Below are 57,671 nucleotides of genomic sequence, written 5' to 3'. Positions count from 1 at the left end.
ACGGCGCCGAGGCATTCCTGCTGCACGAAGTTGTCGAGCGCGCAGGCTCCTGTGGCTTGCAATATCTGAGTGACGCCGATTTCTCGCGACGCAACCTGGCAGGCTATTCCGAGGAGGTGCGCGCAACGTTGCAACGCTTCCCGGACAGCGAGTTCATGGCGCGCGACCAGTATCAGGATTTCATCGACGGGAACGGCTTTCGCCGTACCCTGCTCTGCCACGACGACGTCTCGCTCTCCCGCCAGATCGACCTCGAATTCATCACCCGCTTTCATTTGCTGAGCACGACGAGCCCGGTTGATCCGGACGCCTGCGTGACCGACGATTCAGCGATGGAATTCGAGAATCAGGACGGTAGCACGATTAAGGTGACCAATCCGCTCCTGAAGGCCGCGCACCTGTGTCTCGGCCGCACCTGGCCTCGCGCACTGTCCTTTGACGAATTGCTCGCTGGCGCCCGGGCACTGCTTGGTGGCCGAATGGCAGATGATGACAGAAGGGCGCTGACTGAGGCGATGTTCATCCTGGCTTGCAGCGGCGAGGTCTCCTTCCTGCTGTCGCGGCCGTTCCTTTTGCAAGGCGCGTCGGACCGTCCGCAGGCGAGTCTTCTCGCCCGCAAGCAAGCACAGACAGGTCCCCTGGTCACCAACCTTCTCCATCAGACGGTGCAGCTCGAGGATGACCGAACCCGGGACTTTGTGCAATTGCTCGACGGTACCCGGACCATCGACCAGATCACGACCGAAATGACCAAAAGATTCGGCGAGACCATCCGGATGGATCAGAGGGATAGCGCCGGACACCCCGCGGAGCCGTTGCTGCTGTCAACACGAGAAAGCGTTGAGCGTTCGCTTGCGATGGTCGGCAAGCTGGGTTTGCTGGGCGCCTGAGGGTCCAGCGGGTTGGCCTGCCCGAGAAAGAGGTCACGGCATGGAGGCGAGAGCTCCTGCTCTCTAACGGAAAAACAGCTTAGGTCGATCAGCCGTCGTGAGTGTATTGCTGGCCAAGAAGCCATCCAGTGACAATGCCGGCCGGACCGCTGGTGTAGACACCATTAAGGCCAACGCCGGCGCGCAGCATTCGCCATTCACTTTCGCCGACCCACGGAATTCCAGGATCACCCTTCTGATATTGCGACAGCAGCGTTCGGGCGACCTCTGCGGCATTTGCATAGATCGGCCCGTTGGCCCAGCGAGGTCGGGGCAGGCCCGTCATGCGGCAATAGAGGGCCGTGCAGACGTAGGCGGACGCCTCTTCCGCATTGGCGTCGAGACCGGTGCGCAAGAGATCGTAAGCGGCATGCAGGGCTTCGTGGACGATATAAGCCCCATCCATCCGCCCCGTCGCAGATACGACCTCAAGAGTATTCGCGGCAACCGCAGTACCGTCGGCTCGCGTTCGCGCGACGTCGTTATATTGCGCAGCAACACCGGCCGCGAGATCGGTCGGAACCCGGACGGTGACTTGTCCCAACCGGATGGCGCGAGCGACATGATGGAACGTTTGCGGTGCTATCGTCACGTGACTGCCGCGGATCGGAAACCGGAACCGAATGCGTGCGACCGCTGGGCCATTGAGCACGTCGAGCACCTTGCTCCGCAGTGACATTGGATTGTCCTGGCTGTCGAGACCACCCCATGTAACGTGGTCGGCGCTGCCGGTTGGGAGGTTCAAACAGTCTATGCGTCAGCGTGACGGGAACTCGGTCACTTGAGATGACTTAGGCTGCCGGCAGCACAATTGAGCGAACTAAATTTTGAACCCGCCCCGCTTGGGGCAGACCAATCTGAGATTAGTCTTGCCCGCGGAGGGCGGCCCTGCGATGACCAGCAACCCGACGACGACCGACACTTTCCGCAAGATCGCGGCGCGGCTGACCATGTTTCGCCCGCAGATCGATCTGACGCAATACTTCGCCGGTCGCAACCCGGATGTCCGCCTTTATGACGAAAAGCCCTACATCAGGCATCAGCTCGAGCAGTACGGCGTGGCGGCCGCAACGAATACACTCGATGGCGTCACCTTCCTGCCAACGAACTGGTACGACCTGATCAAGAAGCTACGCATCGCCAAGACACCCGACGGATTCGACGCTTTCGCCGAGGGGCGCAGCCCGGAGAAATCATCGCATTGGGCCCTCGATCTGTCGATGGCTGCGACGATCGGCAAGGGTTTTCGAGAGATCTGGCGTCCGAAGCTGTCCGACAGGCCACTCTCAACGCGGGACCTCCCCGGCCGGCACGGCTTCGGGCTTGGACGCGACCGCGGACAGTGGAGCGACGCCTACAGCTCGCAATTCGGTAAGGACCCGCAACCGCAAGACATTACCTCGCTGCATTTCGCAGTGGCGCCCGATCGGGTCAACGTCCACATCGACGAAACAGGCTTCGTATTCGAGGGCGCGGACGGCGCCCTCACGGTCGGGCCGAACTTCGCGCACCACGCCGGCAACGAATTATTCTGGAAGAGCAACCCACATCTGCCGCGTTGGGCAGCCGAACATATCGACCTCATCCTGCCGAACAGTGCGAATGACTTTTCGCGCTTGGGCATTTCGGCCGACATCTACCGGCGCAAGGACTTGCGCGTCACGGTCACCGGCTCCTGCGGAATTTTCGGCGGATTCGAGTGCTCGGGAACGGTGAGCATCAGTGGGACGCACAATTTGCTCGGCTCGAAGCCGAAGGGCGCCCGCTAAAGCGGATCGGGCGCCTACAAGACTCTCACGCCGAGGATCCGCGATTGCCGCATTAAAGGCGGGCCCGCCGACGATCCCAGCGAAAGGCCAGCAAGATCTCAACACCGCGTATGGGCTTGTAACGTGGCACAGTTGCATCATCTGTACGACGGTAATGGATCCAGACGTCGAGGCTTCGACTCGGGAAAAAACCGATGCGCGGTCGTGTCGCGAACGCCCATCAGAAACATGTCCGCCCAACCATAAATCTCGTCAATTTCCTTGCCGGTATCTACGGCACCCTTCACGCGCGCTTCGGGCCTTGGAGACCCGTCGATCATCCGGTTTGCCTGGTCGAGCGAACCCTTGTTTGTTTCGGCGAAGACAACGTTAAGTTCTTTCAACCGATTGACGATCGGCGATTCGATCCAGTTATGATGACCGAATCCTTCCCGCCAATCCTCTTCCAGGTTTTCTAGCTGCTCGAGATCGCTCAGACCGGCCTTTGCCAGCTCCTCAACGCGTCGTTTGTAGCGCGGGGATTTGCTCATAGCCGCCATCGCGCGATCAAAGACCTCATGGATGTAGTCGGCCCAGAGCGCCCTCTCGTAATGGTCGGCCAGAAAATGGCGTGCAATCTTCACCGGGGTCTTGCCGAAGAATTCCCACTCGGCGGCCCATCGCATTCGGATCGTGTCGATGTGCTGGCGGACCGCCGTTCTCACTTGTTCGACATTGCCCTTTTCGCGCGCCAACCAGGCTGCGCCGAACTCGGTCCCTTGGTTCATCCACATTTGAACGTCCCTCAGTTGGGACAGAACAACCTCGGCTGATTCGTCAACGAGCCTGCTGAAGTCTGCGTCCATATTTGCCGCAACAGACGGTTGATCCATGGGATAGGAGCCCCTGCGATCCGGGGCTGGAAATTTTTTGCCGATTTCTTTGCCAACGTCCTTGACAAGGTTGCCAAATATTGCGGCCTGCATCTTTGAAAATCGGTCGAGGGTCTGAGGTTCATTCATTTGCATCACGGAAGCCAAGTCCCACTTGTATTTCCGGACGGTAAAGCTTGGAACGAACTTATATTGAACCCAAGCACCGAGGAATGTTATCGCTCCGCTCGTCACAAGAGAAAAGATGAAAGCAAAACGGGCCGCGTCTGCCTTGTACTGCTCTTCAACCTCTGTGAATGTCTTCGCGCGCATGGCTACGGCGGTCGCGTAAGCGGCCGTGACATCCTTGAATGCGTTCTTCCACACCTTGATCTGAGCCTCGTAGTCTTTGTACACGCCATCAAGCAGCTTCCAGCCGTAATCGCCGAGATCACGTTCGTATACGACCTTGGGATCTCTCTCCCTGTTTGATCTGGGTCGGCCGGAAGGCGAGTCCTCGCGCTGCGCACGAGGCGTCGTTCCAGGCGGCAGGAACGGCTTGATCAGATCGATGGGCAGCGGCGCCATATCTCCCCTCCTCAATTTCTAACGCGCAAGTGGCATTCAGACTAAGACCATGAACGCCGACGGCCTCGCACCTCGGTGAGTCCGGCTTTCGCACCTGGCAATTCGTTATTGGTCACAGCGAAAGGCGGTCGGGTTCGGTAACGCCGCTTTTTTTGAACACACTTGTTAGTTCCACTCCGTCGAGGAACCGGTGCTTTAACGATAGAGATAACGGAGATTCTGGCAGCCTGCGTGCAAGTGTGATCGGCCGCACAAATCGTTCAATCCGGTACTCTCCCCTGCTTGTTGTCGGAAGGTGGCTAGATCGTTCCGCCGCCAACGAAGATTTCGACGACCACCGCCCGATTGGCGGCCCTGTTGATCACTGTCGTGTTGTCTTGAAGGTACTCGTAGTGTGGAGCTGGCTTAACGGAGAAGACGCGCGAGCGGGCGCTGGGGCCGAACAAGTGAAAGACATTCCTCGCCCGGCCCGTGCGCAGGGAAATGTTGTTCCGTTCATTGCCGGTACTGTCGCTGTATCCGATAATCTGAAACTGCAGCGACTTGTCAGTCTCGAAACGCATGAGCTGCGCTGCCAGCAGCGGATCGCGCTTGGCGATGGTCTTGAGATGCCGCCAGTCGACGCCGAAATCCCATATGATGAGATATTGGCAGGCACCCACCGGCGGGACCAGACTAACGTCCGCACCGATGTGGCCGACCTCGGTGCGGGACGTCGCAACTTCATTGGCCTGGTAGGGAAAGACGTCGGCGCTGCGAACCTTGGCAAGTGGCGCGCACTGTCGTTCCGGGGCCGCCAAATTGGGCATCTTTTCCACGGGACCGGGCGGCATGTATTGAGGCAGAAGTTGCGGCGCGCGTCCCATCGCAATTTCTCCTGTTGCTGGCCTGGCCCGTTCAAAGCTGAGGACTGAGGGAGCGTCGGCTCCCACCACGGCTTGACTAGTAGTGACGTGAGCGGTCGGCAGGTTCAAATGCGAGTTGCGGGCGCCACGGAATCACAACGGCTTTGGTCACCCCATACGAAACACGTCACGTAGCTTGCCCCTTCTAGCGCGATTTGTACTTGGTGAGATGGTAGACGCCAAGTGGAACGAGAGGGCTCCAGAGCGTTTTGAAACGTCCGTCCGAACTCACTTATCTGATTGGACGGGGACAAGCAGCCCTCCGCGGGACTTCGGTCCAGGCTCTGAGCAGCACGCAAAACGAGGAGCTTGCGCATGGACACCGAAAATCGCCCGACTCCTCGACGTACTTTGCCATCCTCTCGCGAGAAGACGCCGTCGCACGTCGAGATGCGGCCCCGAAAGGTGGCAGCATCGTCGACGTCTTTGAAGCGCTTGCCGCCGTCGGCATCGAAGGGCACCTCGTGATCTGCGACGAGAGTCTTTGGGACGCCGGCCACGTCGCGATCGGATCTCGATCGAAAGTTAGCGGATTGAGGGAAGTGCCCTAGGGGCGGCACGCCGCTCAAGTCCATGTTGGCGAGGGCAACCTTTGATTTCGAGCAGCCTCATAAGGTCCTGCGATCATCGAAGATCGCATTCCGTACCAGCTCGCAGCCCATGCTTCGAGCGCGGCGCCTGAGACCAACATCACGCGCCGTGGCGGCCAGCCCTTCGAGAAGCGCTACGGTGGCCGTCAAGCTTCGGCTCGGCGGGGTCATCTGATTGCTCACCTCGCGCGCCTGAGTGAGCATCCTGGTCAACGGTCTCGGCCGGCCTGTCGACTGGCATGCTGCCGAACCCGAAGTAAATTGGCCGACGGCCGGCGCCGATCCAGGAAACCACGGAATCATGGAAGTCAGTGGCGGATTCCAAGGTCATCGTGCCGACCAACGGCCTCCCCCAGCTCCATTCCGCCTCAAGCCCTGGAAAGAACACCTTGTCATAGGCTTGAATTTCCAAAGCTTTGGACTCGACGATGCCGCGGGCAAGCACGAGTTCTGGAGTGCGGAAGCCCTAGGGCTCGGCGCTGTTCATCATAGGCCGGTCGCAACAGGCGCCAATGCGACCACTCGGCGACCAGTCTCGGCGGCAATCGAACCGGCAGAATGTGATTGTTCGGCCTGACAGGAAAGTAATGCAGGGCGGCAAACGGTACGCCTCAGCGCTGTGCGAGAAAACTAAGTTCGTAGGCACAACGCCAATCGCGGGCGGCCTCTTTAGCAGCTCCAGCTCTTCTGCACGCTGTGGTGCGACGCGGTACTCCGCCAGCAAAAACGCGCTGGAACGCTGAGCTCGTTCGAGTTAAGTCGGGACGAACAGCTCTTATGCGAGTGAGACCCACCACACCGAAGCTACGCTAAAGCGCGTGTACCAGCCGATTGCCCTATCCCACTCTATCATTTCGAACGACGTTTCGTCGTTGATTTACAAGCACAAACTTTCAAACTCTGACGGACAAATGCCGACGGTATACCCGCCGCAATTTTTCGGTCTTGGAATTCACAGAAAAAATTGCTCTTCACGAAGCACTGGCAATTCCGCTGCTATCGGAGTCTATCGACTGGCCGACGCGCCGCGTGCGCAATCAAGACTGACACGGCTCGCACTGGCACAGAGCTTCCCATACCGTCAAAGATCAAGAAGAGACCTGGTCCCGGCGCCGTTCCTCCCGTCGCTGTGCGGCAGCCATGCATGTCCGCTCCGCATTCAAAAGCCGCTCTCTCCGTCAGCTCGGTTCGTGCCCCCTAGCGGACCTGCCCAAAGTGTAGGACTGCTAACGAGGGCAACCGGCTGCTCCTCAATGTTACTGCTTGCTGCTCAGCCGGGCAAAAGATCTGAAAAATCGCTACATTTCGGAAACGGCGATTGGCCTTTCATTTTCGGCGAGCCAGATCCCCGGATTCAAGGCACTTTTCAGAGCCAAGCATTTGGATCGCGTTGCTGAGTCACGGAGTCGATGATGCGTCGTCCTCACTTTATTGCCGAGCACGCTCGGAATGCTCACGGCCTGTTGGGCCGGTTCATTGCTTTCATCATGGCCCGCGAAACCTGGCGCCAGAACTTGCGCGTGATGGATGCGCTCCGCATCGAGCAGGCCGATCATGTTCTTGACGTGGGGTGCGGCCACGGCCGCAGCCTCACGGAATTGGCCGCGCGAGCTCCTCGGGGCCACATCGTCGGGGTGGACTCTTCTGAGCTGATGGTCGAGATCGCAAAGAAGCGAAACCGACGCCTGATCGAATCGACTCGCGTGGACGTCATTCGTTCGAGCGTGGAAATGCTGCCTTTTTCCGACGACATGTTCGACAAAGTCCAGTGTATCCACGTGCTCTATTTCTGGAAAAATATGGAAACATCCCTGGGCGAGATCGCCCGCGTGCTGAAGCCGGGCGGCCGTCTCGCGTTACTGTTCCGGACGAACGCAGACCCGAAAGCGATCGCCTCGTTCCCACGGGACATCTACAGCTTCTCCGCGCTGGTGGACGTATCCGCAGCGCTCGAACATGCCGGCATGGACATCCTCGTTGCGGACGACAGCGCAAACCAGCCAGCTCTCGTGCTGGCGACGAAGCGGTAGGTGAAACGATCAGACCGCCGCGTTCGTAGACAGGCGTGCGACAACTTGGTCGATCTCGTCGACCGTCGTGTGCCTTCCCAGGCTGAAGCGGATCGCGCCCATTCCAGTCCTTTCGGGCACGCGCATGGCCGCGAGAACCGGTGAGAGTTCGATCTGACCCGAATGGCACGCCGAACCTGTCGACGCTGCGACATCGCGTAGCTGGGCCAGGATGTCCGCGCCTATTCTGCCAACGAACGACACGTTGAGGGTATTGGGCAAGCGATGCGTGGGATGGCCGTTGAGCGCGACGCCTTCACCGAACCTGTCTTGCAGAGCCTGCCATAAACGCTCGCGCAGAACTTGGACGTGGTTTATGGGGACAATATCCGCGGCCAGCGCACAGGCCGCCCCAAGCCCGACTACCAACAGCGCGCTCTCGGTTCCGGCGCGTCGGCCCGATTCGTGACCGGCACCGTGGATCAACGGCTCAAGCTCGAGGCCTCGCCTGACATACAGCGCGCCTACGCCCTTTGGGGCGTAGAGCTTATGACCGGCGATCGTCAGCATATCGACACGAGCTCGTCCACCTTGGTCGGAATTTTTCCGACCGATTGAGCAGCGTCGGTGTGGAAACGGATCCCGTGCTGCCGCGCGATTGCGGCAATTTCCGCGATGGGCTGTATGGTGCCGACTTCGTTGTTGGCGTGCATGATGCTGATCAACAGCGTCTGCGGAGTAATGGCGCGCCGCACGTCCTCCGGATCGACCAGGTCTCCCCGGTGAGCATTACGAAGATAGCTAATTAGCTTTGCGGCATCGATTATTTGCATCCCACCGAATTAGTGCTTGTCGAAGGGCGAAAGCCCGAGACATCCCCCGGACGCGAGCCCCCCGTGGCCTCGACCAACGCAAAGCTTCGCAAACCCCAGATAGCCCGTTGGTCGGTCAGGATATCCAGCAATCCAGCTAAGAATGCGCCTCGGTTGTGGTGCGGCGCACACTTCCCAACCAATGGCATTGCCGCCTATGCGCTCGCGATTTCGGCAGGCCAGCCACATGACCCATTTGACGCAGCTCCCGTGGGACCTCAAGAAGTCGGAGGCCGTAGGTAAGGGCTTATAAGAGCGCCCCTAGAAACATTGAGTTTTTTGGTAACCGCTGCGCGTCTCGGACCATCGGTCTTGCCGGATGCACTCAGCAACTTACTCTTTTCAATCGTTGGTAGAAGCGTATATTGTCGCTGGTTGATCCAAGGGAGCCTCCTTATGTTCGGATCATACCTCTCGCGCCAGGGAATGGTCGACGGTCTTGCGGTCGGAGTAAGCATGCCCCCGCGACAATCTCGTTAGAGACGTTCAACAGCAGCGCTTGTGCTCGATCCGCACGAAAGGTAGACGGGCTATATTTCTTGGTCCGCTTACATTTATGGGCATCGGAGAATGTTCGTAATCTATTGAAAGTTAAACGGCTCGAATTTCGTCGAACGAAAACGCGCTGGGCTCTCCCGCTATTGCGCCCTGTGCAGGTTCGCTCTCGCGAAGTCCGAAATGCATCATCTCTTTTGAGCATCGGGGAACGTTGAGAGATTCCGTGATTGCGCTCTGATGCCTAGGCTGCCGATGAACAGCCAATAGAAGACCACACGACCGAGAATCTCCTGGAGGAAACGATGATCACGCCCATGCGCCTCCGTTTTTTCGTTGAAGCCCTCGATGAGTATGCCCAGCCATGACCACGTGTCCCGTTTGCTCAACCAGCGTCGCCCGCAAGCACCGGTACTGCCCGCAATGCGGCGCCAGCCTCAAAGGTACCGCCGAAAAGCCTTCTCCGCTCCCACCTCCCGGCGGATCGGCTCGCGATCAGTCATCTCTTCGACGACAGCATCGCTCCAGGTCGCGGACAGCGCAGATGTTGACGGAGAACAAGCAGGTGAGCGCCCTGTTCGTCGACGTGTGCGACTCGACCTCCCTGTTGCAGCATGTAGACCCGGAAGAGGCTCGGGAATACCTCGGCAAGGCACTCGACCAACTCGTCGACGCGGTCGAAACCTTTGGAGGCACCATCAGCCAATTGCTCGGGGACGGTCTTGTTGCGTTATTCGGTGCTCCGTTGGCGCAGGAAGATCATGCCTTGCGGGCCTGCATGGCTGGGCTCAAGATGCAGCGGGCCACCATTCCCGGCTACGAAGCGCGCGGCGTCCCCAGCCCCAAGATTCGCATCGGCATCAACTCCGGTGAGGTGCTGGTAGGCATCGTCGGGCAGTACCAGTGGTCACACTACGGGGCGGACGGCAAGACCATCCACATCGCGTCGCGGCTGGAGAAGTTGGCGCCCCCGGGCGGCATACTGATTAGCGCCTCGACGCAACGCCTGGTAGCGCAGCAGATCGACACGCGGCCAGTCGGGGAGCGCACTGTACGAGGATTGGCTGCCCGGATCGAGCTCCATGAAATCGTAGTCGGAACCGAAAGTTCGGCGGCCGCGCCTTTGACGAGAAAGCAGCGATGGGCGCCTCTCGTCGGACGCGAAGGTTCATTGCAGGTGTTGGAGGGGGCCGTCGCGACGGCTCAAAAGGGCGAGATGTGCTTGATCGCACTACGAGGCGATGCGGGGATCGGGAAGTCCCGACTGATCGCCGACTGGACGGGCGCGCTCTTGACCCAGGGTGTGGACGTTTGCATCACCCAGGCTTGGGGATATGCGAGCTCGAGAGCTTACAGCACCGCCGCCGACCTGATCGCGAGCATGATCGGCCTGCCCCGAACTGGCGTGACCGAAGTGAAGCAAATTGCGATGCAGGCCCTGGTCGCGAAGTGGCCCGCCGAAGGTGCAGAGCATCTGGCCGCGGTGAGTGACCTGCTCGGACTGGAAGCGCCAGCAGAAGCATGGCTGGCACTGAATCCGTCACAAAGGCGGCGCCGCATCGGCGACGCCCTGCTGTGGCTCGTCCGCCGTCGTCTGCAGGCAGGCCTTTTCGTGCTGGTGCTCGAGGATGTCTTCCTGGCCGATCGCGAAAGCCAGCGGCTGTTCGAGGCTTTGCTTCCCAAGCTCCAGGGGCTTCGGATCTTGGTCTGTGTCAGCTATCGGCCGGATTTCCAGCATGAATGGGGAAAGGCTCCGTGGTTCGCAGAACATCTGGTCGGCCCCCTGCGAGACGGCGAGATGCTCATCCTCGCCCGTGCTTTGCTCGGCGATGATCCTTCCGCGCGCGACGTGACCAGCGAGCTGATCCGTCGTGCCGACGGCAATCCCTTCTTTCTGGAGCAACTGGTCATCACGTTGATCGATGACGGATCGCTCGAAGGGATCCCGGGCGCATACCGTTTGCGAAGGCCTCTCGGAGAGTTGCGGGTCCCGGGCTCCATCGCCGCCGTGATCAGTGCGCGGGTCGACAGGCTGCCGGACGCCGCGAAGTCGGCACTGGAGGCCGCCAGCGTTCTGGGTGACCCCGTCACGCGGGAACTGATCGCGGACATGCAGGGGGTGAATCTTGCGCGTGCGGAAGAATTGCTAGGTCTTTGCTTCTCATCCGGGTTGCTGACGACACCCGATCAAGAGCGCAGTTCATCCAAGTCGTGCGCGTTCCTGTTCCGTCACGCACTGGTGCGGGATGTCGTGCTCGGAACCCTTACCCGCGGCCGCCTCAAGGCGCTGCACCGACAGGCCTTTCTGGTCTTGCATTCGCAACCAGGTGCTGGCGACGCGGATGCCGCGCCAGCGCTTGCTCATCACGCCTTCAAGGGCGAGGAATGGGAGCATGCCGCAAGATTCGCGGTCAGGTCGATGGTGCGCGCCATCTCGCGCTCAGCCAATCAGGAGGCCCTGCAACTGTTCGAGATGGGCGTTGAAGCATCCCGTCACGCCGGGGACGAGTCGACGGCACAAGCCCTGGAACTTGCGCTTCGGCTGGAAGCCATCGGCGCCATGATGGCGCTCGGGCAGATCGACGAGATCTTCAAGAACATGGAGCGCGCCGAAGCCATCGCGGCCCAACTGAACGACCAACCCGCACGCGCATCGGTTTCGAACCAAACGGCGTTGTTTCTCTGGATGCGCGGGCGCTTCAACCAAAGTCTGCAACACGCTTCACGAGGGCTGGACGCCGCCCGCCTTGCGCAACGGCGCCACATGATGATGGGGGCGCATCAGACACGCCTGATGAACTTTCACGCGCTCGGGCGGTATACCGAGGCAGCCGCGGAAGCCAGTATCGTGCTCGCCGACTACGAGCCCGAATTGGCCGAGCACTCTGTCCCACCCGGATGGGCTGCCATCCCGATCATCAGCGTGTACTCGTTCTATGCCAGCACGCTGTGGCGTCTCGGCGATCGCGGAGGTGGGCACAAAACTTGCGCGAAGGCCTATGAAATTCTATCGAACGTCAACCACCCGTACTCACGTGTACTGATCGACACTGTCCAGGGGCAGATCTGGATCGAGGAAGGGGAGCTCGACAAGGCGGAAGCTTTGCTCCGCGCGGCTGTGCAGCACTGCTTGACCTACAAGGTGCCGACTACGCTGGCCATGTGCACCGGAGTGCTCGGTAGCGCGCTCGCGCGCAATGGCAAAGCCTTCGAGGCTGCGGCACTGCTCGAAAGGGGCTTCGACGACCGCATCTACGACGCAGCCGGCACCTACGGCAGGACCTTCATGCGGATCGGCCTGGGTGTCGCCTATCGCACCATCGGAAGGCTGGAAGATGCAATCCGTGTCGGACGCAAGGCCGTCGACCAGGCCGACGAAGAGTACGGACACAAGACGGAAGCCCTTTTCGAGTTAGCCGAGACGCTGCGGAGTGCCGGCGATGCGCCAGACGCGGAGGACTGCTTCATTCAGACCTACGAGGCGGCACGTCGGTTGGGAATGCCCTACTACGAGAAGCGTGCGGCAGCAGCCCTCGCGCATCGCCGCTACGACCAAGCATGAGAGCCTCGAACAGCCAACCCGACGCTTTGCCGCCGGGCGTACGCCGCCTCTCCTATGGACTCTTTTGTTGGCTGAATCGTCACATCATCGTCTGCCCGGAATCGGCGCAATGCTTCGGTGTTGGCCTTTCGTGGGCGGATGGTGCGGCGTAGCGGCGCGCCAGCGCCGTCAGAGATGTGATGACGAGGCCACGAAGCTTCTCGAACACCGCCCATGCGCCCAACCTGACTTCCGGCCACTATCTGATCGCCATGGAACCCGGCCCCACCTACGATGCCGACAAGATTTTGCTTGATGCGCGGCTGAACGCATTGAAGCCGACGCTGCCAGAAACTCAGCGACTGGTCACGCATCTGAAAGCGCACGTGACCGGCAAGCCATTCGATCTCATCGAAGACTGTCTGATGTGGATCGTGTTTCGCGCGATGGATCCGCTGTTCGGTTCGGCCACCAACAGGGTGGCGGCGGGCGCGCATGGGAGCGTCCACGATCCCGGACTGAAGAAACAATATCTCACGGAGATCGGGTACGTCGCGGGACAATGGCTGGCCGGCGATTTGGCCCAAACATCGTCCGCTTCGAGCTAAGAGCTTTGGGTCGGGTAAACCGTTGCCTCCCGCAGCAAAGGTCATCTTCGCACGTGGTTGCTGGTTCGAGAGGCGTGTCGCACACTTCGGTGCCTCGCTCATCCTGTACCTCGACCGGACCCTTGGTGAGGTGCCAAGCCTTCGCGGCCGCGTAGGTTCCTACCGCCTCCCCTCCCCCTCGATAGGCATTGCGATCAACACGCTAGCGCCGCTGCCGCGCGGCTCTATTCCTCGCGATCAAGAAGCTGGCGAATGTCGAGAAAAACCGGGTGAGTCCCTCGTCGGCAGCCGTGTTGTCGGGCGGCCCAATGGTCGTGATGCCCCAGTGCCAGGTCTGCGCGTGTCGCGGCGGCTGCAGCAAATTGGCATAGAAAAACCGAAATCCTGAGTCTAGCTCGGCAATTGCTCCCATCTTTCAAAAAACCGCAGGTTGGGGTTTGGCTATCATCAGCCAGAGTATAGCGGCTACGGCAGTGAACGCTGGAATGCCGAAGGCGAACCACAGCCAAAACATTCGGTGATATTCAGGCGGCAAAGGCGAGCCTTTTGCCGCTGCGATTGAGGCAAGATCCCTCAGGCGGATTTGCATCCAAACAACGGGCAGCCATAGTGCCCCCGTGATGAGATACAGCACGATCGACCAAATGATCCATCCTTCCCAGAAGGAGTAGCCGACGTGCAGCACAAGCAGCGAGCCTGTGACGGGCTGTGCAACGACAGCGGTGGCTGTGAAGATAAAATCCGCAATCACGACAATTCGGGCGACGCCCGCGATGACGGAGGGCTTTCCGCCGAGGTGAGCTGCAAGCATGAAAAACGCAATGCCGGATCCTGTGCCAAGTAAGACCGCAGCGCCGACGATATGTAAGTATTTGAGAACGAAGTACAGCATCATCGATCTTCAAGAACAGCTAGCGCGGCGAAATGCAGGACGATAATCGGCCAGATTTTCAACATCGGCCCCAGAGGATCGGCCCATAGGCGCGGCACAAGGATGGTCCCGATGATCGCGTAAGTGAAGGAGATCGCGATGGCGGCATAGAGCCCGTACCGGCTGGTTGGTCGATAGGCAATCGCGAGTCCAATCAGCAGATCGGATAATGCGCCGGCGATCACCGTGAGCGCCGCACTCGTTCCTTCGACACCGCCCTCGCCCATGAGACCCAGACCGTAGCCCCAGCCCGGCCCCAGCGAGACAAAGGCGGTCGAGATCCAGAATAGAGACAACACGATAAATATCGCTGGTTTAAGCAAGTACATCCGCGCAAACCAGCGTTCCTGCACTGAAGCTGGTTCGGAGGCGAAGAACTCCGGAAGCCCTTTTGGATGCAGCCCAAGCCGCCGCATGTCTCCAACATCGCCGACCGCGCCTCGCCTAATCTCCCGCTCGGCAGTGCTCCGTACGGGAGGCCGCCAGCCCAAAAGCGATAGAATGTCACCGAACTTGTACATCACGCTTGAAGCAAAGTTCGGCAAGCGGATCTCGTGCGCCGGAGGCCAACGGTACCAACGGCGGATCAGTGCGATGACTTCGGGGAAAGAATGGAGATGCGGGCCGACCAGTTCGACAATTGTCCGTGTGGGCGCACCGGGCTCCAGAAAATGCTGCACGGTTTGCACGACGTCCTCAAGCAGGACGATCTGGAGCTGTCCCGTGTTCGGCATCACCGGCAAAGCCGGAAGGGCTGCCAGGCCCCGCATGAGCGCGCTGGCCCCATAGGCCGCCCGACCGATCACGACAGACGGTCGCAAGATGATCCAGTCGAGGTCACGGCCCATCAGGGCCTTGTCGCCAGATAATTTGGTTTCTGAAAACGCGCTGGGAGTTTGCCGGTCTACCCCGATTGCGGAGAAATGGATGACGCGGCGGATTTTGAGTTGCTCACAGGCGGCAAAAAGATTCGCAATGCCCTGATGATGGACCATTGACGTGGAATCCTTTGGGCTATCTTGGAGTACCCCGGCGCAATTCACTACGGCCTCTACGCCATCGAGGTGGGGCAGCCAATAAGACGGAGACGTTGCCTGGTTAAGGTCGACCGAGATAGCACTCGGACCCCCAAAATCCACGCTTCTACTCATAGAAACAATTGAATGGCCGCGCGAGGATAGGTAAGCCACGATCGCGGATCCCAATAGTCCTGTTCCTCCGATGACAGCAACCTTCATTGATGGTCCTCCGCGTTCGGAGCTAAGCCCTGTTCCGCGATCGCAAACCTCGAGCGAATTCCTCCATATAGGGAAGGACTTCAAACAGCAGGACTGCGAATAAGAATGCAGCCACGTAGGTCCAGGGTAATGGCTCTCGCTTCAAGACGAGTTCGTAGCGTGCGGGCTCAGACCCCATCCCCCAGAGGCTAAGGAATTGCGGCCAGTTCAAGATAATTACGATGACCATCGCCATGAGGGGCATCAGTTCAAGAAAACTATGGACCTGCTGTTCGATGGGCGTGATGAGCCGCTTATGGCTAGCGAATGTTGTGTCCCAGAGGGCTGTCAGCTGATGCGTAACAAAGCCCGCGATCATAGTCGCGATAATAAGAGCGTTAATCTCCAAAAAAATCGCCGCCAGCATAGGTATCGCCAGCTCGATCAACATCAATAGATGAAGCAGAGTTTCCTTATAACCGCTCGTTATCTCAATCCGAGAAGCGCGATGGCAAAGGTAATCAGCAAAGCCGGCCAATAGCCAAAGGGGCAGCACAAAGTACAGCAATATGGTTTCGGCTGCTGCGAAATGAGACATTCGGTAAGCGCTCTCCTCTCTACAGGCTGTTCTCTACAGGCTGTCTGGGGTGCCGAGGAGTTATGACTTGTCCTCATTTCGCAACTCCTGGTCCGCCAACTGCCAGAATTCTTCGTCGCCTGCCTTCAGGTTTGCCTTTCCGCTCCCATATTTCATAGGTGCGCTTCTCGATTTCCTTTTCGGTCCGGTTGGGTCACCACGACTTCCTGCAACTCTGTGGGGGATCGTGGGTTGAGTATCGGCTAATCGCGACCACTTCGACAGTTTGCGCCAGCGATGCGCTGGGCCATCTGCTGCCGAAGCTCTGTATTTTCACTCGCCGGGGCGAATCCCTCCTCCGCTGATAAGCACGACAAGTCCGCGAGGTTCCTTCGCTGAATCAACGCGGCGAGCGCGGCTTGCGTGATCGAGAACAGTATTGGCGCTCCCCCGTACAGGACGACGATCCACAACCCGATGCTATGAGGAGCGGCCCCATTGCAGCCGAGATCGTGACAGCGTTCTCACTGATTGCGGAAGGCGCCCTTGCTGGCGCGGTCCCCAAGGGAGTTCTTCCTCGTCTTTCAGTTCGGGTCTCGAAACGGCGTAGCGCGCGTTCACTTGCTGGATGAGGTCGAGCCCGTCGTGACGCTCGGGGCGTTGTTCGGAGTCGTAGTGGTGGTCTGATGACCGACATCGCGTCCATTGTAGAAGAAGACGGCCGCGACGACCGCGATGACGAAGATTGCGCCGACCATCCAGCCGACTGCGCTGTTCTGCCGTGACCGAACGATGGTCTGGTCGTTTTGATCCATGCTGTTCTCCCTGACTGCCTCGAAAACATGTCGCCGGGAGAGATGTTCCTAACTCGGCTTGCTCGGTCGTGGCACAACGATCTACCGATCGAAGACGCATCGGTTCGCCGCCCGGCGAGCGACAGGATGCAGTCGACGATGCATCGGATGCCTAGCGTCGGCGCGCGACCATAACGCCGATCACGAATGCCGCGGCCAGGGACCGGAGCGGTGCGGCCATGGCGATGTCCCGCAGTTGCTGGGCGATGAGCGCTGTGGCTGCCTTCGCAGGTGGTCCATGCCGCGGCGTTTCCGCTCTCCGGGCGCCGGTTGCTGCCGAGGCGTTTCCAACGCTGGGATCATCAGAAAGGCCGGATGCTTCGGTCATTGCGGAAGCGTCTTTCAGGTCCATGGGAAACCTCGTGTGGCAGGTTCGAAGCAACCGTTCCCTGTCCGTGCGGTTCCTATCGATCGGCTTGCAGCAATAAAAGCGCGAAAACAACCCGATGCACAGTAACCGGGGACAATGGAATCAATGGATTGGCGGCCGTCCGCGACATCCCTCGGTTTTTTCGAATCCAGCTTGGCTCGTCGGGCAAATACCCCTACCGCAAGCTCGGAGGGCTTTCCGGCGCGCTGCATCGGCACCTGCTTGCCGAAATTTTTGACGGAGTTCTCCGGCACGGTCGACGAAATGAGGGGGGCCAGATCGGCCCGGGAGCGGCTCCGGAGTTTACGCCGATAACGGAAGGCGACCGCAAGCGTTCCTGACCTGAAGTCACACCTCTTGGTCCAAGCGCCCGATGTCGCCGCTAGGACCCACCGAGCGTGTGCACGATCGGTCGAAGCTCGCCGCTCTCGTCGAGATCGAGCGTCGCAAGCCTGATCGGGAGCTTGAAGCGTCGCGGCCGGCGCTCCCGGGGTTGAGATAAAGAACCCCGTCAATCGTCTTGACGCTCGCCCGGTGCGAATGACCGCAAATCACGGCAGCGGCGCCCTCAGGCGCAGGTTTGCTCCCGAGTTCGTTCAGATCATGCAGGATGTAGAAGTCGTACCGGCAGAGACGCACGGTCTCCGCATCCCGATAGTCCCGCGCCCAATCGCCGATATCGACATTCCCCCGAATCGCGGTGACAGGCGCAATCCTGCGAAGCCCTTCGAGCACCTGCTCGGCACCGATATCGCCGGCATGAATGATATGCGCGACTCCGTTAAGGCAATGCGCCACCTCTGGCCGTAGGAGCCCGTGCGTCTCCGAGATGACCCCAATTCTGATCACAGCACTCTCCTGACACCCCGCCGCGTTCCCGCGCTTAGGAACCACGGCAGCATGCTCGCAGTTTGCGCCGTAGCGAACGCCCAGCTTGACCGTAACATCGAAGCAACGCAACGCCGCGATGATCCACAAAAGCTGATGGCAAGGTGATCGAACGCGGAGGACGATATATGTTCGAAGACCTTCGCGCGATCGCCCAGCCCGGAGCGATGATTGCCATAGTCCTTGTCTTGCTCCTGATGGCCGTGGCTGACGGGGCAATCTTCATCGCAGCCAGGGGCTGGCCCTTCTGACTCGAGAAACCGGCCGCCTCGCTGCAATAGGAACCTTCATAGGTTTGACCGGTTCGCCCTCCAACAAGGGAGCACGGCGAACATCGATGCCTGTCCGGATGCGAACGGCTCTGGTGCCATTTGCGACGTTGCCGCTGGCCGCTTGCGCCGGCCGGCAGTCGGCGCTCGATCCGCAGGGACTTCAATCCAACCACATTCTCCAGACTTTGTTCATCTTCCTGATTGTCGCAGCTGTCGTCTGGACCGCAGTCGTCGTCGTGCTGTGCGTCGGCCTGCTGCGCCGAAAGCGCTCGGCCGTCCAGCCCCTCGCGCTGCACCAGGGCTTTGAACGGACCAGTGGTCACGTCGTCTTCGGGTTGGGGCTCGCCACCCTCATCATCGTGCTCGGTCTCTCGATCGTCAGCTACGCTGGCCAGCGCACCGTGTTCGCCAAGAACGAGCATGCGCTCACCCTCAAGATCATCGGGCATCAATGGTGGTGGGAAGTTCGTTACGAGGACGATAGCCCCCATCAGAGCTTCGTGACCGCGAACGAAATCCGCATTCCGACCGGCCAGCCGGTGAAAGTCGAGCTTGAATCCGCCGACGTGATCCACAGCTTCTGGGTGCCGAGCCTGACCGGAAAGATGGATCTGATCACAGGGCAGAAGAACGAGCTTCAATTCACCGCGAAAAACGCCGGCGTCTATCGCGGCCAGTGTGCTGAGTTCTGCGGCCTTCAGCACGCCCATATGGCCTTCGCCGTCTTCGCTTTATTGCCCGATGAGTACGGGCGCTGGCGGGATCATGAAAACCAGAGCGGCACCAGCCCGACCGACCCGCTCGGCAAGCAGGGCGAGCAGCTGTTTCGCGCAAGAGGCTGCGCGCTCTGCCATACGATCCGCGGCACGCTCGCCGGCGGCCAGCTCGGCCCAGATCTCACGCATATCGGCAGCCGGACGACGGTCGCAGCCGGAACGCTGCCGATGTCCTCGGCTGCCCTCGGCGCCTGGATTGCCGATCCGCAGCACATCAAACCCGGAAACAACATGCCGAGGATGCCGCTGCAGTCGGGCGAGCTCATCGCGATCATTCATTATCTGGAGCAGCTCAAGTGAGCATGGTGGCCGAGCAACGCGAGTTGCGTGATGACTCGCTGAATGGCCTTCAGCTTTCGACGCGCATGGACAGCATCTGGCGCACGCCATCCGGCTTTTCCGGCGCGCTGATGTCGGTAGATCATAAGGTCGTGGGACGCCGCTACATCGTCACGGCATTCGCATTTCTGCTGCTCGGCGGAATTCTCGCGGTGCTCATGCGCGTCCAACTTGCCAAACCCGAGAGCACGTTTCTCTCGGCGGACAAGTACAACCAGATCTTCACCATGCACGGCTCGACGATGATGTTCCTGTTCGCCGTGCCTGTGATGGAGGCCTTCGCCGTCTACCTCGTGCCGCTGATGGTTGGAACCCGGAACATCGCTTTCCCACGTCTGAACGCCTTCAGCTACTGGATGTTCTTGTTCGGAGGCTGCTTCCTCTGGTTGTCATTCGCCCTTAACGTGGGGCCGGATGTCGGCTGGTTCGCCTATGTCCCGCTGTCCTCGTTGCAGTACACACCGACCAAACGGCCCGACGTCTGGGCGCAAATGATCACTTTCACTGAAGTGGCTGCGCTTGCGGTCTCCGTCGAGATCGTCGTGACCGTCTTCAAGCAGCGCGCGCCCGGCATGACGCTCGACCGTATTCCCCTCTTCGTCTGGGCGATGCTGGTCACCAGCTTCCTGGTGATGTTCGCCATGCCATCCATCATGGTCGCATCGACCTCGCTGATCCTCGACCGCCTCGTCAACACGCGCTTTTACGATTCCTCGTCGGGCGGGCATCCCCTGCTCTGGCAGCATCTGTTCTGGTTTTTCGGCCATCCCGAGGTCTACATCATCTTCATCCCCGGCACCGGCATGGTCTCGGCGATCCTCGCAACGTTTGCCCGACGTCCCGTAGTCGGCTACCCTGTCGTCATCCTCTCGCTGATCGCAACGGGCTTCCTGTCGTTCGGCCTGTGGGTCCACCACATGTTTGTCACGGGCTTGCCGCAGCTCGGCGCCGGCCTGTTCACGGCTTCCAGCATGCTGATCGCGGTGCCCAGCGGCCTGCAGATCTTCTGCTGGCTGGCCACGCTCTGGGACGGTCGCCCGGTCTACCGCACGCCGCTTCTGTTCGTGATCGGATTCATATTGATCTTCGTCATGGGTGGATTGTCGGGCGTGATGGTCGCCTCGGTACCGATCGACACCCAGGTGCATGACACCTATTTCGTCGTCGCCCACTTCCATTATGTCCTAATCGGCGGCGCCGTCTTCCCGCTGATCGGGGCCGTTTATTATTGGTTTCCTAAGATCTCCGGCCGGATGCTCAGCGAGAGGCTGGGACGCTGGAATTTCTGGCTCGCCTTTGTCGGCTTCAACGTCGCATTTTTCCCGATGCACATCCTCGGACTGATCGGGATGCCGCGGCGCGTCTACACTTACACCGCGGATATGGACTGGGCGCATTTGAACCTACTCTCCAGCGGCGGCGCCCTCATATTCGCGCTCAGCTTCGCGCTGCTGCTCGTCAACGTGATCCAGAGTCTTCGCAGCGGCACGCTGGCGGGAGACAATCCCTGGGATGCTTCGACTCTGGAATGGGCGACATCCTCACCCCCGCCGCCGCAGAATTTTGACCGCATTCCTGTCGTCAAGCATCGCGATCCCCTGTGGTTCGACACTGAGAGCATGCCGGTGGTCGCAGGTCTGAGTGTGGAACGCCGTGAGGTGCTGCTGACGTCGCTCGCCGAAGCAGAGCCGCAGGTCCGCGAGGCGTCTCCCGAACCGAGCATCTGGCCTCTGCTGACAGCCATCGCGACGACCGTCTTCTTCATCGGCTCGATCTTTACGCCGTGGGCCGTGCTGTGGGGCACCCCACCAATGGCGGTCGCCTTGATCGGCTGGTTCTGGCCCGCCGGCCACAAGGAGGACGAGGAGTGAGGCAGACCATCGTCCGCAATGTCGGCGACTTGCCGACCTATGGTTACGGTCCCCGAAGCGGTCCGTGGTGGGGCGCCATGGGCTTCATGGCGCTGGAGGGCATGGGGTTCGCCCTCGCCATCGGTGCCTATCTTTATCTCTACGCCGTCAACCCCAACTGGCCGATTGGCGCTCCCCCGCCCGATCTCTGGCCGGGCACGGCCGAGGTCATCGTCTATCTCCTCAGTATCATCCCCAACGAGATGACCAACCGCGCGGCGCACCGGCAGGATCTTGCCAGGGTACGCACAGGCTTGATCGTGATGTCGCTGATCGGTATCGCCCTGCTGGTGTTGCGCGGGTTCGAATTCGCCCATCTCAACACGCGCTGGGACAATTCCGCCTACGGATCGATCGTCTGGCTGATCCTCGGGCTGCACACGACACATCTCGTCACCGATCTCGGCGACACCGTGGTGCTGACGGTGCTGATGTTCACGCGGCACGCGAAGCCACGCAAGTTCAGCGACGTCACCGACAACGTGTTTTACTGGAACTTCGTCGTGCTGGCCTGGCTGCCGCTCTACGCGCTGCTCGACTGGGTACCACGCCTATGACCGATACGGAACGACATACGAAACTGCTTTATTGGGCCGGCGTCGCGCTCGGCCCCTTGGCTTGGGGTATCAACCTGCAGGGGATCTACACGCTCGCGCATTTCTCGTGCGAGTCGACCAGGTTCAGCGGTGCGATCATGAGCGCGGTGCTCGCCGGCATCGCCCTGGCCGGCACCGCGATATCCGCCCGTGCCGTCCGTCGTGGCGCCGGTGCGGAATGGAGCGATGCGCATGGCGGTGGCCCCCGGACGTTCATGGCCTGGCTCGGCGTCGGCTCCGGCGTTCTGTTCGCGCTGGTCATCGCGGACCAGCTCGCGGCCTCGCTGTTGATCAGCCCATGCCTGCGCTGAGCCTCTTGGCAATACTGCTCGGCCTGCTGGCAACGCCTGCGTCAGCGCACGGCATCTCCGAGGTCGACACAGGCTCGCTCTGGAGCTCCGATCCCTGGCTCCTGGCGCCGCTCTACGTCGTCGGTATTTCCTTCTACATCGGCACACAACGGCTCTGGCGCCATGCCGGCGGCGGCCGCGGCGTCAGCTTCCGTCAGGTCGGCGCCTTCTGGACCGGCTGGCTGATCGTCGCGCTCGCCCTCACCTCGCCGCTGCATTGGCTCGGCGAGCGCCTGTTCACCGCGCATATGATCGAGCACGAATTGCTGATGGTGGTCGGCGCGCCGCTGATGGCCTACGCGCGGATCAACGGGCCGGTGATGTGGAGCTTGCCCGCCTCGCTGCGTCCGGCTGCAGGTCGCTTCCTGAATTGGCCAATGGTAGCCAAGCCCTGGGCTGCCGTCAGCCATCCTGTCAGCGCGACGGCCCTGCATGGTTTGGCGCTCTGGGCTTGGCATGCGCCGCCGCTCTATGCAAGGGCGCTGGAAAGTACTGCTATTCACCGCCTTCAGCACATCAGCTTCTTTGCCACCGCGCTGTTGTTCTGGTGGGTGCTTTTCCATGGCCGCGGCGTCGGACGCAGCCTGCGGCTGCGGGACGGCATCGCGATCGCTTGCCTGTTCGTCACTGTCCTTCATTCCGGTGTGCTCGGAGCGCTGTTGACGCTGTCGACGCGCACATGGATTCCGGGCCAAGGCGCGCTTGCCGGCGAGTTCGACTTGTCTCCCCTGGAGGATCAGCAGCTCGCGGGCATTTTGATGTGGGTGCCCATGGGGATGCTCTACACCGGCGCTGCGCTGTTCTTCGCCTATCGGTGGCTCATCACGATTCCTGCGCGCTCCTCCATGCCGGTGGCCCGGCACGCCGGCTGAATCATGGACTCAGGGCGAACATAGGAACCGCAGCTGTGATGCAACGTTCGCCAGCTGACTCTCGACCATCGCGTGGAGGCCATATGGGCAAACCAACCGTCCGAGCGACCGTTATCATCGCGGCCGCCCTTGCGACGCTGCAAGGCGGAAGCGCGCAAGATCAGCCGCGCACAGGAATGTCGTGTCCGGTCGACCATGATCAGCTCGCGGACATCTTGAAGAAGAGCGTCAAGCCCGGCGGCGGTCCCAGCAATGGCGGCCTCGACAACAACGAGTGGGCTGCTGTCGTGAACCGGCAAGGCGTGGTCTGTGCCGTCGCCTATAGCGGCAGCAAGGTCGACGAGCAATGGCTCGGCAGCCGCGCCATCGCCGCCGAAAAGGCCAACACGGCGAACGCCTTCAGCCTGAAGGACAAGGCGATGGCGACCGCCAATCTCTATGCGGGCGCCCAGCCCGGCGGCTTCTTGTTCGGTGCGGCTCTCGGTAACCCGCCGTCTCCTGAGGTCATTTACGCGGGCACACCGGACGAATTCGGCACCGCTCATGATCCGATGGTTGGCAAGCCGGTCGGCGGCACGATCGTGTTCGGAGGCGGGCTGGCGCTCTACGACGGAAACGGCATCGCCGGCGCGCTCGGCGTCAGTGGCGACAGCTCCTGTGCGGATCACAATGTGGCCTGGCGCGTGCGCCACTTCCTCGGCCTCGATCACGTTCCGGCCGGCGTCAGCCCGAACATGAAAGATGCGATTATCTACGACATCGGTCCGGACGGCAAAAGCCCGTCGGGTTTCGGTCATCCCAAGTGCAATGGCAAGGAGGATCAGATTGCCGTCGACCTCGGCGCGGGCGTATCGGGAAATGTCGTGAGATAGCTCCCTCTCGAGCACTCAGGAACCAAGCACGCCCGCAACGTTTGTACGTTCTGCAATCCGGCCTGCAACGCGGCACGGCCTCCTCAATGCCGTGGAGATCTTCACTCATGTTAATGTTCGGCCTCAGGCTGTTGCTGTGGGGAATACCGAGTACGCTCTGCGTGAGCCTTGCGTTGCTTTCACCCAGCCTTGCGCAGACTGATCTCGCCAGCCGCATGAAGGATCCTGGCCAATGGCCGATGGCTGCGCGCGACTACGCCAACACCCGTTATAGCGAGCTCGACCAGATCAACGCCAGCAACGCCTCAGGCCTGCGGCTCGCCTGGACGTTCTCCGTGGGGGTCGATCGCGGTCAGGAAGCGGCACCTCTCGTCGTCGACGGTACCATGTATGTGGTCAGCCCCTATGCGGGCCCGTACCCGAACCGCGTGTTCGCGCTGGATGCGACGACGGGCGAGCTGAAATGGTCGTATGCACCGAAGCCTGAACCCGCCGCGGCAGGCGTTGCCTGCTGCGACGTTGTCAATCGCGGGCTCGCTTTCGACAACGGTAAGATCTTCCTCAACACGCTGGACAATCACTCGGTCGCACTAGATGCCAAGACTGGCAAGGAGCTCTGGCACACCAAGCTGGGTGAGATCAACAAGGGCGAGACCATCACGATGGCGCCCGTCGTCGTGAAGGGCAAGGTGCTCATCGGCAACAGCGGCGGTGAGCTGGGCGTGCGCGGCTGGGTCACCGCACTTGACGAGAACACCGGAGCCATAGCCTGGCGCGCCTATACCACCGGCCCCGACAAGGACGTCTTGATCGGCGAGGACTTCAAGCCGTTCTACGACAATCTCAAAGGCAAGGATCTCGGCGTCAAGACCTGGCCCGCCGACCGCTGGCAGGTCGGCGGCGGCACCATGTGGGGATGGATCTCCTATGACGCCGATCTCAACCTGATCTACTACGGCACCGCCAATCCCAGCCCGTGGAATGCGAACCAGCGTAGCGGCGACAATCTCTGGAGCACCACCATCTTCGCGCGGGATCCCGACAACGGGCACGCGAAATGGGCGTATCAGGTCAACCCACATGATCTGTTCGACCATGACGAAATCAATGAAAATGTGCTGGTCGACCTCGAACTGAATGGCCAGCCGCGCAAGGTGCTGATCCACCCCGGGCGCAACGGCTACATGTACGTCATGGATCGGGCCACCGGCGAGGTGATCTCGGCGGACGCCTATGAGTTCGTCAACGCCTACAAGGGTGTCGACCTCAAGACCGGCAAGATCATCCCCAATGAGGAGAAGACCCCGCTGGTCGGCAAGACGGTCGAGGATATCTGCCCGACTGCGCCGGGCGCCAAGGATTGGCAGCCCTCAGCCTGGTCACCGCGCACCAAGCTTCTGTACGTTCCGCATCAGCATCTCTGCATGAACTTCAAGGCGTCGCAGGTCGGCTACATTGCCGGTACGCCTTATGTCGGTGCCGACGTCGATATGTATGCCGGCCCGGGCGGCCATCGCGGCGAGTTCATGGCGTGGGATCCGGTCGCGCGCAAAAAGGTCTGGGAGATCCACGAGAAGCTGCCGGTCTGGAGCGGCGCGCTGGTGACGGCGGGTGATGTCGCGTTCTACGGAACGATGGACCGCCTGTTCAAGGCGGTGGACGCAAAAACAGGCAAATTGCTTTGGCAGTTTCGGGCAGGCTCCGGGTTCATCGGCCAACCGATCTCCTACCGCGGCTCGGATGGGCAGCAGTACATCGCAATCCTTTCGGGCGTCGGCGGCTGGCCTGGCGCGGTCGCGAATGCAGAGGTCGATCAGCGGGTGCGCAACGGCGCTCTCGGCTTCGCCGGTGCCATGCAGGACTTGCCGTTCTACACCGCAGGCGGCAGCGAGCTTCTGGTGTTCAAGCTCGGCGGCACCAGCAATCAGGACGGCAGCCATGCGCCTCAGCAGTGAATGGGCCGCCCTCACTGTTGCTCTCGCTCTTGCCCTCGCCGGCTTGATCGGGATCGCCTCGCCGGCATCTGCCGCGCCGAATGGCGAGCTTCGTGTCTGCGCCGATCCGAATAATCTGCCATTTTCCAACAACACGGATGCGGGCTTCGAGAACAAGCTCGCCTCGATGGTGGCTGAAGCGTTGGGGCGGTCGGTATCCTACACCTGGTGGGCACAGCGTCGCGGTTTCGTCCGCAACACGCTCAAGTCCGACAAATGCGACGTCGTGATGGGCGTGCCGGCCGGCTATGAGCTTGTGGAGACCACAAAGCCCTATTATCGCTCGACCTATGTTTTCGTGAGCCGCCAGGACGAGCATCTCGATCTCTCGTCCCTGCTCGATCCCCGCCTGCATCGTCTGACGATCGGCGTCCATCTTGTCGGCGACGACGGCAACAACCCGCCGCCGGCGCAGGCGCTTGGCCAGCTCGGAATCGTCGACAATGTCCGGGGATACCCGATCTATGGCGATTATCGTCAGGCCGATCCGCCTGCGCGCCTGATCGAGGCGGTCGAACGCGGCGAGATCGACGTCGCCGCCGCCTGGGGTCCGCTGGGCGGCTATTTCGCCGCGCATTCCAAGGTGCCGCTGTCGGTCGCCCCGATCCGGGACGGCGAACGCTTCGCACCTCAACAATTCCAGTTCGCCATTTCGATGGGCGTTCGCAAGGGCGACCACGCACTGCGCGACCAGCTGAACGCGTTCATCGACGCACATCGATCCGACATTGCTGCACTGTTGCGGAGCTACGGCGTACCTCTGTTCGACGAGCGCGTGTCGGCCTCGGGAGGACACGAGTGATGTCTGCTTTACCACTGCGCGCGAGCGCGTTATCGCTAATACTGGCGGTGGTGCCGAACACCGCAGTGCTCGCCCAGCAGACCCTGCCGCAATCCCAGGAGGCGCAGATGCCGACGCTGGCGCCGCGGCCGAACTTCGGCGGCAGCGTTGGCAACGGCAGGCCGAGTGTATTCATGCAGGTCCCCGTGACCACGTTGTTCCCGGGCGCACAGCCGGATCCGCCTGTGATCAAGAACCCGGTCCAGGGCGACCCCAATGCCGAGCAGCGCGGGATGACCTATTTCGTCAATTTCAATTGCGTCGGCTGCCATGCTCCGAATGGCGGCGGCGGCATGGGACCGGCGCTGAGCAACAACCTCTTCACATACGGCTCTCAGCCCGAGAACATCTATCTGTCGATCTATCAGGGTCGGCCCAATGGCATGCCGGCGTGGGGCGGCGTGCTGCCCGACAGCGTGATCTGGGACCTCGTGACCTATATCGGCAAGATCAGCAACGACCCAAGCCGGCAATGGGGCCGCACTTTCTCGGCAAATCCCCTGTCGCCTGAGGTGGAGCAGGTCCCGAGCGAGCAGGTCTCGACGACCGATCCATGGTCTGCCACCAAGACCTTCAACTTCGGCCAAAAGCCCTGATGGAGTGCAGAGCAGCCGATGGTCCGTCCAACGACACAATTGCTAATCGTCGCGCTGCTCGCCGTGACTGCCGCTGCCTGCGAGCCGGGCAAGGCCGCCGGCCCCGATAATTTCACCGGGGATGCGCGCCGAGGCAGCGACCTCGTCAAGCAATATCAATGCGGCACCTGTCATGACATTCCCGGCATTGCTGGTGCCGACGGCAATGTCGGCCCGCCTCTGCACCGGATCGGCACGCGCACCTACATCGCCGGCTATATCCAGAACTCGCCGGACAACATGGCTGACTGGATCGAAGATCCGCAGCGTGCGTTGCCCGGCAACGCCATGCCGAAAATGGGAATCTCGCAGAAGGACGCGCGCGATATCGCCGCGTTTCTCTATACGCTGAAGTAGACCATATGAACTCCACATCCCGCTCTGCAAACTTGTTCCGTGATACGCCTAGCGAGGGCGGCACAGTGAGGCCAAGAGCCTTGGCAGTCTTCATGTTGATTACGAGTTCGAGTTTGGTTGGCTGCTCTACCGGCAGATCGGCAGACTTGGTGCCTTTGAGGATCTTATCGAAATAGCTGCCTGCACGACGCCAGATGTCGGCTAAATCAGGACCGTAGACGACCAATCCGCCCTTGGCGAATTGCCGAAAGAGATGAATCGCGGGCAGTTGATGTTCGGCCGCAAGTGCGATCACTCGCGGAGACTCGAAAACAGTCAAATAATCGCCAAGGACAATGATTGCAACGGCGCGCTGGGCGGAGGCCGAGGCAAAGGCGGTGTCGAGTTCTTCGGCCTTGGTTGCCTCGACAATCGGCAGAGCCATGCCTAACTCTTGCGCTGTGCGGGGTATCTCCTCGGCTAATGCCAACTGGTGCATGGGGTTATCCGGATTGACTAGGATCGCAACCTTCGAGGCGCCAGGGACCAGTTCGCGCAGATCGGGAGCTAGAGCGATCAATTCGGCGGCTAAAGCTGGCAGTCGATCCCGGGCATAACGATATCCGACAAGCAGGTTCTTGCCCTCGATCCAGCCCTTCTCGCGCAAGCCCCTGAGCCATGCGGCGTGAGCTGGATCGCGAGCCGGCTCATCCGCCCAAGCGCCGAGGAAACCAATTCGCCGAGGTATCCCCTGCGCCCCCGAACGCCTTGGCGAAACGAGTATTGCCGCGGTGCCCGCTATGAACTCCCGCCGGTTCATTCGTTCCTCATCAAGCTAGAGGACGATGAGGCGCAGAGCGTGGCGCAGGACGGCTGGGGTCAAAAGATGCTCAGCACTCGCGCAAGGTCAGGTCTCCCTCAAACAGCCGACGTGGCGACGGCGCGTTCGTTGTTCGGCTCAGGGCCACAAGCGGACCTTCACTCGGTCCTCTCAGGACTACTTTGGGGGTGGACCTTCACCCGCTCGAGCGACCAATAGAGGTGCTGAAACCAGTAACGGCTCTCTGCAATGAGGGACTGGTTCTGCCTTTGCAGCCTTCGGCTCTCAGCAATGGCTTCGTCGGCTCGTTCGAGGAGGTTGCTCATGTTTCGCTCATAGAGCGAGGCTACCCGCGCTAATGCGGGCGTCACGTTACAAGGCCGATCTAACCGAGACGAGATACGTTGACTGACGTGCGCTTGGCCCCAGGGAGGTGGCCAATCTGAGCCGCGGGCCAAGAGTTCCTACTGTTTCGACGCTCTGATTTCTCGAACGGTGATTTCGGCCAAAGCTACCGCATTAGTAACGCCGCGCATATGAATTTCGATCATCCTCTTGGCGAGGAGATCACAGAGCGGATCTCTTCGATCTACCAATTCCAACTTGCGGAGGGCGTGGTTGAAGGCCAGTTCAAGAACGTGTTGTTGTTCGCCGGTGAGATCGATGTTCGTAACCATGCGTGAAATCGGCATGACCCTCCGCTCCCTATCTGAGTAGGCGGGAGCACAACGGGTCTCTCAGTCACCGATTGAAGCCACGGACCGGGCGATGATGGCAGATAGTGTTGTTCAGGCGCGGGGGAGTCAACCCGGCTGGCGGTTCCCCGATTCCAAGAATTCCGCGCGCAAACGGTATTCTTCAGCGATTTCTAGTAGTGCAGCCCTTGTGCGCTCGTCAGCAGACAGAGCTGCTTGATGACGGGCGTCCCGTTCGAGGCGGCGAAGTTCTCTTTCCATGAGAAGAGCCTACTCCTCCGAATGGGCCGCTGCCTTAAAGTGTGCTAAAGTGTACACATCGTCCACTCCCTTAGGATGACAGGGGAGCATGTCTGCAATGGGTCAAGCGGCGCTCAGCGGGCATCACCGTGAAGGTCAGAGGCGTTCGCCGAAAGGGGAGCAGAAACGACATGTCCGCTCAGGATCGCGGTTGACCTAACTTTGGTGCCTGCAAGTTGGCGAAGGGATCCATTCGAACAGGTGCGCGCTAGTCTCGGTTAAAAAAAAGCCCCAACTCCAGAGGTGCGTGGAGCTGGGGCCTAATCAAGCTGGCAGGGGGGGCCAAGGCAGCTTGATCAGACGTTGATGAATGGCACTGGAAACTTGGCAATCGGCCAGTTCCGCGCCCGTTATCGATCCACTACAGGCTCAACGGCCTCTGTCCCTCTTACCGTTGGGGCTGCCATCAGCCATTGTTACCGTGGACAGCCCTCACGCCAGACTGCGCGATCGCGTCGGAAGTCAAGGACCAAGAGACCGGGCAAATCGCGAACGCATGCGCGAGCCCCGTTTCTGGCGGTAATTGACCCCGCGCGATCGCGGCGCGCAGCCGTTGAACTTGATCAAGGAGCTCGTTTTAAGGCACCCGGAACCCCGGCTTCCGGCGGTTGCCCGTGATTGGGCAGCTTCCCGCCAGGGATGGCCGGTCGGGTGGAACTCGCGGGCGCGGTGGCCGTTGCTTGGCCGCGACAGCAGTAGCGAGTAGGAGAACCCGTGAACCGACGCCAGCTTGTTCGAGGGTCGGCGTTGCTGCCGGCGTTGTTGCTCGCTTCGCGGAGCAGTTTCGCTGCTGCTGGCCTGCCGGAGGGCGCGTTCGGTCCCTCCACCGTGAGGGACCTCGCCCGTATGCTGGCGGGCAAACCCCACGAGGCGCCGGACGAGAAGCTGCCGAGCGGCTTGAAGGATCTCGATTACGATCAGTACCGTTCCATCCGTTTCCTGCCCGAACGCGCGCTCTGGCGCGGTAAGAAACTTCCGTTCGAAGCGCAGTTCTTCCATCGCGGCTTCTTCTACAAAAACCGGGTGACCATCTTCGAGGTCGTGGACGGAAGGGCCACCGAACTCAAGTACCGCAAGGAAGACTTTTCATTTGGCGAGAAGGTCCCGGCGTTCGAGGAGGCTGACCTCGGGTTCGCTGGCTTCCGCATCCACGCGCCCTTGAATCGCGCCGACTATTACGACGAGGTTTGCGTCTTCCTGGGCGCGAGCTATTTCCGAGCCGTGGCCAAGGGGCAGACGTACGGGCTCTCCGCCCGAGGACTTTCGATCGATACCGGCGAAGCCAAGGGGGAGGAATTTCCACTGTTCAAGGCGTTCTGGCTCGAGCGGCCGGCGCCGGGCGCGACCTCGATGGTCGTCCATGCCTTGCTCGATAGCAAAAGTTGCGCGGCGAGCTACCGCTTCACCGTGCGGCCGGGCGAAACCACTGTGTTCGACGTCGAAATGTCGGTCTACCCGCGCGTCGAAGTTCAGCGGGCCGGGCTCGCGCCCATGACCAGCATGTTCTTCTACGGTCCGAACGACCGCAACGACATCGACGACTTCCGGCCATCGGTCCACGATTCCGACGGCCTTGCGATCTTCAATGGGAAGGGCGAAAGCCTCTGGCGGCCGCTAAGCAACCCCCGCGATCTGCAGATCAGCACCTTTAAGGATCTCAATCCCCGCGGATTCGGGCTGATGCAGCGGGAGCGAAATTTCTTCGCTTATCAGGACATCGAGTCCAGCTTCGAAAAACGCCCGAGTCTCTGGATGGAGCCGATCGGGGATTGGGGCGAGGGCGGCGTCATGCTGTTCGAGATCCCGACCAAGGAAGAGGTCCACGACAACATCGCCGCATTCTGGTGGCCAAAGAACCCGCTTCAGGCCAAGGGCGAACACAACTACACCTATCGACTGCATTGGGGGCCGGATAGCCCGAAGGCGCATTCGCTCGCCCGCTTCACGCGAAGCGGGATAGGGGCGAGGGGCGAGGACACGCGCCTCTTCGTCCTCGACCTGGTCGGTGAGAATCTGAAGGGCATCGATCCTGCCGGCGTCAAAGGCGTGGTGAAGGCTGAGAAGTCCGAGGTGAAGAACATCGTCACGCAGCCCAACCCCTATACGGGTGGATGGCGGCTGAGCTTCCAGTGCCAAGTGAAAGGAGAGCCGATCGAACTGCGGGCGTTTCTGACCGAGGGCGACAAGCCCTTGTCCGAAGTCTGGGTCTACCGATGGGCACCCTGAGCCGAGCCACGCGAGCGACAGGGGGCGATATCACGAACCAACGCCTGCTGCCGCGCGAGTCGCCGCTTCCGATGGCTCCTGGCGACCTCGGAAAGAACCCGGTCTCGGACCGTGCTCCTGCGCCGATTGCCACCACGATGGCTGGGCGGCGCGGCCTGATTCTGCTCTCGACGGCGGTGCTCACGGGCGCGGGCGGGTACGAGATGTATCGCGTGCTGGAGGTCGGCGGCGTCACGGTCCTCGAAGCCATGGTGCTGGCGCTCTTCCTGGTCTTGCTCGCTTGGGTCGCGTTTTCGTTCACCTCCTCACTCGCCGGCTTTTTTGTGCTGCTGGCCCATCGTCGGGACGAAGGCGCCTTGGTGCCCGGCGCGGAACTGCCGACCATCACAAGCCGCACCGCCATGCTGCTTCCCACCTATAACGAAGACCCGCATCGATTGGCCGCGCGGCTTCGTGCGATCATTGAATCCTTGGAGACGACCTCGCACGGAAAGCTGTTCGACTGGTACGTTCTGAGCGACAGCACTGATCCGGATATCTGGGTCGCGGAAGAGAAAGCTCTGCTCGCACTGCGTCAGGCCGTGGGAACGCGGCTATACTATCGTCACCGCGCCGACAACACGGCCCGGAAGGCCGGCAACATCTCCGAGTGGATCACGCGGTTCGGCGGCGTCTACGACTTCATGATCGTGCTCGACGCTGACAGTCTCATGAGCGGACAGACCATTGTCCGATTGGTCCATGCCATCGAGAGCAATCCGAGCGCCGGGCTCGTCCAGACACTCCCGATGATCGTCAACGCGCGAAGTCTGTTCAGCCGCGTCCAGCAATTCGCGGGCCGGCTGTACGGGCCGATGATCGCCGCCGGCGTCGCCTGGTGGCACGGCTCCGAAGGCAACTACTGGGGTCACAACGCGATCATCCGGGTGAAGGCGTTCGCCGAAGCGGCGGCGCTGCCACAGCTGCGCGGGCGCAAGCCGTTCGGTGGGCACATCCTAAGCCATGATTTCGTCGAGGCTGCGCTGATGCGGCGGGCCGGATGGGGCATCTACATGCAGCCGACGCTCGGCGGAAGCTACGAAGAGGTACCACCCTCGCTGCTCGACTTCGCGGCGCGGGACCGACGCTGGTGTCAGGGCAATCTTCAGCATCTCGCTGTCGTGCCTGCTCGCGGTCTCCACTGGGTGTCGCGCCTGCATTTTATGGTGGGGATCGGGGCATATTTGACAGCACCTCTGTGGCTGCTGTTCCTGCTGCTGGGGATGCTGATCTCGTTGCAGGCTCGCTTCGTGCGTCCGGAGTATTTTCCGAAGGGTTTCTCGTTGTTTCCGACCTGGCCCGCCCAGGATCCCGTGCTCGCCATTTGGGTGTTCGTCGCAACGATGGGACTTCTGCTCTTGCCGAAGCTGCTCAGCCTTGCACTCGTTTGGATGCGAGGCTCGGTGAGACGTCAATTCGGCGGCGCGTTGCGTGCCTCGGCCGGAGTTTTCGCGGAGGTGATCGTCTCCGCATTGATGGCGCCAGTGATGATGATCTTTCAATCGATCGCGGTCGTAGAGATTCTGGCCGGCCGCGACGCCGGCTGGCAGACGCAAAGGCGGGACGACGGCACGGTGGAGCGCCGCGAGCTCTATCGGAAGTACGGCATCCCGACCTTGTGCGGCATTGCGATGGCGGCAAGCGCATACGCCGTTTCGCTGCCCCTTCTGCTGTGGATGTCGCCAGTCATCATTGGACTGCTGTTCGCCGTTCCTATCGGAGCGCTGACGGCCAAGCCCGCGTCCAGCCAGCTGTTTGTCACTCCTGAAGACCTAGAGCCGCCTGCGGTGCTGCTCCGGGCCAACGAATTGGGCGCGGTGGCGGAGATTGGCATCAAACCCGCTTTGGTGGAGCTGCGCGAAGGCGCCGCGCTCTTAGCCTTCCACCTCGCGCAGTTGCCGCCTCCTCGCGCCGCCCGTCCCGACATGATCGACGCCAACCTGGCGGTCGGCCGCGCTAAGATCGATGCGAGCGATAGCTTCGAGCAGGCGGCTGCCCATCTGTCGCCGCGGGAGGTTTTTTCGATCTTGAACGATGGTCCAGGCTTGTCGGCTGTGCTCCAGAAGGGATGAACACGCCCAAGCGACTGGAGACCAGGCCTGGGCTCGAACCAGGATAGAAAGTAGTCCGAAAGTTTGCGTGCCTATGCCCTGGCCTTGGGGTGCGTGCTAGTCTGCACCAACCGCGTGGTTCAGGGCATCGCAAGTTTGAAAGAGCGTTGGCGCTGGATTGCAATTTGGCTGAGGCGCAAATTGGCGGCGCCAAGCTGTATATGGGTCGCAGGGCTGAGACTGAAGCCCACATCAAAGAAGCATTTCGCCTCTCTCTCCGCTATATCTTCGCTCATAGGTGGCTCATGGTGCCGCTGACAGATGGCCGGCGATCTCTCTTCCAAGGCGGTCGTCAAAGGCGGCTATTTCTTTGGCTCAGAACCATCCTTCAAGGAAGCGTTGTAGTCGGCCTGCGAGCTATGATTTTTGATGGAGTACCGGGCGCACTGCTACCCGTTGTAGTCCGCCCGTGTTGGTTGTCTCGCCCGCTGCATGAGAAGCCGCGCCAGGCAGGTCCTGATCGCCAACATAGCCGGATTCGCCGGAATGGGGGGCTTTTATGCCTTTATCAGCTTCAGTTTGCACATTTTGAGCAACACCGGATTGTGACGTCGCCTCGGTTTTCTGCTGGGCGGCAGCAGGTATCGATGTAACTGGCAGTGCGATGAGCAATACCAGAGATAAGTATCGCGTGGCTGTTTCTCCCAGGCCCCGCCGCTTCATCAACGTGCGCATCCCCGAACATTTCCGCACTGGTGAAAACTTGCGACCGCAGCGTTGACACATTTCACGTAGAAGCTTGCAGGATCGAACGCAATCTATGTTCTTCGCCCGCCGGCACGGCCAAATCTGGATGTGCACGAGAGGTGTGCGTCTCGCAGGAACGACCGCGCAACGGTTTCGTTGTGTTCGTCTTCGGGCCAAGAAAGGATAACGATCATGGACCGTGAACATGTAAAGGGCGCCGCCGACAAGGCAAAAGGCGCGATCAAAGAGGGTGCTGGCAAGCTTACTGGCGACAAGGACCTGGAGGCCGAAGGCAAGATGGATAAGGCCAAGGGATCCGCCCACAACGCTGCGGGAGACGTGAAGGACGCCGCGCGGGATGCCGCTGACGCCCTCAAGAAATAATTAGAAGAAGGAAGTTTCTGAAACTGGCCGCCGCAGGGCGGCTTTTTCTTTTCTGTCACGTCCAGGTCAAGTTTTCGGGGCCCCTCTAAGCTCGGGGTTGGGACTTCCGTCCGCGCTTGATCGGAGGTGCCGCTCTGCAGCGCCGGCTCGCCTTTCGGCGGCGGCATGATTGAACAGGTCGAGCACTAGACAGAATGCAGCGATTTCCTCCTGTTCGATTCCTCCATCATCGTAGCACTTGAGCGTCTCGGGGATGATCGCGTCAACTGCGCATCGCGATGTCAGCAGGGCAAAAAAGCGTTTGAACCACGACCCGGCCGTGGGATTAGTGAATTGCTAAACAATCAGATCGTGAGCCGCATGGAGATTGGCGTGCCATGAGTGATCGTGGTGCGCATCTGCAATAACAATTCCGTCAGCATCCTGGACCAGCTCCGGCCCCTCGCGTGCAACGGAATGCTGACCATCTCCATAGGCTTTGCGATTTCCGTCGCTCAGTTGTTGAAGGTCATACATTTCTGAAGACGTATTGTCGGCGCCACTCTTAAAACGAAAGGAATCGCCAAGCTCCGTCCCAACCGCTGATTTGGCCTGATCTGCGTTTTCGGAAGAAGGCCCGCCCCTTCCTTCAGTCTTAATCTTCAAGGCCGAATGTGCGTCGTTGGCAGAATTTACCAACGCCGTTGGTATATTCTGCTGCGGTTTACCAGTATCTAAATCACTTGCCTGTGGATGCTGTGCGTGTTGCTTGCCGGCCGCGGAGCCATCTTCAAAAGTCTGCAAATCGCCGTGCGCCTGTCCGCGATTCGAATCTTCTCCCGGGGCCTCATGCTTGGCGTACCCCTTGGCGACTCCGGAGGCGTTGTCGGATTCATGCAGGGCCTTCTGCGATTGACCGTGATTTAAATCGTCTCCCGGGGCCTCACGCTTAGCGGCTTCGTCGGAAGCGCGCAAATCGAACTGGGACCGACCGTGATTTGACCCGCTATCCCGGCCTGCCTGCGTGGGGTCCCGCTGCGAGGCTTCGTTCGCGGCCGCCGCAACAACATCAACGGCCCCGGAACCTCGGGGAATAGGAACTTCCCGGTCACTATCGCCATCCTCTGCATGGGCATTGCCGACATAAAGCTCGCTGCCGTCTGTGGCGATTGCATCGCCTTGGGCGAACTCGAATGCGAACGCCCGATCGTACGCGGCCGTGCCGCCGAAATTTGCGAAGCCGGGAAGTGCGGATGCCAGTCCGTTGGCGCCGCTTGCGGTAGATGAAGTGACGATGTCATCGCCGAAATCGAACGCCTGCACGGCGTGGTTGGCACCATCGAGCTCGTAGATCAAGGCGGCGAAAGCTGCAACCATGAAGATGCTGTAGCTGCCCGAACCCGGCCTCGGCGCGTTGAGTGCTGCCTGTGCAAATAGGCTCGCGGCAATCTCGGCGTCGACGAGTTTGCCGGTCGACGATGACGTCCCAGTTGCGGCGCCGGCGCGGTCCTTGCTCGCGCCTCTGGCCGGGGTGCCACCTGATACTGCTTCCTTGCGGCTGATTTTAAAGGTGACGATCTCCGCGCCGCCATTTGCGACCTTGATCGTGGAACTTTCGGTTGCGGCGTGACCGGGCGAATCATCCAACGCTGCCAGGATCGCAGCTGTCAGAATACTCATCGCGCCACAACGGCGCGACAGTGCCAGCGCGGCGAGCTCGTGCCGGCTGTTGATTCCAAGCTTTTGGCGCGCGTGGTCGATGTGAGTCCTAACGATCCCCAAAGAGACACCGAACACCCGAGCAATTTCAGTGTCCGACAAGCCTTCCGCGACGAGATCCATGATCGTCCGCTCGTTGACGGTCAGAAGCGCCAGAACGTTATTGCCGAATGAGGCGATTCCATTGGCTTCGTTACCGACCCTCGCCAGGTCAGACCCCAGTTTTTCCAGCCTCAGCGACTGCACTAGCGCTTCTGGCTTGGCGTTCATCGAAATCGCGCCGCAAGCGCCGGTCGCCAGTGCTCTGGCAAGATCGCCGCAGGTGACAGTAGCAGTGAAGAACACCAGCCGGGAGGAAAGACCTTCGTCGTCCACGGCGGCGAGGATGTCGGAGGCGGTTACATCAGTGAACCCGTCCTCCAGCAACACCACATCGGGCGTCAAGCGGCGAAGGGCCGCAAGGCAACTAGCGCCATCGAGACAGCACCCAACCACTTCGAAATCTGGCTGCGCTTCGAGCAGCGATACAAAGCCCTGCAGAACAATGGGACGTCTATCTGCTATCACAAGTCGAACGCGACGCATGGGCTTCCTTCGCTCGGCCTTGCAACACAACATGAGAGACCGCGACTTAACTCCGCTCGGCCGATTGCGTTCCAAATTGTCATAATGGGGTTCGTGCGGACGCTTCTGACGATGAGTTCAATCAGTTCGTCGGGATAGCTTCATATAGCTCGCCCCTTTTTGCAGTCGCGCGCGTCAGAGGTCGTGCCGCTCAAGTGCGCACAGTGAGCAGGGCACTCTCTGATGTCGCTGCTGTGCAAAAACTTCCGAAATAGCATCCCGGTCACCGGTGCAAATCGATCTCGACTGCGATCCGGACCAGGTCGGAGTGATTTCGAGCGCCGAGCTTGGACTTCAGCACGGAGGTCGTGTTGGCAACGGTTTTATAGGAGATGCCGAGTTCGGACGCGACTTCTGAAATGCGGTCGCCGCGACCCAAAAGCCTCAGGATCTCGAGTTCGCGTGGGCTCATCTGCGTCAAAGGACTGGCCTTGATCGCCGCGCCCGCGAACGTCGTCGCTTCCGCCAGACGCGGTGAGACGAAGCGCTCGCCGGCTGCAACCTTCCGAATGGCCTTGGCCAGGAGCCGGGGATCATCGCTCTTTGAGACATATCCCTGAATGCCCATCTCCACAGCGCGCACCACGAACGCCGGATCCTCACTCGCGCTGAGCATGACTATTTTGGCGGCCGGATCATCCCTGCGGATTCGCCGGGTCAACTCGAAGCCGGTAAGGTCGGGGAGCCAAACGTCAATCACGGTGACGTCGGGATGCTTCTGCAAGTACGCACGGTGGCCCTCCTTTGCATCGGAAGCCTCCAGGATCTCGACGGAAGGGTCCGATGTGAACAAGGCCCGGCAGCCGGTCACGACAACGGGATGGTCGTCGACGATTAGTACCCGCATTTCGATCTGGTCCTCATTTGCACGTGTTCGCTTCCTCCAGTTGTGGAGAACGTCGCGAGCACTTTAATGGTTCAAATATCTGAGCGGGACGTGGAGCGAACCGGCAAAGGGAGTACGAATTTCAGAAGATTTGGAATGTTTATTCCTTTCGGCAAAGGCTGCTGCTCCCTATCGCGTTGATGATCCTGAGCGCGCAGTTGTCCGGCGCGAGGGCGCTTCTCATCTTCTCTTAATCAGTTCGAGGACGAAAATAATCGGGGCCCCGCACGCGCCCTCGAGGGAACCTAGAACCATCGCCGTAGCAAGCCACGCGGCTTTGATTGGACACCGCGCACACCGTGGTCGTTGATGTGATCCGAAGTTATGCGCCTTGCTAGGAATATCGCAGCATGTGGAACTGGATGATGCTGGGGCTAGAAAGCAATCGCGTGATCGGACTGCGCCTAGCGAAGTTGATGCGCGGTGGCAAAGCGGCCCAACGTGAAGCCCAGCGCATGGTGAGTGAAAAAGTGCTGGCGGCGGCGAAGGCCGGTACAAGCCTGATGGCTGGCGCATCGGGAGACAAGATTGTTGAGCAATACCGAAGGAAGGTCGCGGCAAACGCCAAACGCCTCAGTCGCAAGCGAACGCGCAAACGAAAATCGCGCTGAATTCGCCGGGGCGGCAAGAGCGGCTTGCCCCTGCCGCTCTCTCCGTTGAACAAGTCCGCCCTGCTTAGCGTGGGATCTGATCCATAGTTTTTTTAATCTGCTTCCCGGTATCGTCAGCCATTTTGAGCGACAAGTCGGCAATACGACGGCTGCTTTCCAGAGCGGTCTCCACTGTCTCCCGTACCATGTCACTCTGCACCGCCGCAAAGTCCTGTGGAGTTCGGCAGGTCCACAACCTGTTCAAGTGCTCGATGTGCTTCTCAAATTGTTGACGAACCATCTGGAGGTACTCTTGGGACATTCCCCCCATCACTTTGGCGGCGGCTGTACCACTGTAAAGGAGCGTCTGCGCGTTGCGAGCTGACCGTTCGGTTGCCGCCGTTACCTTTTGCGCGTCTTCTTCAGATAAGCCAAGCGTGCGGCTAAATTGCTGGCTTGACCGTCCCATTAGTGAGGTCGCCGCCTCGAGGCTGGAGCGCCAGGTCTGCTGTAACGTCTCAACATTTTGCTTGAGCATATCAGCACTGGCCCGTGCCACTTCTTCGCCGGCTTCAGCCGCAGCTTGCCCGATGCGCGTAGTCTGCTCCGCAGCCCTCTCGCCTGTACGGCGGGCTGCTTCTTCCATGTTTTGTGTCGATCTCTCTTCCGGACGCGGGCTTGCCATCTTTGGTTCTCCAATGGTTGTGTCGATGACTCCCTCAGCCTAATGTGCAGAAACGCCACCCTGATGAGACCGTTCCTGAGACTTCCCAATCTTTCAGCTTGGCCGATGTCGCTAGGAATTATAAGCGAGGGTTTACTGCACCTCGTTCCCGCCGCAACGTATGTTGCTCAAGAAGAGTAGCAGAGGGCTCTCGCCGGCTATTCTGTCGTGAGTTGACGAAACCGACGGTGCGGTCGTGAGACAGGTCAGCATACTTGATCAACGACGGCTGATTGCGCCGAGAAATAATATCAACGTCGAAGCGATGATGGCGAGGAAATGCGATTCATGGGCATTCACCGCTGCTCCGCCCCGAGCATAAGCTGCTCTCCGCGCCACGCTTGATGCTCGTAGCGCCTACGCCCAATGCCCCTGCTAGTAGTAGTCGTTCCCGACCCATACTTTCGGAGCCGAACCCCGAACCAAGAAGAAGGACCGTTGTCTGGTCCGCGCTTAGCGGGGATCGTCCGCTGTTCGCCTTCGCTGGTATCTGACGATGCGCGGGGCCAACAAAGAGGATCGCGCGGCGGCAGCGTAAAATTATGGACGCGCATTCGATGTCGTCCAGAGGATGCGCAGCTGCTCCAGCACGGGGGTGATATCGTTATGGATGAACTTGATCATGATCGGCATCAGTCGCGGCGCGTGTTGCCGGATATGGTCCAACTGCGTCGCGCCAAAATCGTGGCCAAGCCGATTGCGGATTTCGCGGGCCCGAGCCGACGCCGGAAGTGCGGACATGGAAATCGACTGATCATAATACTGACCTCGCCGCCGCGTCCGGCGGCATGTCACTTCCGGTGTGCCCCGATCAGAAGACCATATCTGAGCCAAACCGAACTTCGCCATCGGGCCAATTGCAGACGTGTGCCGTCCGTCAGTTGGGCTTGTTAGAGGTGGCATCACCGCGTTCGGACTGGCTTGGCTGGACGACGTCTTTGAGCGCGTATCGTAAAGGTTTCGAGGCTCAAAGTAACCCGACCGTCGGGCCCCTCATCAATGATCCAGACGTCTTCCATCCCCTCGGCCGCCATCTGTTCGCCCAGTGCAAGGGCGTCCTGCGGTGTATCATCCTGATAGACCTGCGGTCCGGACCTTATGATGTATCTCATTCTCTGCCTTGTGCCGAAAGCCGCGAAGGTATGATCCCAAACTTTAGCTACGAGAGTTCTCGGACTTCTCTCAAACAGCGCAGCAATTGGGTCTTGTCCTTTAGTACAATGACTATAAGAACAGGCGTGAACTAGCCTCTGAAATGTATAGAGCATGCACGTTTGGGGGGGGCGATGTTTGTGCGCACTTCAACCGATGGAACTAATCGGCCAACCACGCTCAGTGATCTCGGTATATCGAGCAGTTCGAACCAGCTCGTTTGCCTGAGCGAGTTCACCTACCAAAAAGGCACTGAAATCTTCGGCGAGGGAGAGCCTGCCGAGTATATATACCAGATCAAGCTAGGAGCCGCTCGGAGCTACAAAATGCTCAATGATGGGCGGCGACAAATAGGCGCATTTCATCTCTCTGGGGACATCTTTGGATTGGTGAACGGTGATTTCCACCGGTTCACAGCAGAAGCCATAGTTCAGACCACCGTACGGCTCCTGAAGCGCCACAGGCTTGATGATGCTGCTCAAAGTGACAGCGTACTCGCGCGAGAGCTACTCGGCCTAACCACGAAAAATCTGCAACATGCTGAAGATCACATGCTTCTTCTGGGTCGCAAGGATGCCGTCGAGCGCGTCGCGGCATTCTTAATAGAAATGGATCAGCGAAGCATCCCTACCGGTGTGATGGCCTTGCCAATGACGCGCCGTGATATTGCGGACTACCTTGGGCTGACCATTGAAACTGTTTCCCGTGCATTGTCGCGACTGCGTCGGGCCGGCGTACTCGAGTTTACTGAGGTCAACCAACGCGAAATCAACATTCTAAACCGGAAAAGACTGCACGCATTTGATCTTCAAAGTCATTGAGCGACTTGACTGCGCCTCACCAAATGATGCTTGGGCCATTGGCTTAGGACGGACAGCACCTCAATTCATTTTGCGGCGAAGCTTCTTGATGACCTCCCGCAGACTTTCCATGCCCGCATGACCCTTAGGCCCTTGGTATCGCTGGCATTCCTCCGGTTATCATAACCGGCAAGCGGTCGACCTGGGCCATGTATTCCTCGACGACCCGTCGTGCCTCCTCAAGGCGCATAGGTTCGGGAGGTGTCTCCCTGTTTGGGCCTCGTTCGTCGGTTGGCGTCATGGCTCGACAGTTCGACGGGTACCGATTGGCCAATTGATCCAAATCAAATAATGCCTCTGCCGTGAGCTTAGAGAACTCCGACTTTCTTCTGCAACGGGGTCATAAGCGGTCGTCGGGCGAGCGCGGCCCCGCGTCTGCTCTACCGACGATAACGGACATCACGACGGGATTACCATGATTCGGCTAAGGGCCACTAGGCGACATTGAGCGACGAAGCCTCAGCTGGCCCCTTAGTTCGTCCACTTGGGATCGTCCTCATGTTCGAAGGCTTCCGCTAGCTTTGTCCAGTCGTCAGCGAGGTCCAGCCACGCAGCTTCATCAAAGTCGCTCCGTGCGGACTTGGCATTTAAGCGGCATTGCTCCGCCCTCGTGCGGCATTTCTCGACCAGCTCTTTACGCACAAGAACGGGCTTAGGTCGGCGGCTTGAGGCCGGGCGAATTAAGCCACTCGGTCATGTGCGCGGCAGTTTCGTCCTGCCGGGCCTTCCGCAGTACCGCGTCCCGCGTGGGGCCGGGTGGAAGCGTTGCGGCCACGGTGCGCAGCTCCTTTGCTTCTTCGGCAAGGCGCTCTTCGAGGCATTTGGTTTGTTTGAAACGGCGTCGCCTTTGCACGGCGCGGCTCCTTTCCGTGAGAGGAAGGCGGGAGCGCTACCGGCGTTCTCATCACCGATAAAAGCCACGATCCGTTCGGTGATGGTTCCTAACGTGCCACCAATGGAAGGGTTGCACCAGATAAAAGAACGGACCCCACCAGTATGACAGTAGGGCTGCCTCTAATTCAAAAGCTTCTTGCGTAGCTTCTTGATGATCTCCCGTAGGACGTTCGCATAGTCCTCTATGATCCGTCGCGCTACTGCGCTCGGGGGCTCATCTTTATTCGGGAGCGGTTCTTCGGACGTAGGTTTCATGGTCTTATTGATTGATCGGCAAAGACCAGACGATCCATTGAGCTAGGTCAGGCAACATATATTGGACTGCCAAAGGTCCACTTTGGGTCAAAGGGCGAAAACTCGGCCTGAGCAATCAACGTCCGTACCGACCCGCTAAGCGGAACTCAGGTGTCTCAACTGCGCTGATGGGCCACTAACGGACTCATGCACGCAGAGCTCATTCGATTATCTCGTCGGCACGGGCGAGCACGGACGGTGGCACGGTCAGACCGAGCGCTCCGGCAGTTTGGCAATTGACGACCAATTCAAACTTGATTGGCTGTTCGACGGGCGCTTCGGCGGGCTTTCTCCTTTGATAATCTTGTCAACGAAACCAGCTGGTGCGAAAGAGATCTCGGGGGTCAGCGCCGTATGCTAAAAGCAAACCGGCTTGCGCCCAATCCTTGAAACTTGCAGCGCTCGCTAAGCCCGCCTCCAGTGCCGCTGCAGCAGATATGAAGCGCTATTCGATCACCTCGTCGGCGACAGCCAACAAACTCACCGGAAATTCCAGCCCAAGCGACTTTGCCGTTGTTCGATTGAGCACCAGCTCGAATTTGATTTGCTGGTAAAACGGGATGCCAGCCGGTTTTGCGCCTTTCATCACTTGATCGGTCATATCGGCAAGGCGAAGCATGGCGTCCCCAAGATCAGTGCCGTAACTCAGCAGACCGCCCACATCGACGAATTCACGATGAGGGTAGACAGCAGGCAGACGGTGTTTGGCAGCTAGATCAGCGATTAGTTGACGGTTCGTAAGGTGTTCGCCCTGATGCGCAACCATGAGACCGTCAACGCGGTCTGTTTCCATTTCATCGAACACCCGCTCATACGCTGCTCCGTCGAGCTTCTCGCTGAGCAATACAGCGGCAATCCGAATACCAACCCGGCCTGCGGCTTCTCGGAGCGGTGCGAGACCCGTTTCCCAAAACATTGTCGCAGATGAAGGAATGAGCACCCGCACATTGCGTAGGTTTCGCACCGTCTCGCTAAGGAATTGCAGACGCTTGTCGTATACTCCCAATCCCGCATCAACACTCACTCCAGTGATATTTCCATCCGGTTTGGCCAGGTTCGTCACGACTCCGCCGGCGACCGGGTCACCGCTGCTAACTAATATTGGAATTGTAGTGGTCAGGGGCTTCAACTGGCGTGCAATCGGGCCGGAAAGCGAGATGATCAAATCAGGATGACTGGCAATGATTGTGCGAGCCAAGTCTCCATAGTGTTCGGACCGACCGAGCGCCGAGTACCGGTCCACGAGCAGGTTTTGTCTTTCGACATAGCCATGCCTCTTCAACTCCCCAAAATAGCTTTGAACGTCAGGCGACCGTTGATAGTCATTCCCTCGGGCTTTTCGGCGGTATGGACGATCGCGATCCGTTTTATGCCCGGCGACCGAGCATCGGTCTGAGCGCAAACAGGCTTTGCGAAGCTCAGGGCTGCGGTGATCGCTGTACCCGCGATGAACTCCCGCTGTCGCATGTGCCCTCCAAGGATCACGCGGGGCGCGAACAATCTATCACTTTGTCATATGACTGTGTAAGCGGCATAGCTGCATTTGCGGGGCGGCGGCGAGCAAGGTCCGCTTGGGGTTGAGCGTTGCGCGCAATCGTGGATCGGCAGGCTGTACGGGTCTACAAGTGCTTTCCATGCCAGCGTATCGTCTCCGCGCCTCTGCGGGACTAAGGACATACTTGAAATTCACGGCTGTCGCATTTGCCTGTGCCCAAGCGCAGCTAGCGTAGCCATGACGCAAGCGCCGCACCCGTGCGCCGCCTACCAACCCCCGAGAGCCGTCAAACGAAAATGGTCAGGGACGAGCGCAACGGCGTCAAGGAGAGTCCAATGTCTCGCGGCCGCTTCAATTCGGCGCGCCGTAATTGATTTCATGCTGCGTGTCTGTCCTGCCAACGCTATCCTGATCAGCACGATCGTAATCGGCTTGCAGGCCTTCAGGACTTTGTCTGGCAATCAGAAGCTGTTTCCGCATTTCAGCCAGGCGGGCGCGGCAGTATTCGCGATAGAGCAGGTTGAATATGGCGGGCATGGGGGCCCCCATCGTTTGAGTATCGCTATGAGATATTCCGAGTTTCTAAGCCCCAGCGATGCTGCCCGATGTGAGCCCATCCACAGGCTGCGTCAAACTTCAAAGGATGATCAGCTAACTTGCTTGTCGGTGCAAAAACGGAACAGGGCTAATTACCTAAAATCTAGCATAGCAGCCTTCTGTTTCAGCAAAACTTCGTCAAACAACTCAAGATCGCTGCTGCGCGAATAAAAATCCAACCACAGCGCGAAATGAATTACCACTGGATGCAAGCACCGTTGGCTGCAACGCCGCCTGTTAGCCACCGTACCGAAGCAAGAATGGATCAACCGAGGCAGCTAGTCGGTCTGCCACTTGCATGTTCGGCGTGGACTGCTTTTCGGTAGGCAGCGAGCCGAGAGAATTGACGGCCAGCCCGGTACCAGCGGCAAGAACAGCTATTACAATCGCGGAGAGATATTTGATCCTCATGGCGATGATCCTCCCATTGCTGACGACAAGACAATTGTGTTCGCTGAAAATTGGTTCCGTTGCGGGCTGGTCCGTGGTTGCGAATGATGGAAAAATTTTGGCCGGGATTGAGGCGTCTCCCAGGCCAACCCGCCGCGCGCGTCTATCAGAACATCCCGATCGAGGCGAAAAGCGCAACCTCGATTAGGACAGTGAGGCTCATGATGCCGACAGTGAGAATTGCTTCGCCCGGTGGTAGAGGCGTCATAGCGTGCCTCGCATATTGCGAAGCCCCGAAGCCTAATAGCTAACCTGCCGAAGTCGGGAATGTTTCAGTTCCAAGCGCGTTAAGCAAAGATGCCTAACGCATTTCGAGTTCCTTGATCGCCAAAGCCGCAATTTGTGCCGGGGCAAGGACCTCCGTTTGCGCGATCTTGATGATCTTGCTTGCGACCATTTCCGTGAGCGGGTCGTCGCGATCCTGGACACAAAGCGTATGGAGCGCCTGCTCGTAAGCTGCGGTGATGCGGCTGACCATTTCCGGCTTTAAATCGACGGTTTGTAATCGCAGGTAGGTAGACATTTCTTGCCTCCTAAGCCCACGCGGGCGAACATGATAGCATGGGAGCCCGGTTGGCGATCTGAGAACTTTGGACGTTCGGAGCAGCGGTATTTGTGCGAAGCCGGGATCAAGGTGGCATGTCGCTCGTTACTACGGTGGCGGCAGGATATCCGTGCACGGCAAGGAGGCGGTGCACGTCAAGGCCAACGGTGGCAGCCATGGCAGATACCCCTTCGACCGCGTCCGTGGAGCATCGCCGGGCGATCTGCAACGAAATTGGTGAGCGACTTCGCGGCACCCTCACGGACGATCTCACCCCGCTACCATTGCGACTGGAAGGCATGGTGGAGCGGCTGGCCGAGTTGGACAGCGCCGCACCATCGGCCGCGCCGGATCGACAGGACGATGCGCCATCCCGGCCACTCTTGAAATTTGTGTCGGCGCTTTGGCGGGTCCTCCGAAGCGCAGCTTGAGACGCGGTTTACCTGGGCAACTACGGGCACCACGAAGATCGCCTAGCAAACGCGCGCGGGGCGCAGCCAGCGTGTCGCGCCGCGCGGCAGCGATGATCCATTAAGAAACACCCTCTGGCCTATCGGTGGACTTCGGGCCGAAAACGGCCCTGCGAGCTTGGAACGAACAGACTCGTTCATGGAGCATTTCACCACTTGCCCCTGCTCCGGGCAGCTCGATGCACAACCTTGCGCGTGAGGAGTGAAGGTATTGAGATGCCGTGCCTGCGAGCTCGGAGATAGCTTCGTGCTAGGTGCAGAGTTCTTCTAAGAGTGCCTTGCTGTCCTTCAAGTCGCGAACATCGAAGCCCTCGTCGAACCAATCGTAGACCGGGGCGAGAAGGTCGCGTGCTTCATCACCCTTGCCCTGGCGGCGCCAGAGTCGGGCGAGAGTGACGGCAGAGCGGACCTCCCAGAGTTTCGCCTCCTGTTGGCGAGCAATAGCAATGGCGCGTCGAAACTCGGTCTCAGCCTCGGCCTCGGCGTCCGGCCGAGCCGTCAGCATCAAGTCGCCTCGTCGCCGATGCAGCTCGGCCTCGAACCATCGCACCCCCAATTTCTCGGTTAGTACTAAGGCGTCGGAGAGTTGATCGAGGCCGGTTTCAAATCGTGCTCTCTTTGCCTCGGCTGCCGCGAGCTGCGCAAGGTAGAACGGAAGAGTCCATGCTGCGCCGGACGCCTGGAATCCCTCGATACCGTGTCGCAGTAAATCCACCCCGGCCTCGGCGTCGCCGGCTTCGGCCATCGTCCAACCGCGATAGGCGGTCCCCATCGCGAGAAAGAAGGCAAATCGCTGCTCCGAGGTTAGCGCAACTAGCTCCTCTGCCAGTTGCGCGACCATACCCGCGTCATCGAGGACGAAATGCAACCGGCAAGCGACGCTCAGCGCGAAGGCAAGGCTGATTGGATGGGACGACCCGCGCGCCTCCGAGATTGCCTCACTGCTCTGAACAAGCGCCTGATCGGGAAATCCAAGAAGGCTATAGGTTAGCGAGAGGAACGAAAGCATCGCCACGCGGGCGTTTTCTGCGAACAGTGCCGTCAAAGAGCGCTGCTGCGACGGATCGTAAAGGGCAAGCCCCCGCTCGAGATGGACGCGCGCCAAGGCCAATTGCCCGCGATGAAGGTAGCTGTCGCCGACAGCCCGATGACCGGCGACAAGAATGGCCGCATCGTTCTGTCGTCCGGCCAAATCTAGCAGTTCCTCAGCGATGCGATGCGATCGGTCCGTTTCGCCCCGCACATGATAGTGCACGAACTGCCCCCAAAGCGTCTTGAGCAGGTTCGGCCTATCGTTCAGTAACTCGCAAAGGCGGCGAGCCCGGGCATAAGCCTTGCCGGTCTCTTCGGCCGCATGTCCCTTCGCAGCGATCAGTGCGCCGCCGAGTGCGAGCTGGAGGTCGGCTTCGATGCCTTGGCGTCCGGCGGTATCGGGCAGATGGGATAGCAGATCGAGCGCTTTTCGCATCTGCGCGATTGCTTCTGTCATTGCCGATCGAGCTTTTGAGCGCTCACCGGCTTCCTGCCAATACGACACTGCCTTTTCGATCAGACCTGCATGCGTGCAATGATGGGCTAGGATCTCCGGTCGCTCTTGAATGCCCTTATAGAGCCTCTCCTCAAGCGCGCCCACGATTCGGGCGTGCAGCTCGCGGCGTTGGCTGCGCAACAGCGTGCCGTACGCCGCATCTTGGATCAGTGCGTGTTTGAACAAGAAATTGGCGTCAGGCGGTTCGCCGCGCCCAAACATGAGCTCGGCATTGATTAGCCGATCAAGTGCAGCCTGCAGCTCATTGTCGCATCGCTGTACAACGGCGGCAAGCAGGTCGTAGGAGAACTCGCGGCCGATGGCCGCGCCGATCTGCGCCACTTCCTTGGCTATCGGACCGATCCGGTCGAGCCGCGCCATCAATGAAGCATGGAGCGTGGCCGGCACAGCAAGTCCGGGTAGCGGCGCGAAGGAGATGGCTCGCGGGATCCCCTCGTTGCTTGTCTCGAGCACCGCTTTGGTCAACTCCTCAACGAACAACGGCACGCCATCCGTTCGTTCAGCAATCTCATTAACAATTTCGGTCGGCAACGTCCGGCTACCGGCCACGCTTCGGATCAGCGAGGCACCCGCTTTCTGGTCCAGCCGGTTCATCACAAGCAAACTGACGTGCGGCTTTCCGCTCCATATCAACTGGAGCTCGGGGCGGTAGGTGATCAGGACCAAAACTGGTAAGCTTGCTACGCGATCGACCGTCCGGTCCAGCAGCTCGCGCGAGCTCGGATCGATCCACTGCATGTCCTCGAACACGACCATGACTGGGTGTTTTTCTGCAAGAACTTCAAGCTGGCGGACCAGAGCGGCGAAGCTTCTCTCCTTCTTTTGTTGCGGCGTAGCAGCAACCGGCAGATACAGGTCACCGCCGGGAATCGACAGCAACTCGGCCAGGATCGCCACGTCCTCGTCGGACGGCAATGCTGGGGATAGTAGCAGCCGGAGCTTTTTGAGCTTCACTGTTGGCGCGTCCTCACGATCGAAACCAGCAGCTCGCTGGAGTTGAGCGGTGAAGGGATAGAGCGCACTTTCCTGATGATGAGGCGAGCAGAAATATCGCAAGAAGGTGTGCGGCTCGCGCTCGATACGCTCTTGGAGAGCCGCAACGAGGCGCGACTTGCCAATGCCAGCCTCGCCGACGAGCAGCATTACTTGGCCGCTATCCGCCTTCGCAAGGTCCCAGCTCCGCTCCAGTCGCGCGAGTTCTTCCTCACGCCCTACCAGCGGAGCGAGCATCGAAGGGTGCAACGCCTCGAAGCGGCTTTCTGCCGTTCCCTCATGAAGCACCCGCCAGGCTTGCACCGGGGCGGCAAAGCCTTTCAGAGTCACCGCGCCGAGGTTTTCATAGTCAAAAAGCCCGCCGATGAGCCGTCGCGTGTCCTCAGCGATGACCACGCCATCTGGTTCAGCGAGCGCCTGCAGCCTAGCAGCAAGGTTCGGCGTCTCGCCAAGGACCGCCTGTGTTTCTGCAGCCTCGCTGCCGATAAGATCACCTACGATGACGAGACCAGTCGCGAGTCCAAGACGAACCCGCAGCTCGAACTCGGGCGGCCCTCCAGGCACATGCCTGGTCGCGGCGATCTCAAGCGCAGCGCGCACGCTGCGTTCGGCATCGTCCTCATGCGCAGAGGGATGGCCGAAGAGGATGAGCATGCCATCTCCGATGTAGCGGCTGATGGTTCCTCCGTATTTGCGGACGACCGCCGCTACGCTATCGCGGTACTTGGCGATTATGTCCCGTAGATCTTCTGGGTCGAGCTTCGTCGCAAGCGCTGTCGAGCCGACAAGGTCGCAGAACATAACTGTGAGCTGGCGGCGCTCGGCGGAAGAACTTGGTACGGGTGATAAGCTCGAACGCTCGGTGACCCGTGACGTTATCGAGGTCGATGCGCCGGCAGCCGCCGTGACTAGCGGCAGTACTGTTGGCGTGAGCGCCGCACCGCAGTCACCACAGAAGTTCTTTCCTTTCGGATTGTCGGCTCCGCACGCGGGGCAGCGAAAGGATAGCGCCGCGCCGCAATCGCCGCAGACCTTCTTTCCCTCTAGGTTGAATCTGCCGCACTTCGGGCAATCCATGCCGCACCCAATCGAGCTTCGACCAATATGAGGTCGCGTCGGTCCGTGGGCGCCCCTTCAGAGCGCTCTCGACGATACTCTTCAGCTGCCTACCAAGCACCAAGAATGATCAAGTCACAACGGTCAGAAAGGAGATAGAGGCGATCGTCACAAGGACAATGAGCCAGCCGGGTGTCATCGTTGCCTCCCGAGCGTTTGTCTCGAAAGCTTAAGCTCGCAGGCACCACAAAATTATGAACTAGCTAACACTCTGCAGCTGAAGCCAATTTTCAATCTTAGAAAGCTGACGACAGCCTGACACGACCGAAACGTGAAAATGGTGCTGCAGCAAATACCGGCACCTGCGGCAGTCCGACTCGCACGTGTCGAAGATCATTATGAGAATTGCCTCATGCTTTCCCGTCTAAGCTCGCTTTTAAAATATCTAGTCCAACCTTAGTCAGGCGCATGCGGATGGTTGCGGGTGCGGCTGTCGTGACTGTCCTCTGTGGCTCGTCCTCTATCAGTTCGTTCGCGAGCAGTTTCCAGAGCATGCGCGGCGAGACGCCATTGCGCTCGCACTTCCAGGCGCTACCGTTCGGCCCATAAGTGCGAAACACTTTCTGGTCATTCGTCGCGATCATCGCGCGACGAACCGCAAGCGTGACGTTGAATCTCTTGTGTGACGGCGTCATCAGGAGCAAGAAAGGAGATGCCGGTTGATCGGCGTTGATTTAAATCAAAACGACCGCTTTAGGTCACAAGCGGTCGTCGTCGAGCGCGGCCCATCACGACGGGATTACCTTGGTTCGGGTAAGGGCCAGAACCGGACATCGGTAAAGCAATCAGGACACGCGCCCTGCGGCGCGCCGTTGCTCGAAAGCCTTGACGTTGGTGTAGGCGAGCAACAGCGTGTTGCACGGTATCTTCGCCTTCTCCGCCTTGCCAAGCATGAAGCCGAGGATGTGCTCCACCTCGGTCTGCCCGCCACGTTCGATGTCGCGCAACATCGACGTGGAGTACATAGAGTCCTGCTGGGAGAACGTGTCCTCCCACGATATCATGAAGGCCGCGCTGGGCGCGTGCCCGTTGGCCGCAGCGATGGCAGCGCCGCAACGAAGCTGGTCGAGAAAAAGGTCCCGGCCATATGGGGTGCGAATAATCTCGCCGACATTTGCCCGCATGAGGCAGGTCATGGCGGCTGCAGTCGAGAGATGGACCAGCTTTTCCCACATTCGTTGAACGATATCGGCGACCGCGAGGACCTCCACGCCCTTCGCAGTCTCGAACAGCGTGGCCAATTCTCTCACGCGTTCCGTCATCTCCCCCGATTGCTCGCCAAAGGTAAGCGTTCGCCAGTCGTTGAACTGCCGGATCGCACCATCAGGCAAGATCGTCGCCTGTATTTTTGCCGTGCCACCAAGCACTCGGTGTCGGCCAAATTTCTTATTCAGCACGTCGATATGCGCAATGCCGTTCAAGAATGGAAGGACATAGCCGTTAGATGCTACGGCGGGCGCGATTGCCGCGACTGCAGTATCGAGATCATATGCCTTGCAGGTCAGGATCACCGCGTCATAAACCGGCGCTACCTCCGCCGCGACCACCGTTTTGACTGCTATTTGTGCGTCCCCGAATTGGCTCTCGATCCGCAACCCTTGCTCAGAAAGGCTCTTGCGACGTCCATCGCGGACGAGAAATGTAACATCAGCCCCACTCTCGGCGAGGCGGCCGCCGAAATAGCCACCGGTGCCTCCAGCGCCCAACACTAGGTACCGCATTTGCTTGCCCCGGCGTTCGCTTTGGGGCTCATCAAAGCATGTTGAGCGCCTCCCGACTAGGGCGATGTCCGCTTTGGGTCACAAGCGGCCCTCAACGGCCATCACCGTGAAGGTCCGCTTGGGGCCAACAGCGGAAGCAAGGTATTCTGAAATGAAAGAGGCCGCCAACTGAGGCGGACTTAATTCATCTTGCGGCGGAGTTTCCGAATGATCTCGCGGAGGTCTTCTACGTACTCCTCAATAAGGCGACGTGCGTCGTCCAGCCGTGACGGCTTGGCTTCCTTGCTCTCAGTCTGTTTATCGGGCGCGGCCATGGCCCGACGATCTGGCGTGGCGCTATGCGCCGCTTGAGATAGATCAAGGGGGCCCAACTGAGGCGGCCTTACCTAACTTGGCCGCCACGCCGGATCGGTGAGGCGGATGGCGCGAACGTTGGGATTGCTGTTGAAGATTTAGCCTCCCGAGCGATCTTCAGCGCAGCGCGGCTGACCTACAGCCCAAAGCCCGGTCGCGGCGAGCCGGCCTGCATTCGCGCGGAACTAGAATTTAGATCGTTTGAAGAAATATCATCCCGACGACGGTCACAATAAAACCGATTGCCGTCACTGCGGCGAAGCACCGCTCTACGCTATCCATGAACGCACCCCCTGCCAAAAGAAATAACTTCATCAAAAGTGAGAGCTGGCTGTCACCGTCGAGGGGACTTTGAGCAACCAAAAGCGCTCAGCCGCCACACCCTGCGCCGATGGCGTGATGTTCGTATCATCTCGCATTGCTGGGAACGAGAAGCTAGATGTGCACGGGTGATCGCGCACCGCATCATTGGCTAAATGCTCCCAATACTCAGCTTCGGCGAGCAATTTCCAACTTCTATCGGGATGATGCGCGGCAGTCTGACGGCACAACGATGCCATCGCGCGTAGGCGACTCGCAGTATCCACCTACTCCTCCCAATGCTTTTGTGTTTTCCACCCTATTTTCTATTTTTGCGTCGGAGTCATTATGATTATGACAAAGAACCAATTTTGATTTCTAAAGCGCGATTCGGCTTTCGTTGCGGCTTCAAATCGCGTTTCATTTACAGAAGCTAAGGGGCCCCGAATGACAGGGCCTTATTCGGTCACTTCGTCGGCGCTACTGAGGAGGCAGACCTGCCGCGCACTGCGCCGACCGACGCGATCGGCCAGAAGCGGAAGTCCCGTATCAGGTCTGGCCCGCAGCCTTGATCAGTTCAATGGAAAATGAAGTAGAGAAGGTATATCGAGTAGCCAAAGGCAAGAAGGCCCACTGCTACTGAAAGCGAAAGGAGGAGTTTGTCGTCTTTCATCGATACCTGCTCGCGATCAGAGCGAGGTGATGAAGTTCAGCGGGACCAGGGCCAGCGGTTGGCAGTCATATCTCACCGCTTTGAGTTGAAACAAGCCGAATAGCGGCAGGACCTTCAATATTGGCGCCAGCGTACTTCTGCGCAGCCGAAATAAGGGTTTCGACGGCAGATTGGTTGTATGAGGGGTGCTTGGGATCTAGATGCAAGGCAGTTTCGACAATCATTACCTGAGTGATTCCAGAGGGCAGAACTTCAACGGCAAATGATACGAAGGACACGTGCGGAGCTTTGAAGGACATTGAATCGCCTTCACTGACGTCGCACGTAGAAGGCGCCCCAGCCAAGGCCAAGCGTGGCGGCTATGACCGAGCCCAACAGGACGCCCAATTTTGCCGCCCTCAACAAATCTTCATTGGAGAAAGCCAGCATCGAGATGAAGATGGACATGGTGAAGCCGATGCCTGCCAGCAGTCCGACAAGAAGGACGCCGCCCCAAGAAACTCCGGGAGCAAGTCGGCAGAACCCCGATCGTACGGCGATCCAAGTTGCTCCGATAACGCCGAGCGGCTTCCCTGCTATCAGAGCAAGTGCCGTGCCCATCATCACCAGCAGGCTGGCAGCAGGGAGATCATCCGTACCCGTTATGCTGACCCCTGCATTCGCCAACGCAAAGATGGGCATCACTCCGTAAGCTACCCACGTATGCAGTGCCATTTGCACGCGCGACACAGGCGGCAGAATCTCGCGGCGAGCGACGTGAAGGTCGCGCAACGCTTGCTGCAACGAATGCGGATCACCTTCTTTCATCGCATCGCTAGTCTTCAACTGTCCAAGTGCTCGCGATGCCACATCAAGCGGAGGTTCCCGCATTGCTAAGGGGCGAGCCGGAGTCATCAGCCCGAGCACCACTCCTGCAAGTGTTGGATGGACCCCGGCGATGAAGAAACCGCCCCAAATCAACAAGCCCGGAACCAAATAAGGCAGTGCCGCACCGATCCCGACGCGTTGGAATGCTAAGACCCCAAGAATGCCAGAAGCTGCGATAACAAAGCCGCCCCACTGCAGACTTTCGGTGTAGAAGACGGCGATGATCAAGACTGCAATGATGTCGTCTATAATCGCTAGTGCGAGCAGGAAAACTCGGACATTGACCGGGATTTTTCGTCCAAGCAGGGCGAGGACGCCCACGGCAAAGGCGATGTCCGTCGCGGTCGGCACCGCCCAGCCGTGCCCCCGAGCAGGATCATTGTTGAGGCTCAAATAGATGAGTGCCGGTACGAGGACGCCACCGGCCGCAGCAACTAGCGGCAGAACAGCCTGGTCGAGGCGGCTCAATGCGCCTTCATGAACCTCCCGCCGAATCTCCATGCCTACAACAAGAAAAAAGGCAGTCATCAAAACGTCATTCACCCAGAAATGCAGTGACTGGGAGAAGACGTGCTCGCCAAGACCAATTGCGAACGGCAGATTCCAAAAGACGTGGTAGCTATGTGCTGCCGTCGAATTTGCCCAGAACAGTGCCGCAGCCGCTGCAACGAGAAGCGCTAAACCGCTTACCGCCTCGACATGCAGAAATCGATGAAGTGTGTTCGCAGCCTGTTCCGCCAGCCGCTGGGCTGTGGGTAAATCGCCAAATGTAGGTTTGTAATTCATGGGCGCAGGTCATCCGCGTGGCGGCCCGACCATCGCGTTACCTGTCGCTGCCCAATTCAGCGAGCACCCATGCGTCCTTATACAAGGCGATGGTGGCAATTCAAGCCCGAAACAAGCGCTGCGTTCTATTTGGTGAGCCATGTCACGACGGCGGCAAAGCCGACCGCGAAGAACACCAAAACGATTGGAGGATAGAGTACGACAGCGGTATCAAAGCGTAAGAACCATGGATGCTCTCCCGCCCTGTTCGGACGGCCGACAAACGAAAGGATGAGTGCGATCACGAGGAACGCAAAACCGCTCCACAAACTCATAGCGATTTCCTCCGTCTGGACAGGAGACAGGCGTCGCCCACCAAGCGCAAGCTAGCCAATCGTCGCATGCGCCCTGGGACCAAAACCCCTGGATAAGACCGTCATGGGTTAGCAATTTTTCGCCAGCAGATAGCTCGCAAGCGAGCGGCGATCGAAGCGGGCACGACCTCGCATCCGGCCTGCGTCGGATAACCGACACCGGAATGCGCTCAACCCTGTTCGGTTAAGGGCCAAATGCGGGTCATGGAGCTGAGAGAGTCAGATAAAGCCTTCGATGTATTCTCGCACCGCCTTTGTGTCGCCAGCCGCGGCAGCACAGATACCGAATGCATGGATTTCATGAGGCAATGCGCTGCTTGGGCTCTTGACGATATCCGTCATCATCGAAGAAACCGCCTCGCGCATACGGCCAGCGCTCAGAAGCGCGAGCGCGGCTTTCTTGCTCCGTTTGAGATGTTCTTCTCGCGTTAACATCGAAGGCAGGTGGCGGATGATACGAAAAACAAGCCTGTTCCTTACTGACTTGGCAGTCAATCTCGTGAGAGTGCCAAAAGCAACGGAGCCCGCTCCATGCTATCGCGCGATGTCCATTGAGGAGCGGTGAGCGGACCTCTAGCAGATGCGGCGCAACTTCGCAGTTGGGCCAGAAGAGGCCGTCCGTAGCGACTTCGCGCGCAGAGAACTCCGCCGGCACTGTACTTCGTGCGCCGGGCGGAGTTAGTTTTAATCAGTTGACCTTGACGACGTGCGGCACTTTCCAGCTTCCATCAATGATGGAAGGGGTAGTCTCTTTTGGCCAGTACATCCGCAGCATTAGGACAAAATCACCTTTCGGTGCGGGCAGCCAGTTAGCTTCTTTCTCTGCGCCCGGCGACTCGTTTTGGAAGTATAGCGTCAGCGACCCGTCGGCATTAAACTTCGGATTGTCCCGCATGCTCACGGTAAACCTGTTGAGTGGATTTGGGACGAACCACCAGCCTTGGTCGATCATATACATGGTGAACGACCAGAAACCGTTGACGGGGGGCGTCGCATCTCTTGGGAAGGTCAACGTGTACTTGTTCGCACCGCTCAGCTTCTGTCCAGCCGAGTCCTTTTCGGTGTTCGGATAGACAGCGTCACGCTCTTGATTGGCAGGCCAGCCAAATGCCGCCACCACCGCTCGCTTCATGTAATCGGCAGGGCCGTAGGTACCCAACCCTTTGGTAACCGACCAGCCGTTGACTATCCCACCAAGGTTTTCCTTGTTTGCCTCGATCTTCTTCAGAGCTGTCTGTGGAATGTCCTTCAATGCTTGCTGAACAACTGGGTCAAGCTTGCTCATTTCGAACGGCTTCCCAGGCTCGATACCAATTTTCGCCATGCTCGCGAGTATCGGTGCATCCGTCGCAGGCGCCGGAGCCGCGGATGCCATCAGTTTTGCCAATAAATTGAAGTATCCCTCCGTTCCCATGGCAAGAATGACCGACTGCGGTTTGTCGGTCATGCTGAAACCCGGACTCGGATTTACCGGCGGTGTCACAGGGGTATACGGCTTTCCCCAAGCGGAAAGGGGCGTAATCTTATACTGTGCCTGCAACGCGTTGACGGCCTTGTAATCGTCCTCGCTGCCATCGGCATATGTGCGGCCGAGAATGACCATGTAGCGCGTAGCCACTGGAAAATGTTTCATATCCGCCGGCACCTCACCTTTCCAGCCCGGCGCGGTGAACAAGTAGTTGGCTGCCTTTCCGCTTGCAGTCCGCTTGCCCGGCGATGACTCTGAATCCGACATCCACAAATCGGTAAGCTCAAAGAGATAGAAACGGTCGCCCATGTCTGGGTGACTGAATACCTGCGGCTCCGCAAGATCGAGCCAAGCAACCGAGTAAAGCGTGTCAGCGTTGGGCGCGGAGACGCCGCGATAGTCCGCAGGCGGATAGCGCGGAACGTTGACGAATTGACCGGTCGGGCTTGTGAACCCCTCGACCTTTGGCACGTTGCTCATCTGAACGCGGGTCACTTCAGTCGTGATCAGCGAATAGCCATAGACATAGGCATCGGTGGCGATCTGCTGCGCTTCCGCGGGCGATTGTGCGCGCGATGGTACGGCGGCCGCCAAGCACGTCGATACGGCAACGCCAAGAACAAGCAAAACACGTCGATCGATCGGGATCATGCAGGCACCCTTTCTTACGTTAGACAACCGTTTGAGGGATAGGGGGCAGGTCGGCACGCTAAAGTAGAAGCTCCAAAGAAAAGCATGCACGCAAAACCGCACTATTGATTCAGATCAACAGGTGCCCTTCCGGAAGGCGTTTGGCGTTGTCAGCCAAGCCGGAGATCGGCTTTGGGCCGATTTTGTTGCAAAAGTCGGCTGTAACCGACGGATGCCTTTCGGCCATTCGGTATGGCCGACCGGCTTTGATCCGCCGACCCTAATGCTCTCACGCAACTCCTACGCTACGCAATGCGCAAAGTATGAGAGGGTGGTGGTCGCGCAACGAACGACGCGAGGCGCCTCAGATTTTGAGCGATGGCGGCCAGAACAAACTCGTCCTGGGCGCCCCGTGGGCCACGAAGCCGAAGTCGACCAAGCCTCAGGATGCGCTTCAAGTGTGCAAACTGCATCTCGACCTTCTTGCGCTGACGTCGCGACGCCTCGAAGCCCTCGGTGCCAGCGAACGACCGT

Annotated in this window: 50 protein-coding genes and 4 pseudogenes (1 of these 54 running past the window's edge); 22 read left to right on the top strand and 32 right to left on the bottom strand. The window is 59.5% G+C overall.

What is annotated here, in order from left to right; genetic code table 11:
• Nucleotides 1-890, top strand: partial view of a methyltransferase regulatory domain-containing protein gene (locus tag BM190_RS21635; protein ID WP_177237210.1) — the 3' portion only. The gene continues 697 nt to the left of window position 1, outside the view; the window shows 890 of its 1,587 coding nt (coding positions 698-1,587); its start codon lies beyond the left edge, outside the window; its stop codon occupies nt 888-890.
• A gap of 88 nt (nt 891-978) precedes the next feature.
• Here the strand turns inward: BM190_RS21635 and BM190_RS21630 are convergent, their stop codons facing one another.
• Nucleotides 979-1,590 carry a hypothetical protein gene (locus tag BM190_RS21630; protein WP_244550695.1) on the bottom strand — a complete coding sequence of 204 codons (612 nt, stop codon included), beginning with the start codon at nt 1,588-1,590 and terminating at the stop codon, nt 979-981.
• A 232-nt stretch (nt 1,591-1,822) separates the two neighbouring features.
• Here BM190_RS21630 and BM190_RS21625 point away from each other — a divergent pair, with 232 nt between their 5' ends.
• The gene (locus BM190_RS21625) at nt 1,823-2,698 is read left to right on the top strand and encodes a hypothetical protein (RefSeq protein WP_177237209.1); all 876 of its coding nucleotides are present in this window, start codon (nt 1,823-1,825) and stop codon (nt 2,696-2,698) included.
• A gap of 137 nt (nt 2,699-2,835) precedes the next feature.
• On the opposite strand, the gene BM190_RS21620 is transcribed toward BM190_RS21625, so the two are convergent.
• Together BM190_RS21620 and BM190_RS21615 are read right to left on the bottom strand one after the other, a co-directional pair.
• A complete protein-coding gene (locus BM190_RS21620) occupies nt 2,836-4,137 on the bottom strand; it encodes a hypothetical protein (RefSeq protein ID WP_092258813.1) in 1,302 nt (433 codons plus the stop codon).
• A gap of 299 nt (nt 4,138-4,436) precedes the next feature.
• Entirely contained in the window at nt 4,437-5,003 is a 567-nt protein-coding gene (locus BM190_RS21615) for an OmpA family protein (RefSeq protein WP_092258810.1), read from the bottom strand.
• 2,041 nt (nt 5,004-7,044) lie between these two features.
• On the opposite strand from BM190_RS21615, the gene BM190_RS21605 reads away from it, so the two are divergent.
• Nucleotides 7,045-7,662 (top strand): class I SAM-dependent methyltransferase, encoded by a 618-nt coding sequence (locus BM190_RS21605; protein ID WP_177237208.1) that lies wholly within the window; start codon nt 7,045-7,047, stop codon nt 7,660-7,662.
• Nucleotides 7,663-7,671: 9 nt separating this feature from the next.
• Here BM190_RS21605 and BM190_RS21600 read toward each other — a convergent pair.
• Nucleotides 7,672-8,474 (bottom strand): annotated as a pseudogene (locus tag BM190_RS21600) (cysteine desulfurase family protein).
• 1,078 nt (nt 8,475-9,552) lie between these two features.
• Between BM190_RS21600 and BM190_RS21595 the strand changes: the two are divergent.
• Together BM190_RS21595 and BM190_RS21590 are read left to right on the top strand one after the other, a co-directional pair.
• On the top strand, nt 9,553-12,570 hold the full coding sequence (locus BM190_RS21595) for an adenylate/guanylate cyclase domain-containing protein (RefSeq protein ID WP_244550694.1): 3,018 nt from the start codon (nt 9,553-9,555) through the stop codon (nt 12,568-12,570).
• Nucleotides 12,571-12,749: 179 nt separating this feature from the next.
• Nucleotides 12,750-13,157 carry a cytochrome P450 family protein gene (locus BM190_RS21590; RefSeq protein ID WP_092258800.1) on the top strand — a complete coding sequence of 136 codons (408 nt, stop codon included), beginning with the start codon at nt 12,750-12,752 and terminating at the stop codon, nt 13,155-13,157.
• A 415-nt stretch (nt 13,158-13,572) separates the two neighbouring features.
• Here the strand turns inward: BM190_RS21590 and BM190_RS21585 are convergent, their stop codons facing one another.
• The 8 genes and pseudogenes from BM190_RS21585 to BM190_RS21550 form a co-directional block, all read right to left on the bottom strand.
• Nucleotides 13,573-14,049: a DUF2269 family protein gene (locus BM190_RS21585; protein WP_092259296.1), complete on the bottom strand. Its 477-nt coding sequence runs from the start codon at nt 14,047-14,049 to the stop codon at nt 13,573-13,575.
• Nucleotides 14,049-15,326, bottom strand: coding sequence for an SDR family oxidoreductase (locus BM190_RS21580; protein ID WP_092258796.1), 1,278 nt, complete (start codon nt 15,324-15,326; stop codon nt 14,049-14,051). The genes BM190_RS21585 and BM190_RS21580 overlap by 1 nt, the downstream gene beginning before the upstream one ends.
• Before the next feature lie 22 nt (nt 15,327-15,348).
• Nucleotides 15,349-15,903 carry a hypothetical protein gene (locus BM190_RS21575; protein WP_092258792.1) on the bottom strand — a complete coding sequence of 185 codons (555 nt, stop codon included), beginning with the start codon at nt 15,901-15,903 and terminating at the stop codon, nt 15,349-15,351.
• A gap of 73 nt (nt 15,904-15,976) precedes the next feature.
• Nucleotides 15,977-16,054 carry a hypothetical protein gene (locus BM190_RS21570; protein WP_244550709.1) on the bottom strand — a complete coding sequence of 26 codons (78 nt, stop codon included), beginning with the start codon at nt 16,052-16,054 and terminating at the stop codon, nt 15,977-15,979.
• A gap of 445 nt (nt 16,055-16,499) precedes the next feature.
• Nucleotides 16,500-16,697 carry a hypothetical protein gene (locus BM190_RS21560; protein ID WP_092258786.1) on the bottom strand — a complete coding sequence of 66 codons (198 nt, stop codon included), beginning with the start codon at nt 16,695-16,697 and terminating at the stop codon, nt 16,500-16,502.
• Between the two features lie 151 nt (nt 16,698-16,848).
• Nucleotides 16,849-17,088, bottom strand: a complete 240-nt coding sequence (locus BM190_RS21555; protein WP_092258783.1) for a hypothetical protein — start codon at nt 17,086-17,088, stop codon at nt 16,849-16,851.
• Between the two features lie 197 nt (nt 17,089-17,285).
• A pseudogene (locus BM190_RS41180) lies at nt 17,286-17,401 on the bottom strand (NAD(P)-dependent oxidoreductase); the annotation flags it as partial.
• 87 nt (nt 17,402-17,488) lie between these two features.
• Nucleotides 17,489-17,955, bottom strand: a pseudogene (locus tag BM190_RS21550) (metallophosphoesterase family protein).
• Nucleotides 17,956-18,451: 496 nt separating this feature from the next.
• On the opposite strand from BM190_RS21550, the gene coxB reads away from it, so the two are divergent.
• From coxB to BM190_RS21500, 10 genes are all read left to right on the top strand, one after another.
• A complete protein-coding gene (gene coxB, locus BM190_RS21545; protein ID WP_244550693.1) occupies nt 18,452-19,342 on the top strand; it encodes a cytochrome c oxidase subunit II in 891 nt (296 codons plus the stop codon).
• Nucleotides 19,343-19,344: 2 nt separating this feature from the next.
• A complete protein-coding gene (gene ctaD, locus BM190_RS21540; RefSeq protein ID WP_177237235.1) occupies nt 19,345-21,252 on the top strand; it encodes a cytochrome c oxidase subunit I in 1,908 nt (635 codons plus the stop codon).
• Nucleotides 21,249-21,848, top strand: a complete 600-nt coding sequence (locus BM190_RS21535; RefSeq protein WP_092258772.1) for a cytochrome c oxidase subunit 3 — start codon at nt 21,249-21,251, stop codon at nt 21,846-21,848. The genes ctaD and BM190_RS21535 overlap by 4 nt, the downstream gene beginning before the upstream one ends.
• Complete coding sequence (locus tag BM190_RS21530) at nt 21,845-22,198, top strand: hypothetical protein (RefSeq protein WP_092258769.1); 354 nt, start codon at nt 21,845-21,847, stop codon at nt 22,196-22,198. The genes BM190_RS21535 and BM190_RS21530 overlap by 4 nt, the downstream gene beginning before the upstream one ends.
• Entirely contained in the window at nt 22,186-23,109 is a 924-nt protein-coding gene (locus BM190_RS21525; RefSeq protein ID WP_092258765.1) for a cytochrome c oxidase assembly protein, read from the top strand. Before BM190_RS21530 ends, BM190_RS21525 begins: the two co-directional genes overlap by 13 nt.
• 83 nt (nt 23,110-23,192) lie before the next feature.
• Nucleotides 23,193-23,981, top strand: coding sequence for a GlcG/HbpS family heme-binding protein (locus tag BM190_RS21520; protein WP_092258761.1), 789 nt, complete (start codon nt 23,193-23,195; stop codon nt 23,979-23,981).
• Nucleotides 23,982-24,088: 107 nt separating this feature from the next.
• On the top strand, nt 24,089-25,936 hold the full coding sequence (locus tag BM190_RS21515; RefSeq protein ID WP_092258757.1) for a methanol/ethanol family PQQ-dependent dehydrogenase: 1,848 nt from the start codon (nt 24,089-24,091) through the stop codon (nt 25,934-25,936).
• A complete protein-coding gene (locus BM190_RS21510) occupies nt 25,920-26,777 on the top strand; it encodes a substrate-binding domain-containing protein (protein WP_092258754.1) in 858 nt (285 codons plus the stop codon). Before BM190_RS21515 ends, BM190_RS21510 begins: the two co-directional genes overlap by 17 nt.
• Nucleotides 26,777-27,412 (top strand): c-type cytochrome, encoded by a 636-nt coding sequence (locus BM190_RS21505; protein ID WP_092258751.1) that lies wholly within the window; start codon nt 26,777-26,779, stop codon nt 27,410-27,412. Before BM190_RS21510 ends, BM190_RS21505 begins: the two co-directional genes overlap by 1 nt.
• A gap of 18 nt (nt 27,413-27,430) precedes the next feature.
• Nucleotides 27,431-27,808, top strand: coding sequence for a c-type cytochrome (locus BM190_RS21500; protein WP_092258748.1), 378 nt, complete (start codon nt 27,431-27,433; stop codon nt 27,806-27,808).
• Between the two features lie 52 nt (nt 27,809-27,860).
• Here BM190_RS21500 and BM190_RS41620 read toward each other — a convergent pair.
• Together BM190_RS41620 and BM190_RS39685 are read right to left on the bottom strand one after the other, a co-directional pair.
• Nucleotides 27,861-28,607: pseudogene (locus BM190_RS41620) on the bottom strand (ABC transporter substrate-binding protein); the annotation flags it as partial.
• Between the two features lie 464 nt (nt 28,608-29,071).
• Complete coding sequence (locus BM190_RS39685; protein WP_143109067.1) at nt 29,072-29,299, bottom strand: hypothetical protein; 228 nt, start codon at nt 29,297-29,299, stop codon at nt 29,072-29,074.
• 1,017 nt (nt 29,300-30,316) lie between these two features.
• Between BM190_RS39685 and BM190_RS21490 the strand changes: the two genes are divergently transcribed.
• Nucleotides 30,317-31,828: a glucan biosynthesis protein G gene (locus BM190_RS21490; protein WP_092258745.1), complete on the top strand. Its 1,512-nt coding sequence runs from the start codon at nt 30,317-30,319 to the stop codon at nt 31,826-31,828.
• Complete coding sequence (gene mdoH / locus BM190_RS21485; RefSeq protein WP_092258741.1) at nt 31,816-33,939, top strand: glucans biosynthesis glucosyltransferase MdoH; 2,124 nt, start codon at nt 31,816-31,818, stop codon at nt 33,937-33,939. Before BM190_RS21490 ends, mdoH begins: the two co-directional genes overlap by 13 nt.
• A gap of 396 nt (nt 33,940-34,335) precedes the next feature.
• On the opposite strand, the gene BM190_RS21475 is transcribed toward mdoH, so the two are convergent.
• The gene (locus tag BM190_RS21475) at nt 34,336-34,653 is read right to left on the bottom strand and encodes a hypothetical protein (RefSeq protein WP_092258738.1); all 318 of its coding nucleotides are present in this window, start codon (nt 34,651-34,653) and stop codon (nt 34,336-34,338) included.
• A gap of 204 nt (nt 34,654-34,857) precedes the next feature.
• Here BM190_RS21475 and BM190_RS21470 point away from each other — a divergent pair, with 204 nt between their 5' ends.
• Complete coding sequence (locus BM190_RS21470; protein ID WP_092258735.1) at nt 34,858-35,049, top strand: CsbD family protein; 192 nt, start codon at nt 34,858-34,860, stop codon at nt 35,047-35,049.
• 336 nt (nt 35,050-35,385) lie between these two features.
• Here BM190_RS21470 and BM190_RS21465 read toward each other — a convergent pair whose 3' ends face one another.
• Both BM190_RS21465 and BM190_RS21460 read right to left on the bottom strand, forming a co-directional pair.
• A complete protein-coding gene (locus tag BM190_RS21465; protein ID WP_177237207.1) occupies nt 35,386-37,332 on the bottom strand; it encodes a LuxR C-terminal-related transcriptional regulator in 1,947 nt (648 codons plus the stop codon).
• A gap of 262 nt (nt 37,333-37,594) precedes the next feature.
• Nucleotides 37,595-38,218, bottom strand: a complete 624-nt coding sequence (locus tag BM190_RS21460) for a response regulator transcription factor (RefSeq protein WP_092258730.1) — start codon at nt 38,216-38,218, stop codon at nt 37,595-37,597.
• Nucleotides 38,219-38,607: 389 nt separating this feature from the next.
• On the opposite strand from BM190_RS21460, the gene BM190_RS21455 reads away from it, so the two are divergent.
• Entirely contained in the window at nt 38,608-38,868 is a 261-nt protein-coding gene (locus BM190_RS21455; RefSeq protein WP_092258727.1) for a hypothetical protein, read from the top strand.
• 64 nt (nt 38,869-38,932) lie between these two features.
• Here the strand turns inward: BM190_RS21455 and phaP are convergent, their stop codons facing one another.
• On the bottom strand, nt 38,933-39,532 hold the full coding sequence (gene phaP, locus BM190_RS21450) for a phasin family protein (protein WP_092258724.1): 600 nt from the start codon (nt 39,530-39,532) through the stop codon (nt 38,933-38,935).
• 579 nt (nt 39,533-40,111) lie between these two features.
• Nucleotides 40,112-40,312 (bottom strand): hypothetical protein, encoded by a 201-nt coding sequence (locus tag BM190_RS21445; RefSeq protein ID WP_092258721.1) that lies wholly within the window; start codon nt 40,310-40,312, stop codon nt 40,112-40,114.
• A 545-nt stretch (nt 40,313-40,857) separates the two neighbouring features.
• Between BM190_RS21445 and BM190_RS21435 the strand changes: the two genes are divergently transcribed.
• On the top strand, nt 40,858-41,544 hold the full coding sequence (locus tag BM190_RS21435) for a helix-turn-helix domain-containing protein (protein WP_092258718.1): 687 nt from the start codon (nt 40,858-40,860) through the stop codon (nt 41,542-41,544).
• Nucleotides 41,545-43,216: 1,672 nt separating this feature from the next.
• Here the strand turns inward: BM190_RS21435 and BM190_RS21425 are convergent.
• From BM190_RS21425 to BM190_RS21420, 3 genes are all read right to left on the bottom strand, one after another.
• The gene (locus BM190_RS21425) at nt 43,217-44,014 is read right to left on the bottom strand and encodes an ABC transporter substrate-binding protein (RefSeq protein WP_244550692.1); all 798 of its coding nucleotides are present in this window, start codon (nt 44,012-44,014) and stop codon (nt 43,217-43,219) included.
• 35 nt (nt 44,015-44,049) lie between these two features.
• A complete protein-coding gene (locus BM190_RS40605; RefSeq protein ID WP_177237205.1) occupies nt 44,050-44,238 on the bottom strand; it encodes a hypothetical protein in 189 nt (62 codons plus the stop codon).
• A 379-nt stretch (nt 44,239-44,617) separates the two neighbouring features.
• Complete coding sequence (locus BM190_RS21420; RefSeq protein ID WP_091967664.1) at nt 44,618-44,803, bottom strand: hypothetical protein; 186 nt, start codon at nt 44,801-44,803, stop codon at nt 44,618-44,620.
• A 469-nt stretch (nt 44,804-45,272) separates the two neighbouring features.
• Here BM190_RS21420 and BM190_RS40600 point away from each other — a divergent pair, with 469 nt between their 5' ends.
• A complete protein-coding gene (locus tag BM190_RS40600; RefSeq protein ID WP_177237204.1) occupies nt 45,273-45,461 on the top strand; it encodes a hypothetical protein in 189 nt (62 codons plus the stop codon).
• Between the two features lie 153 nt (nt 45,462-45,614).
• Here BM190_RS40600 and BM190_RS21415 read toward each other — a convergent pair whose 3' ends face one another.
• Nucleotides 45,615-45,836, bottom strand: a complete 222-nt coding sequence (locus tag BM190_RS21415) for a hypothetical protein (protein ID WP_026201980.1) — start codon at nt 45,834-45,836, stop codon at nt 45,615-45,617.
• A 197-nt stretch (nt 45,837-46,033) separates the two neighbouring features.
• Between BM190_RS21415 and BM190_RS21405 the strand changes: the two genes are divergently transcribed.
• The gene (locus tag BM190_RS21405; protein ID WP_092258709.1) at nt 46,034-46,288 is read left to right on the top strand and encodes a hypothetical protein; all 255 of its coding nucleotides are present in this window, start codon (nt 46,034-46,036) and stop codon (nt 46,286-46,288) included.
• A 289-nt stretch (nt 46,289-46,577) separates the two neighbouring features.
• On the opposite strand, the gene BM190_RS21400 is transcribed toward BM190_RS21405, so the two are convergent.
• The 9 genes from BM190_RS21400 to BM190_RS21355 all read right to left on the bottom strand — a co-directional run.
• Nucleotides 46,578-49,946, bottom strand: coding sequence for an adenylate/guanylate cyclase domain-containing protein (locus tag BM190_RS21400; protein ID WP_092258706.1), 3,369 nt, complete (start codon nt 49,944-49,946; stop codon nt 46,578-46,580).
• Nucleotides 49,947-50,335: 389 nt separating this feature from the next.
• The gene (locus BM190_RS21395; protein ID WP_092258703.1) at nt 50,336-50,629 is read right to left on the bottom strand and encodes a hypothetical protein; all 294 of its coding nucleotides are present in this window, start codon (nt 50,627-50,629) and stop codon (nt 50,336-50,338) included.
• 141 nt (nt 50,630-50,770) lie between these two features.
• Nucleotides 50,771-51,706 (bottom strand): 2-dehydropantoate 2-reductase, encoded by a 936-nt coding sequence (locus BM190_RS21390; protein ID WP_092258700.1) that lies wholly within the window; start codon nt 51,704-51,706, stop codon nt 50,771-50,773.
• A gap of 1,392 nt (nt 51,707-53,098) precedes the next feature.
• The gene (locus BM190_RS21380; RefSeq protein ID WP_092258694.1) at nt 53,099-53,332 is read right to left on the bottom strand and encodes a hypothetical protein; all 234 of its coding nucleotides are present in this window, start codon (nt 53,330-53,332) and stop codon (nt 53,099-53,101) included.
• 10 nt (nt 53,333-53,342) lie between these two features.
• Nucleotides 53,343-54,686 (bottom strand): Na+/H+ antiporter NhaA, encoded by a 1,344-nt coding sequence (nhaA, locus tag BM190_RS21375; RefSeq protein ID WP_092258690.1) that lies wholly within the window; start codon nt 54,684-54,686, stop codon nt 53,343-53,345.
• Nucleotides 54,687-54,811: 125 nt separating this feature from the next.
• Nucleotides 54,812-55,000 carry a hypothetical protein gene (locus BM190_RS21370; RefSeq protein ID WP_092258687.1) on the bottom strand — a complete coding sequence of 63 codons (189 nt, stop codon included), beginning with the start codon at nt 54,998-55,000 and terminating at the stop codon, nt 54,812-54,814.
• Nucleotides 55,001-55,258: 258 nt separating this feature from the next.
• Nucleotides 55,259-55,534, bottom strand: a complete 276-nt coding sequence (locus BM190_RS39675; RefSeq protein ID WP_143109066.1) for a hypothetical protein — start codon at nt 55,532-55,534, stop codon at nt 55,259-55,261.
• Between the two features lie 193 nt (nt 55,535-55,727).
• Nucleotides 55,728-57,158 (bottom strand): DUF1254 domain-containing protein, encoded by a 1,431-nt coding sequence (locus BM190_RS21360; protein WP_092258680.1) that lies wholly within the window; start codon nt 57,156-57,158, stop codon nt 55,728-55,730.
• 284 nt (nt 57,159-57,442) lie between these two features.
• Nucleotides 57,443-57,671: transposase (locus tag BM190_RS21355; protein ID WP_143109065.1), on the bottom strand; the 229-nt coding region annotated here is incomplete at its 5' end.

It is taken from the genome of Bradyrhizobium sp. Rc3b, from assembly GCF_900114915.1.
In the GTDB taxonomy this organism is placed as follows: domain Bacteria; phylum Pseudomonadota; class Alphaproteobacteria; order Rhizobiales; family Xanthobacteraceae; genus Bradyrhizobium.
The sequence above is the reverse complement of the archived record's forward strand: the minus strand, read 5'-3'. Positions and strand labels throughout refer to the sequence as shown.

What these genes read in the sequence shown, in the direction of transcription:
- BM190_RS21455 (WP_092258727.1), top strand. Translation starts at nt 38,608, where the DNA reads ATGTGGAACTGGATGATGCTGGGGCTAGAAAGCAATCGCGTGATCGGA.
- BM190_RS21470 (WP_092258735.1), top strand. Translation starts at nt 34,858, where the DNA reads ATGGACCGTGAACATGTAAAGGGCGCCGCCGACAAGGCAAAAGGCGCG.
- BM190_RS21405 (WP_092258709.1), top strand. Translation starts at nt 46,034, where the DNA reads ATGGCAGATACCCCTTCGACCGCGTCCGTGGAGCATCGCCGGGCGATC.
- BM190_RS21555 (WP_092258783.1), bottom strand. Translation starts at nt 17,088, where the DNA reads ATGGACCTGAAAGACGCTTCCGCAATGACCGAAGCATCCGGCCTTTCT.
- BM190_RS21510 (WP_092258754.1), top strand. Translation starts at nt 25,920, where the DNA reads ATGCGCCTCAGCAGTGAATGGGCCGCCCTCACTGTTGCTCTCGCTCTT.
- BM190_RS21605 (WP_177237208.1), top strand. Translation starts at nt 7,045, where the DNA reads ATGCGTCGTCCTCACTTTATTGCCGAGCACGCTCGGAATGCTCACGGC.
- BM190_RS21360 (WP_092258680.1), bottom strand. Translation starts at nt 57,158, where the DNA reads ATGATCCCGATCGATCGACGTGTTTTGCTTGTTCTTGGCGTTGCCGTA.
- BM190_RS21435 (WP_092258718.1), top strand. Translation starts at nt 40,858, where the DNA reads ATGTTTGTGCGCACTTCAACCGATGGAACTAATCGGCCAACCACGCTC.
- BM190_RS21370 (WP_092258687.1), bottom strand. Translation starts at nt 55,000, where the DNA reads ATGAGTTTGTGGAGCGGTTTTGCGTTCCTCGTGATCGCACTCATCCTT.
- nhaA (WP_092258690.1), bottom strand. Translation starts at nt 54,686, where the DNA reads ATGAATTACAAACCTACATTTGGCGATTTACCCACAGCCCAGCGGCTG.
- BM190_RS40605 (WP_177237205.1), bottom strand. Translation starts at nt 44,238, where the DNA reads ATGCGACAGCGGGAGTTCATCGCGGGTACAGCGATCACCGCAGCCCTG.
- BM190_RS21520 (WP_092258761.1), top strand. Translation starts at nt 23,193, where the DNA reads ATGGGCAAACCAACCGTCCGAGCGACCGTTATCATCGCGGCCGCCCTT.
- BM190_RS21625 (WP_177237209.1), top strand. Translation starts at nt 1,823, where the DNA reads ATGACCAGCAACCCGACGACGACCGACACTTTCCGCAAGATCGCGGCG.
- BM190_RS21400 (WP_092258706.1), bottom strand. Translation starts at nt 49,946, where the DNA reads ATGGATTGCCCGAAGTGCGGCAGATTCAACCTAGAGGGAAAGAAGGTC.
- BM190_RS21390 (WP_092258700.1), bottom strand. Translation starts at nt 51,706, where the DNA reads ATGCGGTACCTAGTGTTGGGCGCTGGAGGCACCGGTGGCTATTTCGGC.
- phaP (WP_092258724.1), bottom strand. Translation starts at nt 39,532, where the DNA reads ATGGCAAGCCCGCGTCCGGAAGAGAGATCGACACAAAACATGGAAGAA.
- BM190_RS21465 (WP_177237207.1), bottom strand. Translation starts at nt 37,332, where the DNA reads ATGCGTCGCGTTCGACTTGTGATAGCAGATAGACGTCCCATTGTTCTG.
- BM190_RS21380 (WP_092258694.1), bottom strand. Translation starts at nt 53,332, where the DNA reads ATGTCCTTCAAAGCTCCGCACGTGTCCTTCGTATCATTTGCCGTTGAA.
- ctaD (WP_177237235.1), top strand. Translation starts at nt 19,345, where the DNA reads ATGGTGGCCGAGCAACGCGAGTTGCGTGATGACTCGCTGAATGGCCTT.
- BM190_RS21585 (WP_092259296.1), bottom strand. Translation starts at nt 14,049, where the DNA reads ATGCTGTACTTCGTTCTCAAATACTTACATATCGTCGGCGCTGCGGTC.
- BM190_RS21460 (WP_092258730.1), bottom strand. Translation starts at nt 38,218, where the DNA reads ATGCGGGTACTAATCGTCGACGACCATCCCGTTGTCGTGACCGGCTGC.
- BM190_RS21530 (WP_092258769.1), top strand. Translation starts at nt 21,845, where the DNA reads ATGACCGATACGGAACGACATACGAAACTGCTTTATTGGGCCGGCGTC.
- BM190_RS21525 (WP_092258765.1), top strand. Translation starts at nt 22,186, where the DNA reads ATGCCTGCGCTGAGCCTCTTGGCAATACTGCTCGGCCTGCTGGCAACG.
- mdoH (WP_092258741.1), top strand. Translation starts at nt 31,816, where the DNA reads ATGGGCACCCTGAGCCGAGCCACGCGAGCGACAGGGGGCGATATCACG.
- BM190_RS21615 (WP_092258810.1), bottom strand. Translation starts at nt 5,003, where the DNA reads ATGGGACGCGCGCCGCAACTTCTGCCTCAATACATGCCGCCCGGTCCC.
- BM190_RS21575 (WP_092258792.1), bottom strand. Translation starts at nt 15,903, where the DNA reads ATGTCTCATTTCGCAGCAGCCGAAACCATATTGCTGTACTTTGTGCTG.
- BM190_RS21580 (WP_092258796.1), bottom strand. Translation starts at nt 15,326, where the DNA reads ATGAAGGTTGCTGTCATCGGAGGAACAGGACTATTGGGATCCGCGATC.
- BM190_RS21420 (WP_091967664.1), bottom strand. Translation starts at nt 44,803, where the DNA reads ATGCCCGCCATATTCAACCTGCTCTATCGCGAATACTGCCGCGCCCGC.
- BM190_RS21515 (WP_092258757.1), top strand. Translation starts at nt 24,089, where the DNA reads ATGTTAATGTTCGGCCTCAGGCTGTTGCTGTGGGGAATACCGAGTACG.
- BM190_RS21445 (WP_092258721.1), bottom strand. Translation starts at nt 40,312, where the DNA reads ATGTCCGCACTTCCGGCGTCGGCTCGGGCCCGCGAAATCCGCAATCGG.
- BM190_RS40600 (WP_177237204.1), top strand. Translation starts at nt 45,273, where the DNA reads ATGGCGATGATCCTCCCATTGCTGACGACAAGACAATTGTGTTCGCTG.
- BM190_RS21620 (WP_092258813.1), bottom strand. Translation starts at nt 4,137, where the DNA reads ATGGCGCCGCTGCCCATCGATCTGATCAAGCCGTTCCTGCCGCCTGGA.
- BM190_RS21595 (WP_244550694.1), top strand. Translation starts at nt 9,553, where the DNA reads ATGTTGACGGAGAACAAGCAGGTGAGCGCCCTGTTCGTCGACGTGTGC.
- BM190_RS21415 (WP_026201980.1), bottom strand. Translation starts at nt 45,836, where the DNA reads ATGTCTACCTACCTGCGATTACAAACCGTCGATTTAAAGCCGGAAATG.
- BM190_RS21475 (WP_092258738.1), bottom strand. Translation starts at nt 34,653, where the DNA reads ATGCGCACGTTGATGAAGCGGCGGGGCCTGGGAGAAACAGCCACGCGA.
- BM190_RS39685 (WP_143109067.1), bottom strand. Translation starts at nt 29,299, where the DNA reads ATGCCGATTTCACGCATGGTTACGAACATCGATCTCACCGGCGAACAA.
- BM190_RS21590 (WP_092258800.1), top strand. Translation starts at nt 12,750, where the DNA reads ATGACGAGGCCACGAAGCTTCTCGAACACCGCCCATGCGCCCAACCTG.
- BM190_RS21560 (WP_092258786.1), bottom strand. Translation starts at nt 16,697, where the DNA reads ATGGATCAAAACGACCAGACCATCGTTCGGTCACGGCAGAACAGCGCA.
- BM190_RS21500 (WP_092258748.1), top strand. Translation starts at nt 27,431, where the DNA reads ATGGTCCGTCCAACGACACAATTGCTAATCGTCGCGCTGCTCGCCGTG.
- BM190_RS21505 (WP_092258751.1), top strand. Translation starts at nt 26,777, where the DNA reads ATGTCTGCTTTACCACTGCGCGCGAGCGCGTTATCGCTAATACTGGCG.